Consider the following 49472-nt stretch of genomic DNA (forward strand, 5'->3'; position numbering starts at 1 on the left):
GACACTAGCAAGTTTATGATTCTAGTGTCGTTTATGGATCAGAAATTCGCACGATGGACTCGCGGCAACGATGGCGCGAATTTCTGATCCACGACACTAGAGGATGAATCCGACGCACGCCAGCATGCGTTGCCGCATGGCACGGTCGCGCGAACTTCAACGGGAAATGCCGAGGAACGATCGGAGCGCTGCGAGCACCTCGTCCAGCTTGTCGTGCTGCACCCAATGCGCGGCGCCGGCGATGATCTGTTGCTCCGCCTGCTTGAAATGCGGGAAAATGCCGGCCCGTTTCGGATCCGGGACGAAGCTCTCGCTCCCGCACAAAAACAGTGTCGGGCACGTGATCCTCGACCAGAGTGCGACATAATCGTCGCCCGACAGGCGATACGGCGCGCTCACGCGCTGGATGGGATCGTACTTCCAGCTGAAGCTGCCGTCGGCGTTCTCCCTCACCGCATATCTTGCCAGATGGTGCGCCTGTTCGCTCGTCAGCCGCTTGTTCTTCGCAGACATGCGTTCAGCCGCTTCCTCGACCGTGCGGTAGCGCCGGGCTTTCGACGCCGAGAGCTTGTCGAGGTCGCCGATCCACCGCTGCATCTGCTGGTCGATCGCCGCCGCCGGCGGCCGCGGAAGAAAAGCACCGTCCACAATGGCCAGTCGCGACACCTTGTCCGGATAGGTGCCGGCGTAAGCCATTGCGATCATGCCACCGTAGGAGTGACCGATGAGCGTCATGCGATCGATGTCGCAGGCGCTCACCATGCGGGTCAGGTCATACACATGGTCGGACAGGCTGTAGCTCGAGCCCTTCGCCCAGTCGGAATCGCCATGGCCGCGCAGGTCCGCGGCCATGACATGGAAATGCGGCTGCAGTGCGCGGGCAATCCAGTCCCAGCTGCGGCAATGATCGCGGCCGCCATGCAGAAGCACGAGCGGCGGCGCCGTGGCGTTGCCCCAGTCCGCATAGTGCAGCCGCAGGCCCTGGGACTCGTAGAAGCGCGCCTTGGGTACAGCTGAACTGGGTTCGGCTGAATTTGGCTCAACCGAACCAGGCTCGACCGAAGATGTCACAGGCTTCACTTCTCGAGCTTGTCCTGCGTCTTCGTCTCGAAATCGCTAGCGTCGTGGCGTTCGCGCAGCTGGCTCTTCGGATCACCCGAGACCCGATTAACCATGCGCCCGCGTTTGACCGCCGGCCGCGCAGCGACGGCATCGGTCCAGCGATTCACATGTTTGTAGCTCTGCACGTCCAGGAATTCGCCCGAGCCATACAGGAGGCCTTTCGCCAGCGCGCCGTACCAGGGCCAGATCGCCATATCCGCGATCGAGTATTCATCACCGGCGAAGTATTCGTGGTCTTTCAGGTGACGGTCGAGCACGTCGAGCTGGCGCTTCGTCTCCATCGTGAACCGGTCGATCGCGTACTCGATCTTCTCGGGCGCATAGGCGTAGAAATGGCCGAACCCGCCACCGAGATACGGAGCGCTTCCCATCTGCCAGAACAGCCAGTTCAGCGCTTCCGTGCGCTTGTCGGGATCGGTGGGAAGAAAGGCGCCGAACTTTTCGGCGAGATAAAGCAGGATCGACCCGGATTCGAACACGCGGCGTTGCGTCTTGCCGCTGCGATCCACCAGCGCGGGGATCTTCGAGTTCGGGTTGATCGCAACAAAGCCGCTGCCGAACTGGTCGCCCTTGCCGATCTCGATCAGCCAGGCATCGTACTCGGCGCCCTTGTGGCCGAGCGCGAGCAGCTCCTCCAGCATCACCGTGACCTTCTGGCCGTTGGGTGTTCCGAGCGAATAAAGCTGCAAGGGATGCTTGCCGATCGGCAGCTCCTTGTCGTGGGTCGGGCCTGCGATCGGCCGGTTGATGTTGGCGAACCGTCCTCCGCTCTCCTTGTTCCATTGCCAGACTTTCGGCGGAGTGTAGGCATCGTCGCTCATGTTCGAAATTCCTTAAGGGGCCATGCGGCAGTGCGCCTGGTTGATATCGTGTTCTTTTTGTTGCGCACAATAGAGCCAGTCACAACACCTGTTCCGCGAAGCGGGACATGACCTGCGCTCCTGGCAGGGATTTGCGCTGCGCGCCAGAACGCCGGTGACAAGGATCGGCGTGCGCGCTTATCATGGCGCGTCGGCAGGAGGTGTCGCATGAGCTTCTACGAAAAAGGCGCCGTTCGTATCCGCTATGAACAGCATGGTTCGGGCTTCCCGCTGTTGATGATCGCCGGTGGCGGATTGAACTCGTCGATCGCGACCCTCACCGGACTGTCGCCGTTTCACCCGATCAACGAGCTCAAGGACGAATATCGCTGCATCGCTTTCGATCTGCGGAACGCCAATGGCGGCGAGTCCTCCGGCCCGCTCGAGATCGACCGGCCGTGGGACGCTTATACGGACGACATGCTCGGGCTGATGGACCATTTGCAGTTCGACAAGTTCATAGTGCTCGGATTCTGTATCGGCGGCCCGTTCATCTGGAATCTGTTGCGACGAGCGCCTGACCGTATCGTCGCGGCGGTGCTGGCGCAGCCGAGCGGTTCGCGTCCCGAAAAGCGCGACTTGTTCTACGAGAACAACATGAAAGGCTGGGCGCCCGCGCTGACTGCGCGGCGGCCCGACCTTACGATGGAGGCGGCCGAGAAATTCCTGACGCGCATGTACCGCACCGACGCCGATTTCGTCTTCACCGTGAAGCGTGAATTCGTGAAGAGCTGCCAGACGCCGGTGCTGATCCTCCCCGACGACGTCCCGGCTCATCCCTACGCCGTCGCCATGGAGTGCGCGATGCTCGCCCCGAAAGCCGAGGTGAGCATGTTCCCGTGGAAGGAGCCGAAGGAGCGGATTCCGCTGGCCGTACGCCAGATTCGATCCTTCCTGCGGGCGCATCGGCCCGCATTCCCTCTCGGGTAACACCAGCCTATCCCTTCGCCTTCACCCGCTGCGCGACCTTCGCCAAGGGTGAGGTGATCTCGGCAAAGGTGATGTCGTTGAGTGACGTCACCACGTCGATCACCGCGGGTTTGCGCGACGCCATCGCCGTCTTGATCGCAGTCCCAAGCGCGCTCGGATCGGACACACGCTCGGCGTGGCAGCCAATTGCACGGGCGATGTTCGCAAAATCGAAGTCGTTGAACTTCGCGGCGAAACCGCTGCCGCCGTGCAGCACCCAGCCAAGCGCCGCGTTGTTGAAGATCACAACGATGATCGGAATGTCCTCCTCGATCGCCGTCATCAGTCCGTTCATCGACATGGCGAAGCCACCATCGCCGCACACGGCCACCACCGTGCGGTCCGGATACACCAGCTTGGCGCCGAGAGCGGCGGGCACGGCAAAGCCCATCGGCCCGGAGCCCGCCGCCTGCATGAAGCCTTCCTCACGCTGGGTCTGGTAGAGGTGCGTCATCAGGATGCGGTTTTCGCCGGCATCGCAGGTGACGATCGAGTCCTCCGGAAGGTTGCGCATGAGCTCGCCGATGATCCGTTGCGGATGAATCGGCGAGTTGCTGGAGTTGTAGGCCTCCTGATCGAAATATCCGGTTTCCTTGCGCTGCTTTGCGACGCGTTCGATGCCGGCTCGGCCGCGCGCGGCATCCTTGCCCGTCGCCTCGCGCAACTGGTTGAGGATGGTCGCGGCATCGCCGACCAGTACATGCTCGGCCGGAAACGTCCACGAGGCGTTCCTCGGCTCGATGTCGATCTGGATGAAGGTCTGCCGCGCCGGATCGAGCAGGTCGGCGTTCTCCCGCGCGGTGTCGGACGCGCCGAGCTTGGAGCCGACCACCAGCACGAGATCGGCCGAGCCGACAATCGCGTTTGCCGTGGCGATGCCAAACGTGCCGTAGACGCCGAGCGCAAGATCGTGGGTCTCCGGGAACGTTCCCTTGCCGCCGGCGCTGGTCGCAACCGGAATGCCGAGCGCTTCCGACAACGCCCGCAGCTCCTTATAGGCTTTCGCGATGCGCACACCGTTGCCGGCGATGATGACCGGGCGCCGCGCTTGCTTGATCGCCTGCGCGGCCCGCTCGACCTGTGCAGGATCAGCGGCGGACGGTGGTGGCGGCATATAGAGCTGCGTCGGGTAAAGCGTCGGCACGGTGTCGGGCCCGACCTTGCCGTTCAGTGCCGCGAACGAGAACAGCACGGCAACCGGTCCCTTCTGACCCGACATCGCGTGCTTGATGGCGAACTGCGTTGCCTGCACCGCCTGCGACGGCTCCAGCGCCTGGAACACCTGCTTGGTGACGCCGGAGAAGGCGCGCCGCGCATCCCATGCGCCGTAGTCGCCCGCGCCGGACTGATAGGGCCCATGCAGCGCCAGATTGGGCGGATCGGAAAAATCCGTCAGGAGCAGCATCGGCGACGAGGACAGATGCGCTTCCAACGTGCCGAGCAGTCCATTGCCGAGCACCCACGGGCCCTGCCCGATCAGCACGCCTGGCAGTCCACGCAGGCGACCGTAGACTTCCGCCATGACGCCTCCGAGGGATTCCTCGCGCACCAGCACGGTGCGGATGGCGTTCTGCTGCTTCTCCAGGCCCCGGTAAATCCGCCCGGTATGTCCGCCGGAGATGCCGAACACCATGTCGATCCCGGCATCGCTGAGCACGCGCGCGACCACGTCGCCGGCATCGGTTTCCTCGGTCACAAGATGCTGAACGGCCATCGCGCTTCCTCCCTGGCTGGCAGCTTTTTGGTTCTGGTTGCAGCCACTATCGCAGCGCGCGCGAGCCGCAGACAACATGCAAACGGTGCACCCTGCCTTGCACGCGGTCAGGAACGGCGGATTGCCGCCAGCGTTCCCTGAAGATATCAAGGAGGTTCGAGGTCCTGCAAAAAGGAAGAAGAACGATGAGCGCTGGACTCCCGCTTCCCGGTACCCCAACGCCGATGCATCGATGGAAAGGCGCGGGCGGCCTCTCGATCGCAGGCGACTCCTGGGGTGATCCGAAGGGGCCGCTGGTGCTCTTGCTGCACGGTGGCGGCCAGACGCGCCACGCCTGGAAGAATGCCGGTGAGCATCTTGGCGCCGCCGGATATCACGCCGTGTCATTCGACGCGCGCGGCCATGGCGATTCCGAATGGGCCGCCGACGGAAACTACACCCAGGACGCCATGGTCGAAGACCTGCTGTGTGTCGTCGCCGCGTTGGGCGATCCACGCCCGGTGCTGGTCGGCGCCTCGATGGGTGGCGGCACCAGCCTCACCGCCGTCGGCGAAGACCGGATCGATGCCACAGCGCTGGTGCTGGTCGATATCGCCCATCGCGTGGAGCCCGACGGCGTCAAGAAGATCCGCGCGTTCATGGGCCAGAAGCCGGACGGATTCGATTCCCTGGAAGAGGTCGCCGATGCAATCGCAAGCTATCAGCCGCATCGCAAGCGCAAGACCAACCTGAGCGGGCTCGCGAAGAACCTGCGCCTCGACCCGAATGGCAAATACAGGTGGCACTGGGATCCGAAATTCCATGCCGGCATCCGCAACGTCGATCTGCGCCAGCAACGCATGGAGGCGTGCGCCCGCAACCTCTCGCTTCCAACGCTGCTGGTTCGCGGCGGCCTTTCGGATATCCTCAGCGAAGAAGGCGCCCGCGAGTTTCTCGAACTGTGCCCGCGCGCGGAGTTCGTCAATGTCACCGATGCCGGTCACATGGTGGCCGGCGACCGCAACGACATCTTTGCGAACGCGGTGATCGATTTCCTGTCGCGCACGGTTCCGATCGGCAAGACTCCGATTCACCCGCCGCACAAGACTGCACCTCACCATGAAGGTCCACCCGGCGACATCACCGACGTGCCATGATGCGATCGAGGATCGCTTAGACGGCTATGCCTGCCGGAGGCTGGCGCAGAACCGCTGGATGCGGCGGCAGGCTTCACCGAGAACATCGGTCGATGCTGCATAGGACAGCCGAAAGTTCGGACCGCATCCAAATGCGGAGCCATGGACCAGGGCCACACCCTCCGACTCCAGCAGGGCGAGAACGAAGTCTTCATCGGAGGCTATGAGCCGGCCGTCCGGTGTCTGCTTCCCAAGCACCTTGGCACAGGATGGATACACGTAGAACGCTCCCGCGGGAGTCTGACATTGAATGCCAGGCGCCTGGTTGAGCATCGAGACCACGAGGTCGCGCCGCCGCTCGAAGGCCTTACGACGATCCGCAAGGAAATCCTGGGGCCCGTCGAGCGCCTCGACGGCGGCCCACTGAGAGACGGAGCAGGCTCCGGACGTCAGCTGACTCTGGATGGTCTCCATCGCCTTGATGAGCCGCGGCGGCCCGCCCGCATAGCCGATGCGCCAGCCCGTCATTGCATAGGCCTTTGACACGCCATTGACCGTCAAGGTGCGTTCGTAGAGCTCGGGCTCCACTTGCGCCAACGTCGCAAAGTCGAAATCGCCGTAGACCAGATGCTCGTAGATATCGTCGGTGAGGATCCAGACCCGCGGGTGGCGTTTCAGCACCTCGGCAAGGGCCTTGAGGTCGTCGCGGCTGTAGGCTGCACCAGACGGGTTGCTGGGCGAGTTCAGGATCAGCCACTTCGTTCTTGGGGTGATGGCAGCTTCTAGCGCTTCCGGCCGCAGCTTGTATCCGTCCATTGCATCGGTCGTCACTGCGACCGGCGCTCCACCGCAGAGCAGCACGAGTTCCGGGTAGGAGACCCAGTACGGCGCCGGCACAATGACCTCGTCTCCCGGATCAACCGTCGCCAGCATCGCATTTGCGATCACCTGTTTGCCGCCGGTGGAAACGATGATCTGCGAGGTGTCATAGTCGAGGCCATTGTCCCGCTTGAACTTGCGGACGATCGCCTGGCGCAGCTCCGGAATGCCTGCGACCGGGCTATACTTGGTAAGCCCGCGCCCGATCGCCGCATTTGCCGACGCGCGTATGTTGTCGGGCGTATCGAAATCGGGTTCGCCCGAGGTCACCGAGACGATGTCGCGCCCCTCCGCCTTCAGTCTGCGTGCCCGGTCAGACGCAAAATTGGTTTGCGACGGCTTGATGCGAGACAACGCAGTGGAGAGAATTTGCAAGCTGGATCCCCTTCTTAAAGATCTGAGTCGTGCGCGCTTACCGCAGCGTGATGTTTCGCGCCTTGATGAGTTCGCGCCACTTTCCGGACTCCGCAGCGAAGTATGCCGGGAACGCCTCGGGAGAGCCGCCGACGATGATCGCGCCGGCCTTCAAGAGCGGTTCTGTGACCGTCGGCGCCTTCAAAGCCTCTGTCATGGCGGCATGAAGTCTGCGGATGATCGGCTCGGGGGTTCCGGTGCGAACAAACATGGCGACGTCGGTCGTCGACTGGAATCCGGGTACCGTCTCGGCGATCGTCGGAACATTCGGCGCGAGCTTCAGCCGCTCCGTCGTGCTGGCCCCCAACATCCGCAACAAGCCCGCTTCCGCCGAGGACACAGCGATGACCGCGTCGACAAATCCAACACTGACTTCGCCGGCAATGAGCGCCTGTTGCGCCGGACCACCGCCTCGGTACGGGATGTGCTCCATGCGCACCCGCGCCATCGACATCATAAGCTCCATCGCGAGGTGACTGGTTGCGCCGATGCCGGCAGATCCGAAGTTCACGACGTTCGGCCGCGCCCGGGCATAATCCAGCAGTTCAGGAAACGTCTTCGCCGGCACACTCGGGTGCACGCACAGCATCTGCGGACTTTGCAGCATCAATCCGACAGGCGCGAATGCCTTGTCGTTGTCATAGGGCAACGGATCGATAATGCTCGGCGCAATCGCGTAGGTGCTGTTGGTGCCGATCAGAACCGTGTAGCCGTCGGCTGGCGCCTGCGCCACGGCTTGATGGCCGAGCGTTCCCGATGCGCCCGCCTTGTTCTCGACGATAACCGGCTGGGACAGCTCCTTCGTCCAATGCTGTGCGATCAGGCGCGCCGTCACATCGGTGATGGCGCCGGGACTCCAAGGCACCACGATCTTGATCACCCGATTTGGGTACGTCTCCTGCGCCCCGCCCCGGACAGGAACAAACGGAAGCATTGCTGCTGCGGCGAGCCAGGCGGACACGCGGCGGCGTGAAACTCCAACATGCATTGACATACGACCTCCTTCGTTGGTGGTCTCTGGAATTCACCCGGCGTGCCCAGAGCGGTTTGCACACTCATCAATTGTCTTGCTTCACCTGCCTAAGCGGTTTCACATCATGGATGTGCGTGTGCCTTCAGACACCCGCATTAAGTCTCGCCTGTTCGAGCTCGCTGAAAGCGTCTGCCTGATCGCAGCCGCATGCGATCTTCAGTCGAGCTCGATCACCAAATTCCTCATCTCATCGACCCTGACGCGTGCGCCGGGGCCGACGACGCAGGTCGACTCCCGTTCCTCGATCAGTGCCGGCCCGGAAAACGTTGAGCCGTGTGGAAGTGCGTAACGATCATAGACCGCGCATGACTGCCAGCCGTGCCCTTCGAATAGAACCTGGCGTTGACCGCGACAGGCACTGGCAATGTCGCCCTGCTTCGTTTCGCGCGCGCCGATGCGAATGTCGGTGCTGGGCGCGACGCAAGCGAGACGCCAGCTCAACACTTCAATCGATGCGTCCTCCATGACGCGGCCGAAATGCAGACGGTAACTTGCGAAGAAGTTCTCGCGAATGGCTGCGAGGTCGGCGGCTGCAGGCGTCAGCGACGGAAGCTGCACGGGGACCTCGAAGCCCTGACCGACATAGCGCATGTCGGCCGTGGGCTTGTAGACGATCTGCTCGGAATCGGCGCCCGCTTCGGTGAGCAGATCGCGGCCAAGCCTTTGCATCTCCGACAGCAGCGTATTGACATGCGACCAGTCCACGCGCTCCAGCCGCGCCACATAGCTCCGCACCATGTCGGTCGCCGGAGGCGCGACCAGGAAGCCGAGCGCTGACGCAACGCCGGCGCCAAGCGGAACGACGACGCGCTGAACCTTGAGCAGGCGCGCGAGATTCCAGGCATGGACTGGTCCCGCGCCACCGAAGGCGATGATGGTATATTGGCGCGGGTCCCGACCTTTCTCGGCCAGATGCATGCGGGTCGCCGCAGCCATCGTTTCATCGACGATGCGTTGCACGCCGAGCGCTGCGTCTTGCGATTCAAGCCCGATCTGCGCCGATATCTTGTCGGCGAAAGCCCGTCGCACCCGGTCCGGATCAAGCGTCAGCTCGCCGCCAAGGAAGTAGGCCGGGTCGAGCCTCCCGAGCACGAGGTCAGCGTCAGTAACCGTCGGCTGCATCCCGCCGCGCCCGTAGCAAACCGGACCAGGTTTGGCGCCGGCACTGCGGGGCCCGACCTTCATCAATCCCGATGCGGCGTCGATATGTGCTAGGCTGCCGCCACCGGCACCGATCTCGATCATGTCGACCACCGGCACCTTCAACGGCAGACCCGAGCCCTTCTGAAAACGCCGGACGCGGCCGGCTTCGAAGTCGTACTTGTGATCCGGCGCACCATTCTCGACCAGGCACATCTTGGCGGTGGTGCCGCCCATGTCGAAGGAGACGACACGATTGAGGTCGGCAAGCCGCGCCAGGAAGGAGGCCGCCATCGCGCCGGCCGCCGGGCCCGACTCGATCAGGCGTATGGGATATTCCTTGGCTTCGCGCACCGATGTGATGCCGCCGCCCGAGAGCATGATGTAGAGCTGCCCGGCGAAGCCAAGCTTTTCGAGGTCCGCCTCGAGCTTGTCCAGATAGCGCTGCATCAGCGGCTGCACATAGGCATTCGCGCAAGCCGTGCTCGTTCGTTCGTACTCGCGAATTTCCGGAGCCACCTCCGCCGACAGCGACAGTGGCAGCGACGGATAGAGGCGTCGCACGATCTCCCCGGCTCTCCGCTCGTGCTCGGGAGAGCGATAGGAGTGCATGAACGCGATGGCCAATGCTTCGCAGTTGTCCTGCTCGACCAGTTGCCGGGCTGCAGACGCCACCGCGTCTTCATCCAGATGCAGCAGAACCTTTCCGTCGGCATCAATCCGTTCCGGGATTTCCAGGCGACGGTGGCGCGGAACCAGGGTCGGCGGCACTTCCAGAAACAGGTCATAGAGGTCGTAGCGGGTCTCGCGGCCGATCTCGATCGTATCGCGAAAGCCTTCCGTCGTGAGCAGGCCGACGGTCGCGCCCGTGCGTTCGATGATCGTATTGGTGATCAGCGTCGTGCCGTGCACGATGCTGTGCAGATCCGAAGGTTTCAACTCCGTTTCCTGCAGGATGCGCGCGATGCCCGCAATGATGGCGAGGCTCGGATCGTCGGGTGTCGTCAGCAGCTTTCCGGCATGGACCAGATCACGGGTCGGATCATGCAACACCAGGTCCGTGAAAGTCCCGCCGACATCCACACCGATGCGCGCTGCGCGCGTTCTTGTCGACATGCTTACTCCAGTCCGTAGTCACGCTTGGCGGCAAGAGCCGAGATGTAGCCGTCGCGAAGATCGGATCTGACGGCATCCCGATTGCGGGCGCGCGGATCGCCATAACCGCCTCCGCCGGCATAGAGCAGCGTGACCCGACGGCCCGGATCGACGGACGTTCGCGATTTCGGATGAGGCTTCACGCCGTCATCGAGCGTTATCACGGAGGGTCCGCCCGACATGCCGCCGCGTACGCCGTAAGGAGGAAAGCGATGGCGGTCGGACAACAGCGAAAGCCGCACCGGCCGCTCCGTACGAACCTCGATCTCGACGACCTGCCCCAGTCCTCCCCGGAACGTGCCCGGACCACCGCTGTCCGTCCGCAGGCGCTTCTTCCACACCAGAAGCGGTGCGACGTTTTCATAGGCTTCGATGCTGCCGGCGCCGACATTGGTCGGAAACGCCGTGGTAGGCAGGCCATCCTTATGCGGCGCAGCGCCCATTCCGCCGCTGGCGAACAACACCTGGGAGAAGCGTTCGCCTTCGTCGTCAACGCCGCTGAACAGCGCGCGCATCGTCGGCGCACCTCCGCAGTCGGCAATGATCCGTTCCGGCAGCACGGATTCCAGGGCGCGATAGATGGCGCCCGCAAGCAGGTGGCCGGTCAATTGCCGTGCGCTGCACGGCGCTGGGTACACAGGATTGAGGATCGATCTCTCCGGCGCACTGACCGTCATGGCGCGATACGATCCCTCGTTGCGCGGCGTGAACGGATCCAGGGCGCATTTGACCGGATAGACCGAATAAGCGTGCGTGTAGTTCAGCACACAGTTGATGCCACGGTCGATCTGATCGGATGTTCCCTCATAATCGATGTGCATCGTGTCGCCGTTGACGGTCACCGTGCACACAATCCGCGTCGTGTGTTCGTCGAAGCCGTCAGCCTCGACCACGGACTTGTAAGTGCCGTCGGGCACTGCAGCGATGGCGCGGCGCATTGCGCGATCGGTGCGCGCCTGAAGTGCTGCGGACACGTCCTGCAGATTTGTCAGACCGGTATCGGTGAGAAACTCACCGACGCGACGGACGGATACCTCGTTGGAGACGACCTGAGCTTCCAGATCGCCCAGCACCTGGCGCGGAACGCGAACGTTTCCTGCGATGAGATCCGTGACGACGGCATCCCACTCGCCGGCGCGTATCAGGCGCGTGGGGAGAATCCGGATGCCTTCCTCGAACAACTCCCGGCAATCCGCCGACCACAACGCTCCTCCGACATCGGGCGAGTGAGCGATGCTTCCGGCGAAGCCGACGATCTCGCCACGGTGAAAGATCGGGGTCACCACCGTGAAATCCGGCAGGTGGCCCGTCGCGAGCCACGGATCGTTGGTGATCACGGCGTCGCCCGGCCGCCACGACTCGATCGGAAACTTGGCGAGAAACGATTTCGTGGTGCGCGGCAGGATGCAGGAGAACGATGCGATTCCTCCGGTGTTTTCCGCCACGCTGTCACCGTTGCGATCCATGAGAACGGTCGCATAGTCGTTGGACTCGCGCACGATGGTGGAAAAGGCGGTGCGCAACAGCCCCGTCGCCGCCTCGTCGGCGATCGAGATCAGGCGATTCCAGTAGACCTCGAGCGTGACGGGATCGAACAGGTCCGGCTTGCGGTCAGACATCGGATGGCCCCCAAGTACTGCTGGCCCAAGTACTGCTGGCCCAAGTGCTGTTCGAATGTTGACCGACGACCAGCGATATCGTCCAATACTTATTGCGACCGATTTGATATGAGTTGCGAATGGAGCTCCGCCACATCCGCTACTTTGTTGCGTTGGCTGAAGAGCTGCACTTCGGCCGCGCCGCCGCGCGGCTCGGAATCTCGCAGCCGCCGCTCAGTCAACAGATCAAGATACTGGAAGAGACGCTCTGCGCCCGGCTGCTCAACCGGACCAACCGGCATGTCGAGTTGACTCAGGCGGGACAGCTCTTTCTTCCCGAGGCGCGGGCGATCCTGGAACGGACCGAGCGGGCGATGTCCGTCGCCATGCGAGCCGAGCGAGGCGAGCTCGGCGAGCTTCGGATCGCCATGTTTCCATCGGCCCCGCTGCTGGCGCGGATCGGCGATGCCATCCTGGCGTTTCGGAAAAGCTACCCTGACGTCCAGCTGATACTCAATGAATTCGAGAGCCACCAGCAAACGCAAGGGGTGCTCGAAGGACGGGTGCAGATCGCCATCATTCGCAGCGCCGTCGCACCGGTCGTCCCGCCGACGGTGCGGGCGACGGAGCTGTTTCGGGAGCCGTTCTTCGTGATCATGCGCCTTGATCACCCATTGGCGAAACGCCGAAAGATCTGCATCGGCGAGCTGGCGCGGGAATCCTTCGTCTTCTACGGCGACCGTATGGGACGGACCCTGCCCCACCAGGTTCTCCACCTTTGCCGCTCCGCAGGATTCGAACCGCGGATTGGTCAGCTCGCCAACGGCAACGCCACCATCACCGGGCTGGTGGCAGCCGGCCTCGGCATAGCCGTCGTGCCTGAGGCGATGTGCCAGCTCCAACATAAAGTCATCGTCAGCCGGCCGCTCGATGCCGCAGACGCCACCACCTCGACATGGCTCCTGCGCCGCGGCCACGACAATTCACCGCTGGTGAACGCCTTTTGCAGGCTGGTTGCAAGGCGATCGGCGTAGTTCGAAGCTTCCTGCTGGTGCCAAAACCCGTTCCGCCGTTGGGGCCAGCGAACAGGCTGCGACGCGATCGAACAGGCTGGCGCGCGCCCGACGGGGGCGTGTAGATTGGCCGCTGACTTCATCACTCGTGTACGGCGCAGCTTTAAGGCTTCCATCATGCCCCGAATTAATCCCGAGCGGGTCCTTTCCGATCTGCGTACGCTTGCGACCTTCGGCGCCTACAAGACCGGGGTGCATCGCCCGACGCTGTCTGACCAGGACGTCGCGGCGCGGGAATGGTTCGCCGGTCGGATGCGCGAAGCCGGACTTGATGCGGAGATCGACGGCGTCGCCAACATTCTCGGCCGGAGCCGCGCGACGGGGAGGAAGGCTTTGTCGGGCTCGCATCTCGAAAGCCAAAACCATGCCGGGTGGCTCGATGGCGCGCTCGGCTGCGTCTATGCGCTCGAAGCGGCACGGGCGATTGCCGAGGATCCCGCGACCGCGGACCTTGGCGTGGATGTCGCCGTGTTTTGCGATGAGGAAGGCCATTTCGGCAGCTTCATGGGCAGCCGGTCCTTCGTCGGAGTCCTGGACGAAAGCGAAATCGACACGGCTGTCGCCCGCGCGACAGGCATGACCATGCGCGAGGCGCTGACGAGGGCAGGCTGGAACGGCAGGCCGCGCCATCTGATCGATCCATCCCGTTACGACGCCTTCTTCGAGGCGCATATCGAACAGGGCGACACGCTGGAGCACTCGGGCCGGAAGATCGGCGTCGTGACAGCGATCGTCGCGATCTGGCAATATCGCATCACCGTCCTCGGCGAGCAGAATCATGCCGGCACGACATCAATGACACGCCGCCGCGACGCTGGTCGCGAGATGATCCAGCTGCTGGCCTCCATCGATGCACGTTTCCAGAGCGTTGCCGGCGAGCGTTCGGTGTGGACGACAGGCCGCATTGATCTCGACCCCGGCGAGAAGAGCATCATTCCGGGCCAGGCACAGGCCCTGTTCCAGCTACGTGACGCCGATCCGGCGGTGCTCGCGCGCATGGAGGACGCGCTGCGTGAGGAAGTTGCCAAGGCCGACGACGCCGGGCGTTGCGACATTTCGGTCGAACGGCTCAGCGCTTCGACGCCGGCAATCATGGACGCACGTTTGCAGGATGCGCTCGACGCCGCTGCCGAGATGAACGCGCCGGGCATGCACATCCGCATGCCGTCGGGCGCCGGCCACGACGCGCAGTGGCTCGCGCGCAAACTGCCTGCCGCGATGTTGTTCGTGCCGTCGATTGGCGGCATCAGCCACCATTGGACAGAGAATACATCTGACGAGGACATCGTGCTCGGTTCCCAGGTCTTCGCCGATGCTATCGTCGAGGCCTTGAGGCGCAACTAGTGACGAACATGCACTCATGACGATACCGCAGCGGCAATCGGAGATCCTGAATATCGCCCGCATGCTCGGACGCGTGACGGTCGAGGATCTGTCGCGCCGGTTCGAGGTGTCGGCGCAGACCATCCGCAAGGACCTGAACGAGCTGTGCGAGCGGCGTTCGCTCACGCGGGTGCATGGCGGCGCAATCATCGCCTCTGGGGTCGAGAACCTTGCTTATGAGGCGCGCCGTTTCGTTGCCGCGGAAGAGAAGCGCGCGATCGGTGCTGCGGCATCCGCGCTGATCCCGAACGGCTCGTCGCTGTTCATCAACATCGGCACCACCACCGAGGAGGTCGCAAACGCGCTGCGCGGCCATGAGGATCTTTTGGTCATCACCAACAACCTCAACGTGGCGATGCTGCTTTATCGTCATCCGCGCATCGAGGTCGTCGTCGCCGGCGGCTCGGTGCGACGCACCGACGGCGCAGTGATCGGCTCTTCAGCCAACAGCCTGATCCAGCAGTTCAAGGTCGACTACGCCATCGTCGGCGCGTCAGCCATCGACGCCGAGGGCACACTGCTCGATTTCGACTATCGCGAGGTGCAGGCCGCACAGGCGATCATCGCCAATGCGCGCAACGTCATTCTGGTCGCCGATCAGACCAAATTCCGGCGAACTGCGCCGGTGCGCATCGGCCACATCAGCCAGGTGCAGACCTTCGTCACCGACGCGAGTTTGCCGACCGCACTGCAAAACATCTGCCAGAGCCGCGGCATCACCGTGATCGAGGCGCTGCCGAAGCCCGCTGCCGAGAACGACGATGGGGACGACAGCGCGAGCCCGACGTGAAGAGGCGCCCGCCTCTGCCCCAAACTTGTCCATCGCGCCTACGTCCGTGCCCATAGTTCAGGCTCGACCTTGTTCTTTCCGATCCTCAATGATGACCCGCACCGGGCGGTGCCGGTAGCTCAGCCGTTACGGCTTCCGGAACGCCACAATTTGTTGTCTAAATACCCGCGTCCGGACGGTATTCATGGTGGGAATATGAATCTTCGTCAGATCGAACTGCTCCGAGCCGTCGTGCGCTGCGAGACAACAGTTCGAGCGGCCCACGAACTCGGCCTTTCCCAGCCGGCCGTCAGCAACGCCATCAAGCAGCTGGAGGGGCAGCTCGGCTTTCCGCTGTTCGAGCGCATCAACAATCGCCTCTTTCCCACCACGGAGGCGCGCACGCTCTACCGGGACTCCGATCCGCTCTTTCTCATCCATGCCGCGCTCGAGGCGAAGGTGCAGGAGTTCAAGGAGAACCGTTCGGGAAATATCCGCCTGATCGCCACGCCGCCGCTCGGCTACAGCGTCATTCCCGCTGCTCTCAGGCGCTTCCTCGCAACTCGCCCCAAGATGCGGGTGTTCTTCGATATACGGCGCTTCGAAACCGTCATCGACAGCGTCGATAGCGGCGTCGCAGAGCTTGGCTTCGTGGTCGGGCTCGGAGACCACCCTGACCTCGACTCTGAAGTCTTTTTCTCCGACCGCATGGTCTGCGTCATGCGGCCCGAGCACCCGCTCGCAAGCAAGAACAAGATCGTTCCGTCCGATCTGCGCGACGTCCCCTTCATCGCACCGGAGCGCGGCACCAAGATGGGAACCCTGCTCAGGCAGGCGTTCGCCACAGCAAACGAGCCCTTCGATTTCACGGTCGAGGTCAGGTATTGCCATACCGCATGCGTGCTGGCCGAAAGCGCAGTAGGTGTCGCGGTCGTCGATCCCTTATCGCCCGTGTTCAGCGGGCGCTTCAATCTGGCGATCCGGCCCTTTGAGCCGGCCACTCAGGTTTCGGCTTCGGTGGTGCGCTCGCGCAAGCGCCCGCTGTCCCGCTCGGCCCAGGCGTTCTTGCGCGACGTCCGGAAGGTTGCGGGCGAGATCAACGAAAAGCTCGTCTGACTTTCGTTGCGTCGCGCATCTCGGACCGCGCGGAGTATTTGCAGCGGAAATAACCGGGCGCGATAAAGCATAGGCGCTCGTGTTGCCGATTAGCTTCATCCGTCCCAGTGTCGCGACCCTGTCGAGTCGATCGGAGCCGACACGCCACGATGAACCTGCTCATCACGGATACGACCGTCGTCACCTGCGATGCGCAACGCCGCGTGCTCGAACGCTGCGCGGTCGCCATAACTGGCGACCGTATCGACGCCGTCGGTGAGACGACCGAACTGCTCGTCACCCATCCTCATCACGAGCGCATGTCCGGCCGCGGCCTTGCCGTCCTGCCCGGCTTCATCAACGCGCACACCCACACGGTGCTGACGTCCCTGCGCGGCACCGTCGAGGATTGGGACGGCGACGTCATCTACCGCTACATGTCACCGATCTCCTACACGATGAGTGACGCCGAGCGCGCGGTGATGTCGGCGCTGGGTTGCCTGGAAGCGATCCGCAGCGGCACGACCACCTTGGTCGATCCGTTTCGCCATGTCGGTACCTATGCCGGCGCCATGGCAGATACGGGCCTGCGCCTCTGGCTGTCCGAAAGCTGTGCCGATATCGATACGCGGAAAATCCGCTTCGGCGAGTACACCATAGATGAAGCCTTTGGCCAGATCTTCCTCGACCGGGCGCGAGCGCTGATCGAGACCTGGCACGGCGCGCGCGGCGGACGGGTGAATTGTCAGGTCGCGGCTCACGCTCCCGACAACTGCTCGCCAGCGATGCTGGCAAAGCTAAAGGAGCTGGCGGCGAAACATGGGCTGACGCGCACCTGCCATCTGGCACAGAGCACCGGCGAGGTCCAGGCGGTCCGGAGTCAGCACGATCTCACGCCCGCCGGCTATCTCGAACGCGAGGGCTTTCTAGGCCCCGACCTTACACTGGCGCACTGGACGTTCTGCACGAAGGCCGACGTCGAGCTCCTTGCCCAGCGCGGCGCACAGTTGGCTCATTGTCCCGCCAGTTCAAGCCGGCGTGGCCTGCACAAGGTTCCGATCGGCTGGATCCGCGACGCAGGCGTGAACATCGCGATCGGCACCGACAATATGAGCGAGGACATGTTCCAGGCGATGGCGATCGGCTTGATCGTGCATCGCAGCGGACGTGGACGCGACAAGGAGGGCGGCACCAGCCCAAGCGCGCAGGACGTGCTCGACATGATCACGCTCAACGCCGCCCGCAGCGTCGGCGCCGAAGCGGATATCGGCGCGATCAGGCCGGGCATGAAGGCCGACCTCACCATCCTCGACCTGGCTCATCCGGCCATGCGGCCGATTATCCGGCTGGTCTCCAACATCGTCCATTACGGCCATCCAGGCCTCGCCCATTCCGTCATCGTCGATGGCGAGTTCGTGATGCGCGACCGCAAGGTCCTGACCGTCGATGAAGAGGCGCTGCTTGCCGAGGCCGAAATCGTCACCCGACGCGTCTGGGAACGCATGATCGATGCCAACCCTGACATTGCACCACCGGCCGGCGAGTTGCGCTGGCTCGACGTCTGATCACGAACGCCAACGCGAGCATACCGGCATGACACTGACCTCCGCCCCGAAGACAGGCCATCAGACCTTTCTTTATTCCAAGCTCGCGACCGATCTCGACGCTCTCGAGGCCGACATCGCTTTCCTCGGCATTCCTTATGGCGACGCCTACACGTTTGCCGAGATCGTCAATGATCAGACCAACATGCCGGCAGCAATGCGCCGGGCCACCGATCGGATCACCCGTTCGGTCGAACGCTATGACTTCGACATTGGCGGCCCGCTCTATGACAACCGGCCGATCCGTACCGTCGACTGCGGCGACGTGATCGGTGATCCGCGAGATCTGACCGGTCACTACAAGAAGGCCGAGGCAGCAATCCGGAAGATCCGCGCCGCCGGCGCGCTGCCGATCGTCATCGGCGGCGATCATGGCATCCCGATTCCGGTGCTGCGCGGCCTCGATGGCGATGGCCCCATCACACTCATCCAGATCGACCAGCATCTCGACTGGCGCAACGAAGTCAACGGCGTCACCGAAGGCTATTCGAGCCCGATCCGCCGGGCCTCGGAAATGAAGCATGTCCACGACATCTTCCAGATCGGGCTGCGCGCCACCGGCAGCGCCCGGACTGAGGAAGTCGAGGCCGCCAGGTCCTATGGCGCGCATCTGATCAGCGCGTACGAGCTTCACGACAGCGGCATGGAGTCCGTGCTGGCGCGCATCCCCGACGGCGGCCGCTATTATCTCACCGTCGACCTCGACGGAATGGATCCGGCGATTGCGCCGGGCGTGGCGGGTCCCTGCCCCGGCGGCGTCACTTTCGCCCAGGCACGCAAGCTGATCCATGGCCTGGTGAAGAAGGGCCGTGTCGTCGGCATGGATGTCGTGGAGATCACGCCGCGCACCGACTTCAATCAGATCACTTGCATCACCGCCGGCCGCCTGATCGTCAACATGATCGGTGCCGTGGTGCGCGCAGGCTACTTCAACAAGAAAGCATGAATCCGACGGCCGAAGCCCAGATCATCATTCAGCTCGCAGAGCATGACAAAACCAGACCCTGAAATCATCAAGGCAGCGGTCGCGTCGCAACGCGACATGGTGGAGGCGTTCTTTGCGCGTCTTGCCGAACGAAGTCGCGCCGAGCCGGGCATAACCCGGGATACATATGGAGAGGGTGAAAACTGGGGGCATCGCGTCCTCCTCGAGCATGGCCAGCGTACGGGACTCCATGTTCGCACTGACGCGGCCGCCAATACCTATGTCACCCTCTTTGGGCGTGATCGAACGGCACCGCGCATCCTCATGGGCTCGCATCTCGACAGCGTGCCGCATGGCGGCAACTTCGACGGCGCAGCGGGCGTGCTCGCCGGCCTCGTCGCGATCGCGGTTCTTCAGGACCTCGACGTCAAGCCGGCCTGCGACATCACCGCGATGGGAATCCGGGCCGAAGAAAGCGTATGGTTCGAAGTGTCCTATATCGGCAGCCGCGGAGCGCTGGGCACGCTGCCTGAGGATGCACTCGATGCCAAGCGCATCGATACCGGCCGCACGTTGTCGGAGCATATCGCCGCCTGCGGGGGACGTCCGCAACAGCTACAAGACCGCGAACGTGAGCTCGATCCGGCCGCGATCCGCGCCTTCATCGAGGTGCATATCGAGCAGGCGCCGAGCCTGCTCGAGGCTGGTTACCCCATCGCGATCTGCACGGGCATTCCCGGAAATTTTCGATATCCCAATGTGTGCATCGTCGGTCGGCACGACCATGTCGGGACGCCCCGCCGCTTTCGGCGTGACGCGGCAATGGCAGCCGTTGCCTTTGCCAATGACCTGGACCGCAGATGGGCGCAGCTCGAGGCCGCAGGAACACCGTTGGCCATCACTTTTGGACGCTTCCACACCGATGCCGGCCTACACGGCATGACGACCGTCCCGGGAGAATTTCACTTCAGCCTCGACGTGCGAGCCTATGATCCAGCACTGCTCGACCAAATCGAGGGCCAGATACCCGCCGTGATCCAGCGCATCGAAGCCGAGCGGAAGGTCACGTTCGACCTCGGCAAGCGGGCGGCGGCCCCCGTCGGCGTGATCGATCCGGCCATCGCGATGGCGATGACGGCGACGGCAGAACGGTTGGGTATTCGCAGCATGCCGCTGGGCAGTCCGGCCTCGCATGACTCCGCTGCATTCGCCGCGGCGGGTGTTCCGACCTGCATGCTCTTCGTTCGCAACGAGCACGGCAGCCACAATCCAAAGGAGCACATGGAGATCGATGATTTCCTGGACGCCTGCGCCGTGCTGACCCAGTGGGTCGTCGACAACGCAAGCTGAGCATGTCGTTGCAGCTCAAGAGATGACGCCATGAACGAGACGATCATCACGCGACTGGCCCGATTTATAGCGGATGCGCGCTACGACGATCTGCCGGAGGACATGGCGGCGAAGGCACGGCTTCATATCCTCGATACCTTCGGTGCCGCGCTTGCCGGCGCCACATCGGAGGAAGCGATACGGACCCGCACCGCGCTTGGCCATTTGGATGGGCCGGGCCAGGCCCAGCTCTGGGGCACCGACGCGCGGCTGCCGCCACGCAGCGCAGCGATGGTCAACGGCATTGCGGCCCACGCCTTCGAGCTGGATGATACGGGTGGCTGCGACCATTCCGGGGCAGTCGTTCTTCCGGCGGTGATGGCCGCTCTGCCGCTGATCGACGGCCCGGTCGATGGACGACACGTCATCACGGCCGTAGCACTCGGCTACGACATCGGACGCAGAGTCATGGAAGGGTTCGGCGGCTATGTCGCCCATAACAGCGCGGGCTGGCACTCGACAGGGACTTGCGGCGTATTCGCGGCCGCAACCGCCGTTGCATCCCTGCTTCGCTTCGATCCCACGGAGACGGCATCCAGCCTCGGCCTTGCCGCGAGCTTCTCCAGCGGTCTCTGGGGCTTCATCCATGATGGCGCCATGGCCAAACGCGTGCATGCCGGGCGCGCCGCAGAAGGCGGATTGCTGGCAGCGCTTCTCGCGAGACAGGGCGTGACTGGGCCTCACAATGCTTTCGAGGATGTCTGGGGCGGCTTCTTCAAGACCTATGCTCATGGCCCATTGGCGCCTGAAGCGCTGACCCACAAGCTTGGTAGCGACTGGCTGCTGCGCCATGCCGCGATCAAACCCTATGCCTCGTGCCGTGACACACATGCTGCGGTCGATGCGATCGGCCGCGTCATGTCACGCGAGAGCTTACAGCCGGACGAGGTCACGCACGTGCGCGCCCGGCTGAATTCCTTTCTCGACGGCATGGTGGGCGGCAGGGGCATCGGAACGCTATCCGCCGCGCAGCTCAGCCTGCCCTACGCGGTTGCCGCGCGCCTCTGCTTCGGAACGGTCGGCTTGTCTGCGTACTCGGAAGAGCGGCGTAACTCGTCCGAGCTTGCGACCACGCTGGACAAGATCGCGATCGACATCGATGAGACTGTCACGGCCAGCTGGAAATCCTCGATCATCGTCGAAACACGGGACGGTCGGCGGATCGAAGAGGAAACGACGGTGCCGCTCGGCGCGCCCGACAAGCCGCTCGGCATCGAACCGCTGCGGGCGAAATTCGACGAGCTCGCCGGTCTCGTCTTGCCACGCGAACAGGTCGACCTTCTGGCGGAAAGTGTCCTTGGCCTCGATCGGCTGCCTGATGCGAAGGCACTGCTTCCATTGCTGCAGAGGGCACCGGCCTGTGCCGGATAGCGCCGTCACCAGCCGCTCTGGCGCGCGTATCGCGGCGTCAACGCACCGCGACAGTGCCTATCGCCATCGCGACCGCCGCCTGTGTCGGTTCGATCACCGGAACGCCGAGCGCCTGCTCGAGCCTTATGCGGTGACGCGCCATGCCGGCGCATCCCATCACAATGACGCCGGCGCCATCCTGGTCCTTAAGATCGCGCCCGATCTCGATCATGCGATCGAGCGTCTTGTCGCCTGCGGCCGTTTCAGCAACCGACATTTCGAGCGGACGTTCGCCGGCAAAGCGATCCATCAAGCCCATCTGCCGGAGATAGCGGATATGGCGCGGAATCGAACGTGCCTTGATGGCAATCACGCCGAACCGGTCGGCGCGGGTCAGTGCCGTCAGGATGCCGCACTCGGCGATGCCGAAGACAGGCTTGTCGGTGCCTTCGCGCGCGACATGCAGGCCCGGGTCGGAATAGCAGGCGATCACGAAGGCGTCGACGTCGCCTGCCGCCTCGATCATCCGGCGCAACGGCATCGTGACGGTGTCGGCATGTTCCTGCGTTTCGATGCCGTACGGCCCTTCCTTCAGCGTGGTGCAGGCGATTTCCGGCCCCTCCGGATAGGTCAGGGGAAGGACGGCCTGCCGCAAGCCATCCGTAACTGCCTCGTTCGAATTGGGATTGATCACGAGGATATAAGGTCTGCGCGGCATCGGCTTTATCTCGGGCTTCGTTATCGCCCATCATCCGCCTCGCCGACCGGCTCGTCCAGCAGGAGAATAGCATGACCGCCCAGCCCTATGATCTCGTCATTCGCGGTGGCACCATTGGAACTGCGAGCGGCACCTTCCAGGCCGATGTCGCAATTCGCGGCGAAACGATCGTCGCGCTTGGACAGGGGCTTGCATCCGGAACACGGGACATCGACGCGACGAACAAGCTCGTCCTGCCCGGCGGGGTGGATGCACATGCTCACATCGAGCAGGTCTCGGCCGGCGGATTGCTGAACGCCGACACGTTTGAAAGCGCCACCGCGTCGGCCGCGTTCGGCGGCACCACGACGGTTATGCCCTTCGCCGCACAGCATCGCGGTCTCGATCTACGTGAAGTGATGAACGACTATGCGGCGCTCGCCCGGCGCGGCGCGATGATCGACTATGCCTTCCACATGATCGTCGCCAACCCCGATGCCAAGACGCTCGCGACGGACTTGCCGGAGTTGATCGCGGAGGGTCATGGCTCGATCAAGGTCTTCATGACCTACGACCTGATGAAGATCGATGACGAACCGCTGCTCGATCTGCTGCTGACGGCGCGACAGGGGCAGGCTCTGGTATGCGTTCATGCTGAGAACCACGGCATGATCTCATGGATGGGCAAGAAGCTCGTCGCCAAGGGCTATTCGGCCCCGAAATACCATGCGATCAGCCACCCTCGCGGCTCCGAGGCCGAAGCCTTCACGCGCCTGATCGCCGCCGCCGCTCTGATCGACCAGCCGATCATGATCTTTCACGTCTCGACCGAGGAAGGCGCAGCCGTCATTCGAACGGCGCGTGGCCAGGGGCTGAAGGTCTTTGCCGAGACCTGTCCACAGTACCTCTTCATGACACGGCACGATCTCGACAAGCCCGGACTGGAAGGGGCGAAATGGATGTGCTCTCCGCCGCCTCGTGAGAAATCCGATCAGGACGCGCTGTGGCGCGCTCTGGCACTCGGCGACCTGCAGACGATCTCGTCCGACCACGCACCCTATCGCTTCGACGAAACCGGCAAGCTTTCAGCCGGACGCGAACCCAATTTCAAACAGATCGCCAACGGACTGCCCGGCATTGAGACCCGATTGCCGCTGCTTTTCGATGCCCTCGTTTCGCAAGGACGGCCGGAATTTACCGGCCGCGGTATCGAAGCCTTCGTCGAGCTTACGGCGACCGCCCCCGCCCGGATCTACAACCTGCCGCGTAAAGGCGCGATCCAGCCGGGCTATGATGCGGACATCGCGATCTGGGATCCCAGAAGGCAGGTCACGATCACCGATGCAACCATGCATGGGCGGACCGGATTCACGCCGTTTTCCGGCCGAGTTGTGACTGGCTGGCCGGAGCGCGTGATCGTGCGCGGTCGCGATGTTGTGGTCGGTGGCGAACTCAAGGGTGAGCCCGGTATGGGCCGCTGGCTCCGTAGGACAGGCGGCTGGGCAGCAACGCCGACCGGTCGCCTGGCGCCGGAAATGGATCCTGCGACCAATTTCGGAGCCTCGATCCTGTAGCGGAGCGCGAGCTATCGCATATGAGATTTGAGTAATAGGGAGCCACGCGCTCGGCCTAAGTCCCCTCTCCCCGTCGGGGAGAGGGTTAGGGTGAGGGGCCGTGGCACGCGCGGTTGATGCCGCGAAGGCCGAGCTTCAACGTAAACGGCGAAGTATGCTGCGAACAGCTGTGCGACACTATCCGTGTTACTGCCCCTCACCCTAACCCTCTCCCGCAAGCGGGAGAGGGGGCGCGCCGAGTTCGGTGCAACCTCTGAGATACCGATATCCCTGCCTGCGGGCGGCGCATGCCGGTCCCTCTATAATCGTTCTGAATAATCGCGCGTCTATTTTAATTCGATCGTGCGCCGCGCTCTGACTAGCTTGGCTCCGAGGCTGATGACCCGCCGCCAGAGACGACGGTGGGCTTGTGACGCGGAGCGAGATGATGACCATTCAACAACGCATTCTCGCCTGGATCGAAGAGGACCGGGACGAGCTCATCAAGTTCCTCTCGGCCTTTGTCGCGATACCAAGCCCGAACCCACCAGGCGACACCCGCCTCGCCGCCGACTTCCTGCTCGCGCAACTGCGCGCCAAAGGTGTGCCGGTGGAAATCCGCTCCGCCAAGGAGCACCTGCCCAATGTCGTCGGCAGCTTCAACGGCGGCCGCAAGGGGCGACATCTGGTGCTCAACGGACACATCGACGTGTTTCCCGCAGGGCAGGCGGAGACGTGGTCGCGCGACCCGTGGAGCGGTGCGATCGAAGACGGAAAAGTGCATGGCCGCGGCGTCGCCGACATGAAGTGCGGCACCTCGGCCTCGATCTGGACCTACATCTATCTGCATCGTCTGCGTGAAGAGCTCGGCGGCCGGCTCACTCTGACCTGTGTGTCCGACGAAGAAACCGGCGGCACCTGGGGCGCCAAGTGGCTGGTCGAGAACTTTCCCGAGGAGTTTCGCGGCGACTGCATGCTCAACGGCGAGCCGAGCGTGCCGACTATGGTGCGCTTCGGCGAGAAAGGCACCTTGCGCATCGTCATCGAGATCGACACGCCCGGCGCCCATGCCGCCTATACCCATGCCAGCCCGAACGCGATCCGTATCGCATCCGACCTGATCCGTGATCTCTATGAGCTCGAAGGCCTGCCCGTGGTGCAGGAGGACTCGGTCCGAAAGGCGATCGAGGCCGGATTTGGCGCGATCGATGACGGAATCGGCGCAGGCGCCTCGACGATCCTCAACAAGGTCACCGTTTCGGTCGGTGTCATTCAAGGAGGCGTCAAGATCAACATGCTTCCCGGGCACTGCCGCCTCGAAGTCGACATCCGCCTGCCGGTCGGCATGACCCATGCGTTCCTCCTGGCCGAGGTCGAGCGCGTCGTCGCCCGCTACAAGCAGGCCCGCCTGAGCCCGGTCTGGACGCATTCGTGCGAACCGACGGTCAGTTCGCCTGATCATGAGATGGTCGGCATCCTGAAGAAGGCCGTGCGTGATCTTGGCTGGAAGGAGCCAGCCTCCTCGGTGAGCCTTGGGGCAACCGATTGCAAGCATTGGCGCCAGAACGGCGTGCCCTCCTACGTCTATGGCTGCCGTCCGACCAACATGGCCAAGCCCGACGAATGGGTTGGTGTGGAAGAGTTCTTGCATGTCGTGCGCACGCACGCCTTGGCCGCCGCCGCCTATCTGTCGGTCTGATCTGCCACTCTCGTACACAGGACTTTGCTTTCATGGAGCGCTTCGCCACTGAGAACGCCGCTTTCCCTGGATGCAGCTCCATGCGCATCGCCGGCGCGGTCCGTGCCGGTGAGCGGGTCTATCTCAGCGGTGGTAATGCCTTGCGCGCAGAAGGCGCGATCACGGGCCCAGGGGACGCGGCGGCACAGACCCATGCGGCACTCGACAAGCTCGAGGCTTCGCTCAAGGCCGCGGGCGGGTCGCTGACGAACTTGACCAAGCTGACGACCTGCATCGTGGATCGCGGCTATCGATCGGATGTCTACGGCGTCATCACCGAGCGTCTTCCCAATGTCCGCCCGGTCAGCACGGGCCTCGTCGTCGCCGGACTCGGCCGGCCCGAATTGATCGTGCAGATCGATGCCGACGCTGCGATTCCGTCGAAGCCGGTCCGCTACACCCGGCCCTACACATTCGACAGCTGGCACGGGCAAGGCTTTCCCTGGCACGGCTCCATGGTCGTTTCCACCGACGACGAGTTCTTCGTACGGGGGCAGACCGGCTCGGGCCTTGATCATTCCGGCATCGTCGCCAAGGGCCGCTCACTGGCGGATGCCGGCGCTCAGGCCGACCTCGCTTTGCGGAATCTGGCGCTTCTTCTTCGCGAAGCCGGCTCTTCTATGGAGGAGGTCTGCAAGATCACGGTCTATATCAGCGATCGTGCCTATCGCCCTGCCGTCTATCCGATGATCGGCAAGCACTTCGGCGATGTCCGCCCGGTCTCGACCGGCATCGTCACGACGGCGTTTGCCCGTCCCGACATCCTGTTCGAGATCGACGTCGTCGCCATCCGCTCGCGGGACGGAAAGCCGCATCAGCGATTGCGCCCGTATCACTCCAGCGCCGCGAAATACGGGACGGAAAGTCAGAAGCTCGACTGCAAGTTCTGCATGATCGCGGTTGCCGGAGATCAGGTCATCCTGCGCGGGCAGACCGGTATGGGCCTGGACGAGAAGCTCTACGGCGCCGGCGATGCCAAAGCGCAGGCGGAACAGGCGATGGACAATGTCGAGACGCTGTTGGCGGAAGCCGGCGCGGGTCTCGACGACGTCGCCAAGGCGACCGTCTATGTCACCGAAAGCGACTTTCTGCCTGCGGTGAACGAGACGGTGCTGAAGCGCCTCAGCAAGGCTGCACCCGCTTTCACCACCTTGGTGGTCAAGGGGCTCGCCAGCCCGGAATTGCTGATGGAAGTCGATATCGTCGCCGTCAGAAAGAGTAGGCACCGATGACATTCTCGCTCGCCGGACGCTGTGCCCGCACGGGCATGCTGGGAGCCGTGGTCACAACCTCGTCGATCGCTGTGGGATCACGTTGCCCGTTTGCCGCCGCTGGCGTTGGCGCAGTGCTGACCCAGCATACGACGGACCCACGGCTCGGGCCGCTTGCCCTTGATCTTCTGAAGCGCGGCTTTTCAACCCCGAACATTATCGATGCGCTGAAGGCGGCGACGCCGAGGAGCGATTGGCGACAGTTCGCAGTGATCGACCGTGACGGGCGCACGGCGTCGTTTACCGGCGCCAGTTGCAAGCCCGAGCTTGCCGATGCTCATGGCCTCGACTGCGTCGCGATCGCCAATATCGTCCGCTCCAAAGAGGTCCCGGCCGCGATGGTGCGAGCTTTCGCCGCCGATCCCAAGGCGCACCTCGCCGCACGGCTCATCGCCGCGCTGAAAGCCGGCGATGAGGCCGGCGGCGAGTTCAAGCCGCTGGTCTCGACAGCGCTCATTGTCGCTTACCGTGAGACCTTTCCGTATGTCGACCTGCGCGTCGACAGCGATTCAGATCCGATCGCGACGTTGGCACGGCTCTGGCTTGAGTACGAACCGGTCGCCGACCTGTATCTCGCACGAGCCGTCGACCCGGATTCCGTGATCACGCCTGCGCAATCCGCCACCGGAACATAAAAGGGGACACACATGCGACGACTCATCCTTGCGCTGACCCTGGTCGTCGGAGTTAACGTCGCAGCCGCGGCTCCAGCTCTCGCCCAGGGCACCTTGCGCGTTGCCGTCGGCACGACGCTCAACCAGCTCGACCCCGCCAAGACCACGATCGGCGACGAGTACATCTACGTTCATCTCGTCTTCAACGGGCTCTCGCGCATTGCTCCCGATATGACGGTGAAGCCGGACCTGGCGGAGAGCTGGACCGCGTCCGACGATCTTAAGACGTGGACCTTCAAGTTGCGTCCGGGCGTGAAATTCCATCATGGCCGAACGCTCGATTCCGAAGACGTTGTCTCGACCGTGAAGCGCATCCTCGACCCGGCGACCGGATCCCGTTCGCGCACCAGCCTGAGCATGGTCGAGACGGTTGAGGCAGTCGATCCGCTGACCGTGCAGTTCAAACTGAACATTCCCTATGCCGGCTTCGCCGACATCTTCGCCGACCGGCAGTTGCGCATCGTGCCGAAGGACAAGGCGGGTGAGCTTTCGACCCAGCCGATCGGCACCGGCCCCTTCATGTTCAAGTCCTGGTCGCCAGGCGATCGCATGGAGCTCGTCAAGAACCCCAATTATTTCGAGAAGGGCTTGCCCAAGTTGGACGGTGTGACGATGCTCATCGTTCCCGAGGCGGCGGCGCGCATCGCGGCACTTGAATCCGGCGCGATCGATATTCTCTGGAACCTGCCATACGAATCCGTCGACAAGTTCAAGAATAGCCCTACGATTCGCCTCGACGCTGTTTCGACCCCGACCTGGGACGGCGTCATCCTCAACAACGAACGTCCGCCCTTCAATGATGTGCGCGTTCGTCAGGCCCTGGCCGCGACCATCGACAAGGAAGCCATCGTCGAACTCGCGCTCTTCGGCCAGGGCGAGCCGACCTTCAGTCCGATTCCGCCAAGCCACCCCTACTTCAACAAGGCGCTGAAGTTCAATCCACCGGACATCGCCAAGGCCAAGAAGCTGTTGGCAGAAGCAGGTTTCCCGAACGGCTTCGACGTGCCGATGCAGGTGCCGCAGGAACGCGAGCAGCGCGTGCGTGTTGGTGTCGCGGTGCGCGACATGGCACGCGCCGCCGGCATCCGCATCAACGTCGAGCGCGTGCCGTTTGCCTCCTATGCCGCGAACGTCGCCGGCAAGGCGCAGATGTATGTCGACGGCTATTTCGCTCGCCCGACCATCGATACGGCGCTGCATCCCTTCTACCATTCCAACGGCAGCTGGAATCGTCAGCTCTGGCTCTACAAGGAACCGCGCATCGACGAGATTCTCGAAGAGGCTCGCAAGACCAACGACGAATCGGCGCGCAAGGCTCTGTTCGAGAAGTTTCAGGCGGTCGTGGACGAGACCGTGCCTGGCATCATCGTCTACTCGGCCGCTCACGTGAACGGCGTCAACAAGAAGGTCGAAGGCTTCCGCTCCACGCCAATGCTGTGGCTCGAGTTGAAAGACGTTTCGCTGAAGCCCTGAACGAGAACGAGCATGACCGGCTATATCGCGCGGCGCCTGCTTTTCGTGGTGCTCGTCCTCGTGGCGGTTTCGATGCTCGTCTTCAGCATCACGGCGCTTCTGCCCGCCAATGTCGCGCATCTGATCCTGGGGCCTTTCGCTCCGCCGGAGCAGGTGCGCGCTCTCGAGCTCAAGCTCGGGCTGACCGATCCGATCTGGTTACAGTATGTGCGCTGGGCCGGCGGCTTCCTCAGCGGCAATCTCGGCGAGTCGACGCTGATGAACCGGCCGATCGGGCCGCTGCTCATGGAAGCGATCGGCCGCTCAATGATGCTGACCGGGGCTTCCTTCGTTCTGATCGCCGTCATCGGCATCGGTCTCGGCATCATCGCAGCATTGCGGCACGGAGGTCCCCTCGACCACGGAATCTCAGTTGGCACTTACCTCGGTATCGCAGTCCCTGAATTCTTCTGGGCGATCATCGTCATCATCGTCGTCGCGGCCTGGCTCGGCTGGCTGCCGGCGTCCGGTTATGAACCGCTCTCGGCAGGCTTCACGGTCTGGGCCAAGCATCTGATCGCGCCGACCATGACGCTGGTTTTCGGGCACCTCGCCCATGTCTCGCGCCTGACGCGTTCGAGCATGATCGAGGTCCTGCAAAGTCCCTATGTGACCGCGGCTCGCGCCAAGGGCCTGCCCGAGCGCGTCGTGGTCATGCATCATGCGCTGCGCAACGCGCTACTGCCGACCATCACGGTATTGGCTCTGGATTTCGGCAGGTTGATGGGAGGCATCGTCGTTGTGGAAACGATCTTCGCCTATCCGGGCCTCGGTCGACTGATTGTCTTCTCCATCCAGAATCGCGATCTGCCGACCTTGCAAGCGGCCATCCTCGTCGTTGCCGCAATCTACGCCCTCGCAAACCTGTTGGCGGACCTGCTCTATGCCCGCTTCAACCCCAAGATCCGGTTCGGTCGCAATGTCGGTTGATCAGATCACTGAAGCGCCCGTTATCGAGGCGGCGCCCCGGCGGCCGATGTCGCTGCAACTGAAAGTGGGGCTTGTCATCACCGGGAGCATCGTCCTGCTCGGCCTGCTCGCGCCCTGGATCGCGCCGCATCCCTGGGACACCATCTCGATGCGCACCCGGTTCGTTCCACCCAATGCCACCTATTGGTTCGGCACCGATGAGTATGGGCGCGACGTCCTCAGCCGCCTGCTGATGGGCACGCGGCTCTCGCTCGCCATGGGCGTGAGCGCAACACTCGTGAGCCTTGCCGTCGGCATCCCGATGGGGCTCGCCGCCGGCTATTTCCGCGGCTGGGTCGACGAGGTGTTGATGCGGCTTGCCGATGTATTCATGGCCATTCCCCCGATCATGCTCGGCCTGCTCGTGCTCGCGGTCACGCCGCCCGCCCTTTGGAAGACGGCGCTCGCAGTCGGCTTTGTCTATATTCCGCCAATCGCGCGGTTGGCGCGCAGCGTCACGCTGACGCTCGCGAACGAAGAGTTCATTCAGGCAGCGAAGGCGCGCGCGGAGACCAATTCCTACATCCTGTTTCGCGAAATCCTTCCCAATGCCTGGCCGCCGCTGATCGTCGAGGCCAGCTTGCGCGTCACCTATGCCATCCTGCTTGGTTCGGCGCTCAGTTTCCTCGGTCTCGGCGCCCAGCCGCCAAGCTCGGATTGGGGTTTGATGATCTCCGAGGCGCGCGCATTCATCGATCGTGCCCCGTGGATCGCGCTCGCTCCGGGCTTCGCGATGTGCCTGCTTGTGATCGGCATCAACCTGCTCGGAGACGGCGCGCGCGAAAGGCTGGATCCTCGCTTGAAATCGCGCGTCACGGAACGTTGAAGCCATGCTGCTGATCGATGACCTCACCGTCCGTTACCGCACGCCTGGCGGCGAGATTGAGGCCTTGTCCTCGATCTCACTGCAGGTCGAGAAGGGGTCGACAGTTGCCCTGGTCGGTGAATCCGGATCAGGCAAAAGCACGGTCGCGCTCGCTGCGATGGGCCTCCTGCCGCAGGAGGCATCAATCCCCTCCGGACGTATCCTGTTCGACGGTCAAGACATCATGATGATGAACGTCGAAGAACGTCGGCGCCTGCGCGGATCGCGGATCGGCCTGATCTTCCAGGACCCCTTCTCGGTGCTCAATCCGTCGCTGCGCATTGGCGATCAGGTTGGCGAAGGACTGGTTCATCATCGCGGTTTCTCGACGGAGCGCGCCTTCGCGCGGGCGATCGAACTGCTCGACGAGGTCGGCATCGTCAGGCCTGAGAGCGTCGCCAAAGCCTACCCACACGAATTGTCGGGCGGCATGCGCCAGCGCGCCCTGATCGCCGGCGCTCTCGCCTCCGAGCCGGACTTGCTGATCCTCGATGAGCCCACCACGGCGCTCGACGTCACAATCGAGGCGCAGATCCTCGACCTGCTGGAGGGACTGCGTCGCCAGCGCGGCATGACCATGGTCTTCATCAGCCACAATCTCGGAGTGGTCCGGCGCATCTCCGATGAAGTGGCTGTGCTCTATGCCGGGCAGATCATCGAGCAGGGACGAACCGAGGACGTACTCCAGCGGCCGATCCATCCCTATGCCAAGGGGCTGCTTGCGGCGATTCCAAGGATTGGACAGAAGCAGGGTCGGCTCGCGGCCATCCCAGGACGCCTGCCCGATCTGCGCAACCCACCGACCGGTTGTCGTTTTGCCAGACGCTGCCCCTTCGCCACGCCGGACAGCGACAAGCCGCAGATCCTGCGCAAGCTGGGGGACCGTCAAGTCCGCTGCACAAATGCCGAAGCACTACGCGAGGCACCTTGGCCGCGCCCGGGTGAGAGCGAGCAGTTCGCGGAAGTTGTCCGCTCCCCGCATGCCGGGCCGGTCGTTGCGGTCGAGCACCTGACCAAAACCTTCGGGCGGCACGCCGGCTTCGCTTTCAAGTGGCGTCGCCTCGCGACATCAACTGAAATCAAACCCGTCAACGATATCTCGATCGAGGTCGCAGCGGGTGAGGTGCTGGGTCTGGTCGGAGAGTCCGGCTCCGGCAAGACGACGCTCGGCCTCTCGATCCTGCGTCTGGTTGAACCCGATTCCGGCACCATTCGCATCGCTGGCGAGATGGTGTCGGGCAAGGCCCAGCGCGCGCTGGAATCGATGCGCCGTTCGGCGCAGATCGTCTTTCAGAATCCGGATTCGTCACTCAACCCGCGCAAGACCATCGGCGAGTTGCTGGCTCGGCCTATCGAACGCTTTCGTCTGGCTCCGTCGGGCGAGATTCCCGCGCGTGTCCGCCAGTTGCTGGACCTTGTCAGGCTGCCCGCTCATTATGCCGATCGCTATGCGCACCAGATGAGCGGCGGCGAAAAACAGCGCGTCGGCATCGCCCGCGCGCTGGCAACCGAGCCGCGCTTCATCGTCTGCGATGAGCCCGTCTCCGCGCTGGATGTCTCCGTGCAGGCCGCGATCGTGAATCTGTTGGCCGACCTGCGCGACCGGCTCGGTGTGGCTTATCTGTTCATCTCGCACGACATTTCCGTGGTCGCGCATATCGCCGACCGCGTCGCTGTCATGCATCATGGCAAGATGGTCGAGATCGGCCGCGCCGACGAGGTCATGAACGCACCCAAGCATCCCTACACCATGAAGCTGCTCTCGGCCGTGCCGCGCATCGATGGTCCTGCCCCGCGATCCGTCGGCGAGCGTCACGGGCAAGTGGCGTAGGCCTCACGAGCGAGCAGCCGCGTTCCTCCAATGGCTCGCACGTGCCGCAAGGCCCGCTGCGGTTTTTTCACGAGAACAGCTCATCACCGCCGTTTGGTCTCGAACGTCTTCGGACGCTCGAAATCACCCGCCGGTTGAAAATATGTCGCACCGCCCTCCCTTTCGCTTTCTGTTGCGTATTGATGCCGATCCGAAATAAAATCGCTAGATACGAAAGTGGTTGACCCGGGGAAGCGCTTTTGGATCAAGTCTTTGATCTCGCGATCATCGGCGGCGGCATCAACGGCTGCGGCATTGCACGCGACGCCGCCGGGCGCGGCTTCTCCGTTTTCCTTTGTGAAATGAATGACTTGGCGAGCGGGACGTCGTCCTGGTCGACCAAGCTGATCCACGGCGGCCTGCGCTATCTCGAATATTATGAGTTCCGCCTCGTCCGCGAGGCGCTGATCGAGCGCGAGGTGCTGTGGCGGCTCGCGCCCCACATCATCAAGCCGATGCGGTTCGTGCTGCCGCACCATCAGAAGCTCCGGCCGGCCTGGTTGTTGCGGCTCGGGTTGTTCCTCTACGACCACCTTGGTGGCCGAAAGCTGCTGCCGCCGGCGCGAACCCTCGATCTTGCGACCGACATCGCCGGAGCGCCGCTGGCCAAGGGCCGCTTCACCCGCGGCTTCGAATATTCCGACTGCTTCGTCGATGATGCTCGGCTCGTCCTGCTCAATGCGCTCGACGCGGCCGAGCGCGGCGCCCTCATCAGGACGCGTACCCGCGCGACCGATATCAAACGCGCGGACGGCGTGTGGCAGGTCACGATCGAAGACACGCGCACTGGCGCACGCGAGACCATTCGCGCCCGCAGCCTCGTCAACGCGGCAGGCCCGTGGGTCGAAGATGTGCTTGCCCGCAAGGCCGGCATCCATGCGCGCGCCGGCGTGCGCCTCGTGCAGGGCTCCCACATCGTCGTTCGCAAGCTCTATGCCCACGACCGCGCCTACATGTTCCAGAACGAGGACGGCCGCATCGTCTTCGTCATTCCTTACGAGAACGACTTTACGCTGATCGGCACCACCGATCGCGACTACGATGGCGATCCGGCCAAGGTCGAAATCACGCCAGAGGAGGTCGACTATCTTTGCCAGTCCGTCAGCGACTATCTCGCGCATCCGGTCAAGCTTGCGGACGTCGTTTGGACCTATGCCGGCGTTCGGCCACTCTATGATGACGGGGCGAGCGAGGCCAAGGCCGCAACGCGCGACTACGTGTTCGAGCTCGATTCCGGCGATGATCTGCCGCTGCTCTCGATCTTCGGCGGCAAGATCACGACCTACCGGCGACTTGCGGAAGAGGCGCTCGAACGGCTCGCGCCGTTTCTCCCCGAAAGCCTGCGCCGGCGCGAAGGCTGGACCGCGAAATCGCCCCTGCCCGGCGGCGACTTCGATGTGCACGGCCCGGCCGATCTCGCAGCCGCGTTGCAGGCAGCGTGGCCGTTCGTCGAACCCGACCATGCGTTAAGGCTCGCGCGCGCCTACGGCACCCGCGCCCGAGACATTCTCGGAAAAGCCACATCGTTCGCCGACCTTGGCCGGCACTTCGGAGCCACATTGACCGAGGCCGAGGTGCGTTTCGTGATGACGACGGAATGGGCGCAGACCGCCGAGGATATGCTCTGGCGGCGTTCCAAGCTCGGATTGCGGCTGACACCGCGAGAAGCCGAAGAGCTCGAGTCCTGGATGCGCTCCGCGCGCGACGTGTCCGCAACGCAACGTTATGCGGGAGAGCGCGCGTGAGTGTCACGCTCGACCATGTGACGCGGTTCGTGAGCGGCGTCCCTTACCTGCACAAGACGTCGCTGACGCTTGACCGCGGCACGCTCAATGTCCTGCTCGGCCCGACGCTCGCCGGGAAGACGTCGCTCATGCGGCTCCTGGCGGGTCTTGATCGGCCCGACACCGGTCGGGTTCTCGTCGACGACAAGGACGTGACCGGGATCGACGTGCGCAAGCGCTCGGTGGCGATGGTGTATCAGCAGTTCATCAACTATCCGTCGTTGACGGTCTACGAGAACATCGCCTCACCGCTGCGCGTTGCGGGCAAGCATCGCGACATCGACGCGCGCGTTCAGAGCGTCGCAAAGCTTTTGGGACTGGAGCCCTACCTCGATCGCACGCCGCTGCAGCTGTCCGGCGGCCAGCAGCAGCGCACGGCGATCGCCCGCGCCCTCGTCAAGGGCGCCGACCTGGTGCTGCTGGACGAGCCACTCGCCAATCTCGACTACAAGCTGCGCGAAGAACTTCGCGCCGAGCTTCCGCGCATCTTCGAAGCTTCCGGCGCGATCTTCGTTTACGCGACCACCGAGCCGACGGAAGCCCTGCTGCTGGGCGGCCGCACCATCTGCATGTGGGAAGGCGAGATCCTGCAGACCGGCGATACGGCCAGTGTTTATCGCCATCCGCAATCGCTGCGTGTCGCCGAAGTGTTTTCCGATCCGCCGCTGAACAGGGTCGGCGTCGAGAAGAAGGACGGCTCGATCCATTACGCGAGCGGCGAACGCGCGCCAGCCAACGGCCTCTACAGGGATCTTGCCGACGGCGGCTATGAGGTCGGCTTCCGCGCTCACCAGCTTGCGGCAGCCAGCGGCAAGAACGAACGTCATTCGTTCGCAACCACGGTCCTTTTGACGGAGATCACCGGTTCGGAGAGCTTCGTCCACCTGAAGTGCGACGGTTTCAACTGGGTTGCAGTGATGCCCGGCGTGGTCGAGTACGCGCCGGGAGACCGGCTCGATGCGGAAATCGATCCCGCCGATCTCTACGTCTTCGATCCGTCCGGGCGGCTGGTCGCCGCCCCCGCAACGATGTGAGGATCCATGGCCCGCATCGATCTCGTCGACCTCGCCCACTCCTATCACGGCCCTGCGGCCGATCCCGCAACCTACGCGCTGAAGCCGATGTCGATGACGTGGCGACAAGGCGGCGCTTACGCGCTGCTTGGACCTTCCGGCTGCGGCAAGACCACGCTGCTCAACATCATCTCCGGTCTGGTCAAGCCGTCGCGCGGCCGCATCCTGTTCGACCAGCGCGATGTCACGCCGCTGTCGACACAGCGCCGCAATATCGCGCAGGTATTTCAGTTTCCGGTGATCTACGACACCATGACGGTCGCGGAAAACCTGGCTTTCCCGCTGAAGAATCGCGGGCTGCGCGGCGAGCAGATCGCCTCGCGGGTCGCTGAGATTGCGCAGTTGCTCGATCTCACGCCGCACCTCAAGCGCAAGGCAACCCGGCTCTCCGCAGACGCCAAGCAGAAGATCTCGCTCGGCCGCGGGCTGGTGCGGCCGGACGTGGCGGCGATCCTGTTCGACGAGCCGCTGACGGTTATCGATCCGCACTTGAAGTGGGAGCTGCGCTCGAAGCTGAAGGCGCTGCATCGCGCGCTCGACCTGACGATGATCTATGTGACGCATGACCAGACCGAGGCGCTGACCTTCGCCGACACCGTCGTGGTGATGCAGGACGGCATGGTCGTGCAGAGCGGCACGCCGCAGGACCTGTTCGAGAAGCCCGCACACACCTTCGTCGGCTACTTCATCGGTTCGCCGGGGATGAACATCCTGCCCGCAACAGTGCAGGGCCGGCGTGCACACCTGTCCGGCCATCCGATCGCGCTGACGCGCGCCTACGACAGGCTGCCAGCGGGCGCGCGGATCGAGATCGGCGTGCGGCCGGAGTTCGTGCGTGTTGCGGCGCCGGCGCCCAACTTGCTGAACGCCCGGATCGAGCGGATCGACGACCTTGGCCGTACGCGTTTTGCGCGTGTTCGCGTCGGCGAGCAGAAGCTTGCAGCGCAGGTACCCAATGGCATGAGCTTCGCAGGCGCCGATGTCGGGCTCGACTTCGATCCAGCGCATGTTCATGTCTATGCGGACAGCCGCCTCGTCGAGGGAGCGGCCTGATGGAGAAGATCGTCAACCAGAAGGCCTGGCTCCTGGTACTGCCGGTATTCGTGCTGGTCGCCTTTTCGGCAATCATCCCGTTGATGACGGTCGTGAACTATTCGGTGCAGGATACCTTCGGCAACAACCAGTTCTTCTGGAACGGGGTCGGCTGGTACAAGGATCTGCTCGATCCTTCGACCGAGCTTGGCGGCCGCTTCTTCGCCTCGCTCTGGCGCAACCTGCTGTTCTCGGCGGCCGTGCTGGCGATCGAGATCCCGCTCGGCATCCTGGTCGCGCTGTCGATGCCGCGCGAAGGCTGGCGCGTCGCCGCCTGCCTCATCATCCTGGCACTGCCGCTGCTGATCCCATGGAACGTGGTCGGCACAATCTGGCAGATCTTCGGGCGGTCCGATATCGGCCTGCTCGGCTACACGCTGAACCTTTTCGGGTTGAACTACAACTACGTCGCCAATCCGCTCGACGCCTGGTTGACCATCATCGCCATGGACGTCTGGCACTGGACCAGTTTGGTTGCGCTGCTCTGCTACGCCGGACTGAAGTCCATCCCTGAGGCCTACTACCAGGCCGCGCACATCGACGGCGCGTCGCGCTGGGCGGTCTTCACCGCGATCCAGTTGCCGAAGATGAAGCGCGTGCTGCTGATCGCCTTTCTACTCCGCTTCATGGATTCGTTCATGATCTACACCGAGCCGTTCGTCGTCACCGGCGGCGGTCCCGGCAACTCGACCACGTTCCTGTCGATCGAGCTCGTCAAGCTGGCGCTCGGCCAGTTCGACCTCGGCAAGGCCGCGGCGATGTCGATCGTCTACAACCTGATCGTGCTGATCGTCTGCTGGGTGTTCTACACGGTGATGACCAATGTCGGCACCGAGCGCCGGCCGGAAACGGGGGGCGTGTGATGCAACAGATTCCAGGCCGCCACATCATCCTGACGTTGTTCCTCATCTTCCTGCTGCTGCCGATTTACTGGCTCATCAACATGAGCTTCAAGACCAACACCGAGATCATCTCGACGATGACGCTGTGGCCGAACCGTCCGACGCTGGACAACTATCGCATCATCTTCACCGATCCGAGCTGGTATTCGGGCTACATCAACTCACTGACATACGTCGTCATCAACACGATTCTGTCGATCTCATTCGCACTGCCGGCCGCTTACGCATTCTCACGCTACCGTTTCCTCGGCGACAAACACTTGTTCTTCTGGCTGCTGTCGAACCGGATGGCGCCGCCGGCAGTGTTCGCGTTGCCGTTCTTCAATCTCTATTCCGCGATCAACTTGTTCGATACGCCATGGGCTGTCGCGCTCGCCCACTGCCTGTTCAACATCCCCCTCGCCGTCTGGATTCTCGAAGGCTTCATCTCCAGCGTGCCGCGCGAGATCGACGAGACTGCCTTCCTCGACGGTTATTCGTTCCCGCGCTTCTTCCTGAAAGTGCTGATGCCACTGATCGCGAGCGGCGTTGGCGTTGCCGCCTTCTTCTGCTTCATGTTCTCATGGGTCGAGCTGTTGCTGGCGCGCACGCTGACCTCGGTCAACGCCAAGCCGATCGCCGCCACCATGACCCGCACCGTATCGGCGGCGGGCATGGACTGGGGACTGCTGGCCGCCGCGGGCGTGCTCACCATCCTGCCCGGCGCGCTCGTGATCTGGTTCGTCCGCAACTACATCGCGCGCGGCTTCGCGCTCGGACGGGTGTGAGGGAGCGCCGATGGATCATCTCGCCTGGATGGCCTGGACGCCCGCGACCGGCCTGTTCTTTGCACTTCTGGCCGCAACGCTGCTCGCGATGACGCTGCTTGCGCTGGCGAAGCCCGAGGCCGAGCGGGTCGGCGTGCTCGGTATACCGACCACGCGCGGCGATCGCCTGTTCATCTCGCTGATCATCGCCGCGGTCATCCATCTCGCCTGGATCGGCGTCGTCGGCGTCAACACGATCGCAACACTGCCTATTGGAGGAGGGATCAAACTTTCGAGCCTCTGGCTCGCAACCGCCATTTCGCTCGTGGTGGCCGCCGGCATTTTCCGCACGGTCTGACGAACGGAACAGAAGCAGAGAACCGGGAGCCCACCCGGACGCAGCTCGTATGTCATTAACGGAGGAAGCTATGCGAACCAGGATACCAAGAGACCACCTTCTATTGTCCAGCGCACTCGCCGTGATCGCGCTGACAGGCATCTCGGCGATGCCGGCGGTGGCGGATGAAGCGGCCGCGAAGAAATGGATCGACGAGGAATTTCAGCCCTCGACGCTTTCCAAGGACGAGCAGATGAAGGAGATGCAGTGGTTCATCAATGCCGCGAAGCCATTCGCCGGCATGGAGATCAACGTCGTCTCCGAGACCATCACCACGCACGAATACGAGGCCAAGACGTTGGCCCGCGCCTTCAGCGAGATCACCGGCATCAAGCTGAAGCACGACCTGATCCAGGAAGGCGACGTGGTCGAGAAGATCCAGACGCAGATGCAGTCCGGCCGCAACATCTACGACGCCTGGATCAACGATTCCGATCTGATCGGCACGCATTTCCGGTACCAGCAGGCGGTGCCGCTGTCGGACTGGATGACCGGCGAAGGCAAGGACGTGACGCTGCCCACCCTCGATGTCGACGACTTCATCGGCAAGTCGTTCGGCACCGGTCCCGACGGCAAGCTCTACCAGCTTCCGGTGCAGCAGTTCGCGAACCTCTACTGGTTCCGCTACGACTGGTTCACCAATCCGGACTTCAAAGCGCGCTTCAAGGCCAAGTACGGCTACGATCTCGGCGTGCCGGTGAACTGGTCGGCCTATGAGGACATCGCCGAGTTCTTCACCAACGACGTGAAGGAGATCGGCGGCGTCAAGGTCTATGGTCACATGGACTACGGCAAGAAGGATCCCTCGCTCGGCTGGCGCTTCACCGACGCGTGGTTGTCGATGGCCGGCAACGGCGACAAGGGCATCCCCAACGGCAAGCCCGTCGACGAGTGGGGCATCCGCATGGAAGGCTGTCGTCCGGTCGGCTCGTCTGTGGAGCGCGGCGGCGACACCAACGGCCCGGCAGCGGTGTACTCGATTACCAAGTACGTCGACTGGCTGAACAAGTACGCGCCGCCGAACGCCCGCGGCATGACCTTCTCGGAGTCCGGGCCGATCCCCGCGCAGGGCAATGTCGCCCAGCAGATATTCTGGTACACCGCCTTCACCGCCGACATGGTGAAGCCAGGCCTGCCGGTGATGAACGCGGACGGCACGCCGAAATGGCGCATGGCGCCATCGCCGCACGGTTCGTACTGGAAGGACGGAATGAAGCTCGGCTATCAGGACGCCGGCTCCATCACGCTGTTGAAGTCGACGCCGGTCGAGCGGCGGAAGGCGGCCTGGCTCTACATGCAGTTCCTGGTCGCCAAGACCACGTCGCTGAAGAAGGCCCATGTCGGCCTCACCTTCGTCCGCGAGAGCGACATCTGGGATGCGAGCTTCACCGAGCGTGCGCCGAAACTCGGCGGGCTGATCGAGTTCTACCGCTCGCCTGCGCGCGTGCAGTGGACCCCGACCGGCAACAACGTGCCGGACTATCCGAAGCTCGCGCAGCTGTGGTGGCAGAACATCGGCGATGCGTCGTCCGGTGCGAAGACGCCGCAGGCGGCGATGGATTCGCTCGCGGCCGCCCAGGATGAGATCCTCGGCCGGCTCGAGCGCGCCAACGTCCAGGGCGAGTGCGGGCCGAAGCTGAACCCGAAACAGACCGCGGAGTTCTGGTTCGCCAAGTCCGAGAAGGACGGCAACGTCGCCCCTGCCCGCAAGCTTGCCAACGAGAAGCCGAAGGGCGAGACCATCGACTACGATACGCTGATCAAGTCATGGCCAGCGTCGCCGCCGCGCCGCGCATCGAACTGATGCGCGCCTTGATGTAATACTGAAGGCCGGGAGACGTCCCGGCCTTCACCCGCCGCGCACGCGGCGCAGATTCATGAACTGGAACGGCGCCTTCATGGCGCCGACCGGCACTTCGATCACCGTCGGCAAATCGGCGCCAAGGCCTGCGGTAATCGCCGCGGTCAGTTCGGCCGGCGTCGTTACCCGCGCAGCACGCGCGCCGAAACTGTCGGCGAGCTTGACGAAGTCGGGATTGGTCAGGTCGCTGGCGATGACGTGTCCGTTGAAACTCTCTTTCTGGATGCGCTGGACGTTGCCATACGCATTGTCGTTGAACACGACGAAGACGATCGGCAGCTTGAAGTGCACGGCGGTCGCAAGCTCCGGCATCGTGAACATGAAGCCGCCGTCGCCGTTGATCGAGACCACCGGACGATCCGGCAGCGCCGCCTTGACGCCGACCGTGGTCGCGACGCCCCAGCCGAGCGTGCCCTGGAAACCCGAGGTGATGTAGCTGCGCGGGTTGTAGACCGGGAACGCGAACCGCGAGGCATAGCCGATCTGGGTCATCTCCTCGACCAGGATGCCGTCCTCCGGCAGCGCCGTGCGCAACGCCTTCACCCAGCCAATCTGTTCAGGCAGTTCGCTTTCGACGGCTGCGGTGAACTTCGCCTTCCGCTCGGCGAGCTCGGCCGTCATCGGCCGCTGCTTGACGGGCTTCAGCACCTCGAGCAACGCCGCGACGTTCGCCTTCGCATCGCCGACGATGCCAAGTGTCGGCCGTTCGATGCGGCCGATCTCCTCGGCATCCGTTTCGATGCGAATGATGGTGAGCTTCTTGTCGGTGCCCCAGCCGCGATAGGGGACCGACATGCGGCTGCCGATCGCCAGCACCACGTCGGCCGCAGGCCAGAGCTGATGTGCCACCGCCCACGGCGCTGCCAGCGCATGCCGCGCATCCATCACGCCGAGGCCCATGCGCAAAGCCGTCACCGGCGCCTGCAGGCGCTCCGACAGTTCGCGCACCTCCCTAGAGGCGCCCTGCGCGCCGCCGCCGACGATGATCAGCGGACGCTCGGCCTTGGCGAGAAGCTCGGCTGCGCGCTCGATCAAGGCCCAGTCGACCGGAGCCACACGCGGCTCAGCCGCGGCAAGCGCCGCGGTCGGCGCGGCATTCGCCCAGACGTCGGTCGGTACTTCGACGCCGACGGGACGTGGACGGCCCGAGACCAGGTCGCTCAAGATCGCCTGCATCGCATTTGGAGCTTCGAACGCACTGTCGATCCGGCGTGAGGCCTTCGTCATCGAGCGCAGGATGCCGGTCTGGTCGACGACCTCGTGCAGCGCGCCGAAACCACGGCCGATCTGCGCCATCGGAATCTGCGAGAGCAGGATCATCACCGGCGCGCCGGTCGAATAAGCGGTGGCGAACGCCGTAGCCCCATTCAGGAAGCCGACACCGGGCACGAGACAGCATGCCTGCGGCTTGCCGGTCGCAAGCGCTGCGCCCATCGCCATATAGGCAGCGCCCTGCTCGTGCCGGCTGTGGATCGGCTTGAGGTCAGACTGGCGATGCCACAGCGCATCGAAGAACGGATCGTTCTGCACGCCGGGCAGGCAGTAGAGTTTGTCGATGCCGGCGCCGACAAGGCTGTCGATCACGATGTCGGCGGTGCTGCGATGAGGCTGCGCGTTCGAGCGTTGGGCGGATTGCGCGGCAGTGCGTTCGTCCATGGCCTGCTCCCTGACCGGCGCTTGTTATGTCGCGCCTTTCGCAACGATAGTCCGGCGTGCGCCAGTTGCCTAGACGCTTCACCGCGGCCAGGTGCGCAACGCGACGAGACCGCCGTCGATCGGCAGCAGCAGCCCCGTGACCCAGCGCGATTCGTCGGAGGCGAGATAGACCGCCCCATAGGCAATGTCCCACGCGGTTCCTTCGGTCTGCATCGGCACCATCTTGCGGCGCCGCTCGCGCGCTTCGTCGCCCATGTGCGCCACCATCGGCGTATGCACGGAGCCGACGACGATGCAGTTCGCGCGGATGTTCTGCGTCGCATAGTCGGCGGCGACCGACTGGGTGAAGCCGTGCAGGCCCGCCTTCGCCGTCGAATAGGCCACCGCGCCGGAACTGCCCATCAGCCCGAGGGCCCCGGCAATCGACGACACCATGATGACGGAACCGCCACCGCTCGCCTTCATCCGCGGCAGGCATGACTTCGTGCACAGCATCGTCGTCGTGAGGTTGGCCTCGAGCACCCTGTTCCAGTTTTCCAGCGTCACCGTTTCCGGCGTGCCCGGCGCACCGATGCCGACATTGTTGTGCAGGATATCCAGCCGGCCGTAGGTCTTCACCGTGAAATCGGCCATCGCTTCGCACACGTCGGCCCTGGCAACGTCGCCCGCGAACACGGAGGCCTCGCCGCCCTCGTCCTTGATCGTCTTCGCAAGCTTCTCGGCCCGCTCGACGCTGCGGTTCACCAGCACCACCTTCGCGCCCTCGCGCGCGAACATGATGGCAACCGCCATGCCGTTGCCGACGCCCTCGCCGCGCGGCGCCGCGCCCGTCACCACCGCCACCTTGCCCTTGAGCCGCCCTGCCATGTTCATCTCCCCCGAAGATCGCTTCCGGCAGTGTTCGGATTTTTTGAAGATTTCAGCAAGGCCGCGGCAGGATGGCCCCTATTCCTTGACTGCGCCGGTGAGCGACGAGACGTAGTAGTCGACGAACAGCGAATAGAACAGCGCGACGGGAAGCGAGCCGAGCAGCGAGCCCGCCATCAGCGCGCCCCACTGATAGACGTCGCCGGAGACGAGCTCTGTCAGGATCGCCACCGGCACGGTCTTGTTTGCGCTGCTCTGGATGAAGGCGAGCGAGTAGATGAACTCGTTCCACGACAGCGTGAAGCTGAAGATTCCGGCCGAGATCAGCCCCGGCACCGCCAGCGGCAGTGTGATCTTGCGCAGGATCTGCAGCCGCGTCGCCCCGTCGACCAGCGCGCATTCCTCCAGCTCATAAGGGATCGACTTGAAGTAGCCGATCAGCAGCCACGTGCAGAACGGCACAAGGAAGGTCGGGAACACCAGGATCAGAGCCAGCGGCGAATCGAACAGGCCGAACTGGACGATCACGGTCGCCAGCGGAATGAACAGGATCGACTGCGGCACGAGATACGCCAGATAGATGCCGAGACCGACATACGGGCTGCCCTTGAACCGCAACCGCTCGATCGCATAGGCCGCAAGCGTGCTCGCGAGCAGCGACAGGAAGGTCGAAGCCACCGCGACCAGCATCGTGATCCACAGCCAGCGCGGATAGGCGGTGTTGAACAGCAGATGCTTGATGTGGTCGAGGGTCGGCGACGTGATCCAGAACGGATTGTGGGTCTTGTAGTCCAGAAGCTCCGCGTTCGGCTTGAACGCCGTCAGTGCCATCCAGTAGAACGGGAACAGCAGGATGAAAACGAAGACGGCCAGCGGCAGATAGATCGTGATGATCCTGCGGGTCTTCGAATCCCACGACATCATCTCCGGCTTGGTTGCAGCCGCGTTGACCTGATTGGTGACGACATCACTCATTGTCTGATCCCTGCTGCCATTTCCGGCGGCCGAGGCCGAAGTAGCTGAACAACGTTGCGAACACGAGGAACGGAATCATCGACACCGCGATCGCCGCTCCCTCCGCCAGCTCACCGCTGGCGATGCCGCGCTGGAACGCCAGCGTCGCGAGCAGGTGCGTAGAGTTCACCGGGCCGCCGCGGGTGATGGCGTAGACGAGCTGGAAGTCGGAGAAGGTGAAGATGATCGAGAAGGTCATGACGATGGCGAGGATCGGCATCATCATCGGCAGCGTGATGTGGCGGAAGCGCTGCCAGGGCGTCGCGCCATCGAGCATCGCGGCCTCATAGAGCGACGGCGAGATCGTCTGCAGGCCAGCCAAAAGCGAGATGGCGACGAACGGTATGCCGCGCCAGATGTTGGCGGCGATCAGCGAGAAGCGGGCCGACCACGGGTTGCCGAGAAAATCGATGTTGGTCTCGCGCCAACCCAGCACGTCGACCAGCAGATACGAGATGATCGAGAACTGCGGATCATAGATCCACCAGAACGCGATCGCCGACAGCACCGTCGGCACGATCCACGGCAGCAGCACGATGGCGCGGAGCATGCTCTTGAACGGCAGGTGCTGGTTCAACAGCAAGGCCAGCCAGAAGCCCAACGCGAATTTTCCGATCGTGGCGACGCCGGTATAGAGCACGCTGTAGAACACGGCGTTCCACCACAACGGATCACTGAGCAGGTACTCGAAGTTCTCAAGGCCGATCCAGACGCCACGCCGGCCGATGGTGGTGTCGGTGAACGCCAGCCAGATACCGAGGCCGAGCGGATAGGACAGGAACACGGCCAACAGGCCGACCGCCGGCGTCAGGCATACGAAGATCAGGAACAGCTTGTTGTCGAACAGCCGCGCCAGCGCGTTGGGCCTTCGCGTCCGGACCGCCACCTGGTCAATTGCAGTCGCTGTGGTCAGTGCCATTTCATGGTTCCGGCTAACGTCATCGAACTGGAGGCGCCGTCATGGCCGGCTCCCGCCTTCGCTCTTCGAGCTATGGCGGGCAGGCCCGGCCATGACGCGTCAGGTTTGACGACCACCTCGGTTCACGCTTCCAATTCAGCTCCGCCGATAGTAACGGCGGGCGCGGCGCTCGGCTTCCTTCGCAGCGGCCTCCGGCGTCGCTTCGCCGGTTGCCACCGACGCGCACATCTGCACCAGCACATAGTCGGCGTTGACCGCGCCGCTCGCCTGCGAGATCGGACCCTTGTAGCCGGTGTAGAACTTCGATTTCATGCTGTCCTTGAACAGCTTGACCTTCGGATCGCCGGACCAGACCGCAGCGTCCTCATAGGCGGCGAGCGGTTGCGACCAGTAGCCGCTGTTCGCATCGAGCCACGGCTCGTACTGCTCGCGCTCCAGCATGTAAGTCACGAACGCCTTGGCGGCATTCGGGAACTTCGAGTGCTTGAACACCATGGCATTCAGACACAGGCCGCCCATCGGCGCCGTCTCCGCCACGCCTTTCGGCAGCAGCTGGTGCTCGGAGTCGTCGGCGACCGGCCGCGTCGCCGGATCGTTTTTCATCGAGAAGTAGAGCGAGACGCCGTTCGCCGTCATCGAGATTTCGCCCGAGGAGTACGCGCGGTTGTTGGAGACATCGTTCCACGAGGTCGTGCCAGGAATGAAGGTCGGATAGAGCTCCTTCAGATAGCCCAGCGCGTTGACCGTCTCCTTGGAGTTGATGATCACGTCGCCCTTCTCGTTCAAGAGCGACGCGCCGTGCGACCACAGGATCCAGTTCGCAAAACCGTTACCGTCGCCCACGGCATTACCGAGCGCAAAGCCCGCCGGCTTGCCGGCAGCCTTCAATTTCTTGCAGAGCTCCAGCACGCCCGGCATGTCCTCCGGAACCTTGTCGTAACCGACGGACTGGAGAACTGACTTGCGGTAGATCAGCGGCCCTGCGCTTGCACCGAACGGAATGCCGATCCACGCATTGCTGTCGTGGCGCTTGCCGTACCGCTGGGCCATGGTGAGCCAGCCGCCGTAGCGCTTGCCTATATAATCAGCCACATCGGTGAGCTCGATCAGCTTGTCGGCATAGATGTGCGGAGCGTCCGAGAAGCCGATGATGAGGTCGGGGCCTGCACCGCTGTTCGACGTCACCGCGGTCTGCTGGTTGATGTCTTCCCAACCAACGAAATCCACTTTCACCTCGACGCCGGTCTTCTCGGTGAAGCGCTTGGCGTTGCCGCGGAAGATGTCTTCGTCCGGCTGCACGAACTTGACCGGCCGCAGCATGCTGAGTTTCGCGCCGCTCTCGATCTTGAAGTCCGGCGCCGGAACGTCCGCGACCTTGATTCTCGACTGCTGCGCGGACGCGCCGGTGACCGCGAGCGCGGCGGCAGAAACGCCAAGAGCCAATGCGTCGCGGCGAGTGAATTGATCCTGCATGACGTCCTCCTCTATCCTTTTGAATTAGTTATAGACTCCGCCTCGTCATCACGATCGAGCGCTGCATCCGCGGCCCTCGGACTGGATTGCTTCGCTACGCTCGCAATGACGTCTCCCTAGTTGATTGAAATTCGATTGCCCTTCTCGGCATCGAAAACGTGCGCCAGCGCGCGGTCCGGCATGATGCGGATGGCTTCGCCCGGTTTGGCATTGACGCGTTCGCGGAACGTACAGACGAGTGGCGTCTCGCCGACGCGCACCGAGACCTGGGTTTCCGACCCCATCGGCTCGACGAGGTGCACGCGCGCCTCAATGCCCTTGTCGGGGCTGAGATGGATGTATTCCGGACGGATACCGTAGACCGCAGGTCCGGAGCCCATGCTTTTCGGCAGTGGCAGCATCGCGCCACCCTCGGTGCGGAACTGGTCGCCGGAGATCTCGCCCTTGAGCAGGTTCATCGCCGGCGAGCCGATGAAGCTCGCGACGAACAGATTCGTCGGATGGTCATAGAGATCGAGCGGCGAACCGATCTGCTCCACATTGCCGTCGCTCATCGCCACGATCTTGTCGGCCATGGTCATGGCCTCGATCTGGTCATGGGTGACGTAGACGGTCGTCACCTTCAGCCGCTGATGCAGGTCCTTGATCTCGGCGCGCATCTGCACCCGCAGCTTGGCGTCGAGGTTGGACAGTGGTTCATCGAACAGAAACACCTGCGGGTTCCGCACGATCGCGCGTCCCATGGCCACACGCTGGCGCTGCCCGCCGGACAGCTGCCGCGGATAGCGGCCGAGGAACTGGCCCAGCCCGAGAATGCCGGCAGCGCGGTTCACTTCCTGCTGGATCCTGTCCTTCGGCGCACCGGCCAGCATCAGCGAGAAGGCCATGTTGTCGTACACGGTCATGTGCGGGTAGAGCGCGTAGTTCTGGAACACCATCGCGATGTCGCGCTCCTTCGGCGCGACATTGTTCACAACCCGGGGACCGATTCGGATTTCGCCGCTGGTGATGTTTTCCAGCCCTGCGATCATCCTGAGCAGGGTCGATTTCCCGCAGCCAGAGGGGCCGACCAGCACCACGAATTCACCGTCGTCGATATCGACATCGACGCCGTGCAGCACCTGGACGCTGCCGAACCGCTTGGTGACGCTGCGAATATCGACACTGGCCATCTGTCCTCCCGTGATGCCACGAGCTAGCTCGCGGCGATTCCTATTCCCTTAGTCGTCGTTTCTTCTTTTTGTCATCTTCGGTCGCTTCGCGAGCCGTCGCAAACTCTATCGGCGCATCAGTTTGCTATCGAATCCCAATCGGCGGAAGTTTTCATCCAGCGAAAAAGCAAACCGTCGCACCTGAACTTTAGTAGCCCCCGCATGCTCCCGACGCAAAGTTGTACGATGTCATACCACCTTGGCCAAATGTGCGCTGCAGCAAACTTGCAGTCGGCGCCGCTGCCATGCTTAGTTAGATTCGCTGCAGTGAAGCGCATCCGCAAAAAAGCGCAGCGATAAAAGCGCCTTGCCGTCGTCAAGTTTCCATATTGCGTCGGCTCAATGGGATGAGGCTTCTGCCGGGAGTGAAGCGCATGGCTGTGTACCAGAACCGCTCGGTCGGACGTGTCCTGAGCATCCTTGAGCTTCTCGGCAACACCTCCAAGGCGCTGACGCTCACCGAAATCGCACGTGGCGTGAAGCTCGATGCCAGCACGGCCTACCGGGCCTTGCGCGCGCTGTGCGAACGCGGGTTCGTCTACCGTATCGAGGCGACCCGGCGTTACGTGCTGAGCTACAACGCCTTTCGCCTCGGAAGCCCGGACCGCGTCGTCCAGGGCATCAACAACCGGGCACGCATGATCATGGTGCGGCTGGCGAAGGACCTGAACGAGACCATCCGCCTGGCGGTGCTGGAGGGCGCCGAAGCGCGCTTCTGCGCCGAGGCAGGCGTAGCGCGGCCCGGCCTGCGAATGCTTGGCGCGATGGTCGACGCACACGCCTCCGCTGCCGGCAAGGCACTGATCGCCTGGCGCTCGCGCGCGGAGATCGAGTTGCTGTATCGCGGCCGCAGCATGCACGTCTATTCCGAGCGCACGCTGCGCAACGTGCCGATGCTGCTTGCGGAACTGGCGGAGGTCCGCGCCCGCGGCTGGGCGGTCAGCGAGGGCGAAGGCCTGCGACCGGACGATCGCGGCCTCGCCGCGCCCTGCTTCGATTCCAACGGTCATGTGCGGTTCTCGATTGCGATCGCCTCGACCCGCAAGCGGCTGCCGCCGAGCCGCGACAAGTCCTGCCTGCCGAAACTGTTCGCCGCGACGCGCGAGATGTCGGATGCACTCGGCCTGCTCGGACCGGATTGGGCGCCGCCCGGCGCCACCGATTACTCCGAGGTTGCCGCGAGCTACTACAATCCGCCGGCGCGCGAACCGGTCGAACCGCGACGGCAGCCTGCGGACGTACACGCGGAAACATAGCATCGTCATTTTGCGACGTTTGTGACCTTTGGTTTGCCTGTAGCCCGGATGAGCGAAGCGACATCCGGGTGAGACGTGTCGCGGAGTCAGTTCCCGGATTTCGCTGCGCTCATCCGGGCTACGGACGTGCATCGTCGCCCCCCGTTCATATCCGGCCTGAGGCTTGCCGGTCTTCTTTGCCTTCCCTTGCCCGAAAGGGCTGTGCGGAACGCAAGGGCGTTTCACCGCGCCCGCGGCGCCGTATGCCTTTTGGGGCATACGGCAGCCGTGTGCTTTGGAAGGCACACGGCAAACCTGCCACGGAGGAGGCTCAACGCCTGCGCTCCGCACGCGATGGTTCTTTTCACGGCTTGCTGCATGTCCCCGGGCCTCGCCACTTTCGCTGGCTTCGCCCGGTTCGTGCGAACTGTCGCCCGGACATGCACTTGGACCGTCCGTCCGTCGTACCGGCGTCTTGATTGCCTTCGGGCATCACACGGATTTCT

At 63.5% G+C, this 49472-nt stretch carries 40 protein-coding genes; 26 read left to right on the forward strand and 14 right to left on the reverse strand.

Features of this window, described 5'->3' with window-relative positions:
• Positions 1-156: 156 nt before the first annotated feature.
• Positions 157-1071, reverse strand: a complete 915-nt coding sequence (locus tag RCO31_RS31875; RefSeq protein WP_308972388.1) for an alpha/beta hydrolase — start codon at positions 1069-1071, stop codon at positions 157-159.
• Positions 1072-1076: 5 nt separating this feature from the next.
• Entirely contained in the window at positions 1077-1943 is an 867-nt protein-coding gene (gene yghU / locus RCO31_RS31880) for a glutathione-dependent disulfide-bond oxidoreductase (protein ID WP_308972389.1), read from the reverse strand.
• Positions 1944-2150: 207 nt separating this feature from the next.
• Here yghU and RCO31_RS31885 point away from each other — a divergent pair, with 207 nt between their 5' ends.
• Positions 2151-2912 (forward strand): alpha/beta hydrolase, encoded by a 762-nt coding sequence (locus RCO31_RS31885; RefSeq protein WP_308972390.1) that lies wholly within the window; start codon positions 2151-2153, stop codon positions 2910-2912.
• A gap of 7 nt (positions 2913-2919) precedes the next feature.
• Here RCO31_RS31885 and RCO31_RS31890 read toward each other — a convergent pair whose 3' ends face one another.
• Positions 2920-4665, reverse strand: coding sequence for a thiamine pyrophosphate-binding protein (locus RCO31_RS31890; protein WP_308972391.1), 1746 nt, complete (start codon positions 4663-4665; stop codon positions 2920-2922).
• Between the two features lie 185 nt (positions 4666-4850).
• Between RCO31_RS31890 and RCO31_RS31895 the strand changes: the two genes are divergently transcribed.
• Entirely contained in the window at positions 4851-5801 is a 951-nt protein-coding gene (locus RCO31_RS31895; protein ID WP_308972393.1) for an alpha/beta hydrolase, read from the forward strand.
• 24 nt (positions 5802-5825) lie between these two features.
• Here RCO31_RS31895 and RCO31_RS31900 read toward each other — a convergent pair whose 3' ends face one another.
• From RCO31_RS31900 to RCO31_RS31915, 4 genes are all read right to left on the reverse strand, one after another.
• Positions 5826-7034 carry a pyridoxal phosphate-dependent aminotransferase gene (locus RCO31_RS31900; protein ID WP_308972394.1) on the reverse strand — a complete coding sequence of 403 codons (1209 nt, stop codon included), beginning with the start codon at positions 7032-7034 and terminating at the stop codon, positions 5826-5828.
• 37 nt (positions 7035-7071) lie between these two features.
• Entirely contained in the window at positions 7072-8067 is a 996-nt protein-coding gene (locus RCO31_RS31905) for a tripartite tricarboxylate transporter substrate binding protein (RefSeq protein ID WP_308972396.1), read from the reverse strand.
• 195 nt (positions 8068-8262) lie between these two features.
• Positions 8263-10362: a hydantoinase/oxoprolinase family protein gene (locus tag RCO31_RS31910; protein ID WP_308972397.1), complete on the reverse strand. Its 2100-nt coding sequence runs from the start codon at positions 10360-10362 to the stop codon at positions 8263-8265.
• 2 nt (positions 10363-10364) lie between these two features.
• Positions 10365-12020 (reverse strand): hydantoinase B/oxoprolinase family protein, encoded by a 1656-nt coding sequence (locus tag RCO31_RS31915; RefSeq protein WP_308972398.1) that lies wholly within the window; start codon positions 12018-12020, stop codon positions 10365-10367.
• A 119-nt stretch (positions 12021-12139) separates the two neighbouring features.
• Here RCO31_RS31915 and RCO31_RS31920 point away from each other — a divergent pair, with 119 nt between their 5' ends.
• The 8 genes from RCO31_RS31920 to RCO31_RS31955 all read left to right on the forward strand — a co-directional run bounded on the left by RCO31_RS31920 (position 12140) and on the right by RCO31_RS31955 (position 21608).
• The gene (locus tag RCO31_RS31920) at positions 12140-13033 is read left to right on the forward strand and encodes a LysR substrate-binding domain-containing protein (RefSeq protein ID WP_308972399.1); all 894 of its coding nucleotides are present in this window, start codon (positions 12140-12142) and stop codon (positions 13031-13033) included.
• 156 nt (positions 13034-13189) lie between these two features.
• On the forward strand, positions 13190-14416 hold the full coding sequence (locus tag RCO31_RS31925) for a Zn-dependent hydrolase (protein ID WP_308972400.1): 1227 nt from the start codon (positions 13190-13192) through the stop codon (positions 14414-14416).
• A gap of 16 nt (positions 14417-14432) precedes the next feature.
• Complete coding sequence (locus RCO31_RS31930) at positions 14433-15245, forward strand: DeoR/GlpR family DNA-binding transcription regulator (protein WP_308972402.1); 813 nt, start codon at positions 14433-14435, stop codon at positions 15243-15245.
• Between the two features lie 195 nt (positions 15246-15440).
• On the forward strand, positions 15441-16340 hold the full coding sequence (locus tag RCO31_RS31935; RefSeq protein ID WP_308972403.1) for a LysR family transcriptional regulator: 900 nt from the start codon (positions 15441-15443) through the stop codon (positions 16338-16340).
• A 149-nt stretch (positions 16341-16489) separates the two neighbouring features.
• The gene (locus RCO31_RS31940) at positions 16490-17884 is read left to right on the forward strand and encodes an amidohydrolase family protein (protein ID WP_308972404.1); all 1395 of its coding nucleotides are present in this window, start codon (positions 16490-16492) and stop codon (positions 17882-17884) included.
• 28 nt (positions 17885-17912) lie between these two features.
• A complete protein-coding gene (locus RCO31_RS31945; RefSeq protein WP_308972405.1) occupies positions 17913-18869 on the forward strand; it encodes an agmatinase in 957 nt (318 codons plus the stop codon).
• Positions 18870-18911: 42 nt separating this feature from the next.
• The gene (locus RCO31_RS31950; protein WP_308972406.1) at positions 18912-20198 is read left to right on the forward strand and encodes a Zn-dependent hydrolase; all 1287 of its coding nucleotides are present in this window, start codon (positions 18912-18914) and stop codon (positions 20196-20198) included.
• Between the two features lie 30 nt (positions 20199-20228).
• Positions 20229-21608 (forward strand): MmgE/PrpD family protein, encoded by a 1380-nt coding sequence (locus RCO31_RS31955; protein ID WP_308972407.1) that lies wholly within the window; start codon positions 20229-20231, stop codon positions 21606-21608.
• Positions 21609-21645: 37 nt separating this feature from the next.
• Here the strand turns inward: RCO31_RS31955 and RCO31_RS31960 are convergent, their stop codons facing one another.
• Positions 21646-22305 (reverse strand): aspartate/glutamate racemase family protein, encoded by a 660-nt coding sequence (locus RCO31_RS31960; RefSeq protein WP_308972409.1) that lies wholly within the window; start codon positions 22303-22305, stop codon positions 21646-21648.
• A 71-nt stretch (positions 22306-22376) separates the two neighbouring features.
• Between RCO31_RS31960 and hydA the strand changes: the two genes are divergently transcribed.
• From hydA to RCO31_RS32035, 15 genes are all read left to right on the forward strand, one after another.
• Positions 22377-23858, forward strand: coding sequence for a dihydropyrimidinase (hydA, locus tag RCO31_RS31965; RefSeq protein ID WP_308972410.1), 1482 nt, complete (start codon positions 22377-22379; stop codon positions 23856-23858).
• Between the two features lie 427 nt (positions 23859-24285).
• Entirely contained in the window at positions 24286-25536 is a 1251-nt protein-coding gene (locus RCO31_RS31970) for a M20/M25/M40 family metallo-hydrolase (protein ID WP_308972411.1), read from the forward strand.
• 80 nt (positions 25537-25616) lie between these two features.
• Positions 25617-26807, forward strand: coding sequence for a RidA family protein (locus RCO31_RS31975; RefSeq protein WP_308972412.1), 1191 nt, complete (start codon positions 25617-25619; stop codon positions 26805-26807).
• Positions 26804-27481: a DUF1028 domain-containing protein gene (locus tag RCO31_RS31980; RefSeq protein WP_308972413.1), complete on the forward strand. Its 678-nt coding sequence runs from the start codon at positions 26804-26806 to the stop codon at positions 27479-27481. Before RCO31_RS31975 ends, RCO31_RS31980 begins: the two co-directional genes overlap by 4 nt.
• A gap of 12 nt (positions 27482-27493) precedes the next feature.
• Positions 27494-28993, forward strand: coding sequence for an ABC transporter substrate-binding protein (locus RCO31_RS31985; RefSeq protein ID WP_308972414.1), 1500 nt, complete (start codon positions 27494-27496; stop codon positions 28991-28993).
• Between the two features lie 12 nt (positions 28994-29005).
• Positions 29006-29962 carry an ABC transporter permease gene (locus RCO31_RS31990; RefSeq protein ID WP_308972415.1) on the forward strand — a complete coding sequence of 319 codons (957 nt, stop codon included), beginning with the start codon at positions 29006-29008 and terminating at the stop codon, positions 29960-29962.
• Positions 29952-30827: an ABC transporter permease gene (locus RCO31_RS31995; RefSeq protein ID WP_308972416.1), complete on the forward strand. Its 876-nt coding sequence runs from the start codon at positions 29952-29954 to the stop codon at positions 30825-30827. The genes RCO31_RS31990 and RCO31_RS31995 overlap by 11 nt, the downstream gene beginning before the upstream one ends.
• A 4-nt stretch (positions 30828-30831) precedes the next feature.
• Positions 30832-32697, forward strand: a complete 1866-nt coding sequence (locus tag RCO31_RS32000) for an ABC transporter ATP-binding protein (RefSeq protein ID WP_308972417.1) — start codon at positions 30832-30834, stop codon at positions 32695-32697.
• Between the two features lie 239 nt (positions 32698-32936).
• Positions 32937-34481 carry a glycerol-3-phosphate dehydrogenase gene (gene glpD, locus RCO31_RS32005; RefSeq protein ID WP_308972418.1) on the forward strand — a complete coding sequence of 515 codons (1545 nt, stop codon included), beginning with the start codon at positions 32937-32939 and terminating at the stop codon, positions 34479-34481.
• Positions 34478-35554: an ABC transporter ATP-binding protein gene (locus RCO31_RS32010; protein WP_308972419.1), complete on the forward strand. Its 1077-nt coding sequence runs from the start codon at positions 34478-34480 to the stop codon at positions 35552-35554. Before glpD ends, RCO31_RS32010 begins: the two co-directional genes overlap by 4 nt.
• Before the next feature lie 6 nt (positions 35555-35560).
• On the forward strand, positions 35561-36646 hold the full coding sequence (locus RCO31_RS32015) for an ABC transporter ATP-binding protein (protein WP_308972420.1): 1086 nt from the start codon (positions 35561-35563) through the stop codon (positions 36644-36646).
• A complete protein-coding gene (locus RCO31_RS32020; protein WP_308972422.1) occupies positions 36646-37548 on the forward strand; it encodes a sugar ABC transporter permease in 903 nt (300 codons plus the stop codon). Before RCO31_RS32015 ends, RCO31_RS32020 begins: the two co-directional genes overlap by 1 nt.
• Positions 37548-38354 (forward strand): carbohydrate ABC transporter permease, encoded by an 807-nt coding sequence (locus RCO31_RS32025; protein WP_308972423.1) that lies wholly within the window; start codon positions 37548-37550, stop codon positions 38352-38354. Before RCO31_RS32020 ends, RCO31_RS32025 begins: the two co-directional genes overlap by 1 nt.
• A 10-nt stretch (positions 38355-38364) precedes the next feature.
• Positions 38365-38691 carry a DUF2160 family membrane protein gene (locus RCO31_RS32030; protein ID WP_308972424.1) on the forward strand — a complete coding sequence of 109 codons (327 nt, stop codon included), beginning with the start codon at positions 38365-38367 and terminating at the stop codon, positions 38689-38691.
• Positions 38692-38839: 148 nt separating this feature from the next.
• Positions 38840-40534, forward strand: coding sequence for an ABC transporter substrate-binding protein (locus RCO31_RS32035; RefSeq protein ID WP_374991563.1), 1695 nt, complete (start codon positions 38840-38842; stop codon positions 40532-40534).
• 45 nt (positions 40535-40579) lie between these two features.
• On the opposite strand, the gene RCO31_RS32040 is transcribed toward RCO31_RS32035, so the two are convergent.
• The 6 genes from RCO31_RS32040 to RCO31_RS32065 form a co-directional block, all read right to left on the reverse strand.
• Entirely contained in the window at positions 40580-42247 is a 1668-nt protein-coding gene (locus RCO31_RS32040) for a thiamine pyrophosphate-dependent enzyme (protein ID WP_308972426.1), read from the reverse strand.
• A 78-nt stretch (positions 42248-42325) separates the two neighbouring features.
• Positions 42326-43114 (reverse strand): SDR family NAD(P)-dependent oxidoreductase, encoded by a 789-nt coding sequence (locus tag RCO31_RS32045; RefSeq protein ID WP_308972427.1) that lies wholly within the window; start codon positions 43112-43114, stop codon positions 42326-42328.
• A 78-nt stretch (positions 43115-43192) separates the two neighbouring features.
• Complete coding sequence (locus RCO31_RS32050) at positions 43193-44038, reverse strand: carbohydrate ABC transporter permease (RefSeq protein WP_374991564.1); 846 nt, start codon at positions 44036-44038, stop codon at positions 43193-43195.
• Between the two features lie 43 nt (positions 44039-44081).
• Positions 44082-45047 (reverse strand): sugar ABC transporter permease, encoded by a 966-nt coding sequence (locus RCO31_RS32055; RefSeq protein ID WP_308972429.1) that lies wholly within the window; start codon positions 45045-45047, stop codon positions 44082-44084.
• Between the two features lie 135 nt (positions 45048-45182).
• Positions 45183-46520: an extracellular solute-binding protein gene (locus RCO31_RS32060; RefSeq protein ID WP_308972431.1), complete on the reverse strand. Its 1338-nt coding sequence runs from the start codon at positions 46518-46520 to the stop codon at positions 45183-45185.
• A 116-nt stretch (positions 46521-46636) separates the two neighbouring features.
• Positions 46637-47692, reverse strand: a complete 1056-nt coding sequence (locus RCO31_RS32065; RefSeq protein WP_308972432.1) for a sn-glycerol-3-phosphate ABC transporter ATP-binding protein UgpC — start codon at positions 47690-47692, stop codon at positions 46637-46639.
• Positions 47693-48105: 413 nt separating this feature from the next.
• Between RCO31_RS32065 and RCO31_RS32070 the strand changes: the two genes are divergently transcribed.
• A complete protein-coding gene (locus RCO31_RS32070; RefSeq protein WP_308972433.1) occupies positions 48106-48987 on the forward strand; it encodes an IclR family transcriptional regulator in 882 nt (293 codons plus the stop codon).
• Positions 48988-49472 lie beyond the last annotated feature (485 nt).

Source organism: Bradyrhizobium sp. LHD-71 (assembly GCF_031157255.1).
Lineage (GTDB): Bacteria > Pseudomonadota > Alphaproteobacteria > Rhizobiales > Xanthobacteraceae > P52-10.

Coding starts and splice junctions, on each gene's coding strand:
- RCO31_RS31970 (WP_308972411.1), top strand. CDS start 24,286: ATGACCATTCAACAACGCATTCTCGCCTGGATCGAAGAGGACCGGGAC.
- RCO31_RS31885 (WP_308972390.1), top strand. CDS start 2,151: ATGAGCTTCTACGAAAAAGGCGCCGTTCGTATCCGCTATGAACAGCAT.
- RCO31_RS31915 (WP_308972398.1), bottom strand. CDS start 12,020: ATGTCTGACCGCAAGCCGGACCTGTTCGATCCCGTCACGCTCGAGGTC.
- RCO31_RS31955 (WP_308972407.1), top strand. CDS start 20,229: ATGAACGAGACGATCATCACGCGACTGGCCCGATTTATAGCGGATGCG.
- RCO31_RS32015 (WP_308972420.1), top strand. CDS start 35,561: ATGGCCCGCATCGATCTCGTCGACCTCGCCCACTCCTATCACGGCCCT.
- RCO31_RS32035 (WP_374991563.1), top strand. CDS start 38,840: ATGCCGGCGGTGGCGGATGAAGCGGCCGCGAAGAAATGGATCGACGAG.
- RCO31_RS31975 (WP_308972412.1), top strand. CDS start 25,617: ATGCGCATCGCCGGCGCGGTCCGTGCCGGTGAGCGGGTCTATCTCAGC.
- RCO31_RS31985 (WP_308972414.1), top strand. CDS start 27,494: ATGCGACGACTCATCCTTGCGCTGACCCTGGTCGTCGGAGTTAACGTC.
- RCO31_RS31905 (WP_308972396.1), bottom strand. CDS start 8,067: ATGTCAATGCATGTTGGAGTTTCACGCCGCCGCGTGTCCGCCTGGCTC.
- RCO31_RS32030 (WP_308972424.1), top strand. CDS start 38,365: ATGGATCATCTCGCCTGGATGGCCTGGACGCCCGCGACCGGCCTGTTC.
- RCO31_RS31930 (WP_308972402.1), top strand. CDS start 14,433: ATGACGATACCGCAGCGGCAATCGGAGATCCTGAATATCGCCCGCATG.
- RCO31_RS32055 (WP_308972429.1), bottom strand. CDS start 45,047: ATGGCACTGACCACAGCGACTGCAATTGACCAGGTGGCGGTCCGGACG.
- RCO31_RS32045 (WP_308972427.1), bottom strand. CDS start 43,114: ATGGCAGGGCGGCTCAAGGGCAAGGTGGCGGTGGTGACGGGCGCGGCG.
- RCO31_RS32060 (WP_308972431.1), bottom strand. CDS start 46,520: ATGCAGGATCAATTCACTCGCCGCGACGCATTGGCTCTTGGCGTTTCT.
- RCO31_RS32025 (WP_308972423.1), top strand. CDS start 37,548: ATGCAACAGATTCCAGGCCGCCACATCATCCTGACGTTGTTCCTCATC.
- RCO31_RS31920 (WP_308972399.1), top strand. CDS start 12,140: ATGGAGCTCCGCCACATCCGCTACTTTGTTGCGTTGGCTGAAGAGCTG.
- RCO31_RS31910 (WP_308972397.1), bottom strand. CDS start 10,362: ATGTCGACAAGAACGCGCGCAGCGCGCATCGGTGTGGATGTCGGCGGG.
- RCO31_RS31945 (WP_308972405.1), top strand. CDS start 17,913: ATGACACTGACCTCCGCCCCGAAGACAGGCCATCAGACCTTTCTTTAT.
- RCO31_RS32000 (WP_308972417.1), top strand. CDS start 30,832: ATGCTGCTGATCGATGACCTCACCGTCCGTTACCGCACGCCTGGCGGC.
- RCO31_RS32065 (WP_308972432.1), bottom strand. CDS start 47,692: ATGGCCAGTGTCGATATTCGCAGCGTCACCAAGCGGTTCGGCAGCGTC.
- RCO31_RS31935 (WP_308972403.1), top strand. CDS start 15,441: ATGAATCTTCGTCAGATCGAACTGCTCCGAGCCGTCGTGCGCTGCGAG.
- RCO31_RS32070 (WP_308972433.1), top strand. CDS start 48,106: ATGGCTGTGTACCAGAACCGCTCGGTCGGACGTGTCCTGAGCATCCTT.
- RCO31_RS31980 (WP_308972413.1), top strand. CDS start 26,804: ATGACATTCTCGCTCGCCGGACGCTGTGCCCGCACGGGCATGCTGGGA.
- RCO31_RS31995 (WP_308972416.1), top strand. CDS start 29,952: ATGTCGGTTGATCAGATCACTGAAGCGCCCGTTATCGAGGCGGCGCCC.
- RCO31_RS31960 (WP_308972409.1), bottom strand. CDS start 22,305: ATGCCGCGCAGACCTTATATCCTCGTGATCAATCCCAATTCGAACGAG.
- RCO31_RS32040 (WP_308972426.1), bottom strand. CDS start 42,247: ATGGACGAACGCACTGCCGCGCAATCCGCCCAACGCTCGAACGCGCAG.
- RCO31_RS31990 (WP_308972415.1), top strand. CDS start 29,006: ATGACCGGCTATATCGCGCGGCGCCTGCTTTTCGTGGTGCTCGTCCTC.
- RCO31_RS32020 (WP_308972422.1), top strand. CDS start 36,646: ATGGAGAAGATCGTCAACCAGAAGGCCTGGCTCCTGGTACTGCCGGTA.
- RCO31_RS31890 (WP_308972391.1), bottom strand. CDS start 4,665: ATGGCCGTTCAGCATCTTGTGACCGAGGAAACCGATGCCGGCGACGTG.
- RCO31_RS31925 (WP_308972400.1), top strand. CDS start 13,190: ATGCCCCGAATTAATCCCGAGCGGGTCCTTTCCGATCTGCGTACGCTT.
- RCO31_RS32050 (WP_374991564.1), bottom strand. CDS start 44,038: ATGATGTCGTGGGATTCGAAGACCCGCAGGATCATCACGATCTATCTG.
- RCO31_RS31950 (WP_308972406.1), top strand. CDS start 18,912: ATGACAAAACCAGACCCTGAAATCATCAAGGCAGCGGTCGCGTCGCAA.
- yghU (WP_308972389.1), bottom strand. CDS start 1,943: ATGAGCGACGATGCCTACACTCCGCCGAAAGTCTGGCAATGGAACAAG.
- hydA (WP_308972410.1), top strand. CDS start 22,377: ATGACCGCCCAGCCCTATGATCTCGTCATTCGCGGTGGCACCATTGGA.
- RCO31_RS31895 (WP_308972393.1), top strand. CDS start 4,851: ATGAGCGCTGGACTCCCGCTTCCCGGTACCCCAACGCCGATGCATCGA.
- RCO31_RS31940 (WP_308972404.1), top strand. CDS start 16,490: ATGAACCTGCTCATCACGGATACGACCGTCGTCACCTGCGATGCGCAA.